The organism is Wenxinia marina DSM 24838, from assembly GCF_000379485.1.
GTDB lineage: Bacteria > Pseudomonadota > Alphaproteobacteria > Rhodobacterales > Rhodobacteraceae > Wenxinia > Wenxinia marina.
The window spans coordinates 1-56,333 of the sequence record NZ_KB902315.1 but is presented as its reverse complement, the minus strand read 5'-3'; the positions used below and the strand labels follow the sequence as shown (position 1 = coordinate 56,333).

The 56,333-nt window shown below is 71.7% G+C and carries 51 protein-coding genes and 2 tRNA genes (1 of these 53 running past the window's edge); 27 read left to right on the top strand and 26 right to left on the bottom strand.

The window, feature by feature from the left end; translation table 11 throughout:
* From A37W_RS0119390 to A37W_RS23945, 5 genes are all read right to left on the bottom strand, one after another.
* A protein-coding gene (locus tag A37W_RS0119390) for a sensor histidine kinase (RefSeq protein WP_018304713.1) crosses the window boundary here: on the bottom strand, positions 1-464 show its beginning. Its footprint begins 1,309 nt before the window's first position; 464 of the gene's 1,773 nt are visible here — the first part of the coding sequence; it begins with the start codon at positions 462-464; its stop codon lies beyond the left edge, outside the window.
* Between the two features lie 44 nt (positions 465-508).
* Positions 509-868 carry a DUF1850 domain-containing protein gene (locus tag A37W_RS0119385; RefSeq protein WP_018304712.1) on the bottom strand — a complete coding sequence of 120 codons (360 nt, stop codon included), beginning with the start codon at positions 866-868 and terminating at the stop codon, positions 509-511.
* Complete coding sequence (locus A37W_RS0119380) at positions 865-2,937, bottom strand: TRAP transporter permease (RefSeq protein WP_018304711.1); 2,073 nt, start codon at positions 2,935-2,937, stop codon at positions 865-867. Before A37W_RS0119380 ends, A37W_RS0119385 begins: the two co-directional genes overlap by 4 nt.
* 55 nt (positions 2,938-2,992) lie before the next feature.
* Entirely contained in the window at positions 2,993-3,946 is a 954-nt protein-coding gene (locus A37W_RS0119375; protein WP_018304710.1) for a TAXI family TRAP transporter solute-binding subunit, read from the bottom strand.
* 73 nt (positions 3,947-4,019) lie between these two features.
* Positions 4,020-4,223, bottom strand: a complete 204-nt coding sequence (locus A37W_RS23945; RefSeq protein WP_156169334.1) for a hypothetical protein — start codon at positions 4,221-4,223, stop codon at positions 4,020-4,022.
* Positions 4,224-4,379: 156 nt separating this feature from the next.
* Between A37W_RS23945 and A37W_RS0119370 the strand changes: the two genes are divergently transcribed.
* The 14 genes from A37W_RS0119370 to A37W_RS23480 all read left to right on the top strand — a co-directional run bounded on the left by A37W_RS0119370 (position 4,380) and on the right by A37W_RS23480 (position 22,606).
* Positions 4,380-5,420, top strand: a complete 1,041-nt coding sequence (locus tag A37W_RS0119370; protein WP_018304709.1) for a LacI family DNA-binding transcriptional regulator — start codon at positions 4,380-4,382, stop codon at positions 5,418-5,420.
* Between the two features lie 104 nt (positions 5,421-5,524).
* Positions 5,525-6,781 carry an ABC transporter substrate-binding protein gene (locus A37W_RS0119365; protein WP_018304708.1) on the top strand — a complete coding sequence of 419 codons (1,257 nt, stop codon included), beginning with the start codon at positions 5,525-5,527 and terminating at the stop codon, positions 6,779-6,781.
* A gap of 61 nt (positions 6,782-6,842) precedes the next feature.
* On the top strand, positions 6,843-7,718 hold the full coding sequence (locus A37W_RS0119360; protein WP_018304707.1) for a carbohydrate ABC transporter permease: 876 nt from the start codon (positions 6,843-6,845) through the stop codon (positions 7,716-7,718).
* Positions 7,715-8,608, top strand: coding sequence for a carbohydrate ABC transporter permease (locus tag A37W_RS0119355; protein ID WP_018304706.1), 894 nt, complete (start codon positions 7,715-7,717; stop codon positions 8,606-8,608). The genes A37W_RS0119360 and A37W_RS0119355 overlap by 4 nt, the downstream gene beginning before the upstream one ends.
* Before the next feature lie 10 nt (positions 8,609-8,618).
* On the top strand, positions 8,619-10,829 hold the full coding sequence (locus A37W_RS0119350; protein ID WP_018304705.1) for a glycoside hydrolase family 2 protein: 2,211 nt from the start codon (positions 8,619-8,621) through the stop codon (positions 10,827-10,829).
* Positions 10,826-11,896 carry an ABC transporter ATP-binding protein gene (locus tag A37W_RS0119345; protein WP_018304704.1) on the top strand — a complete coding sequence of 357 codons (1,071 nt, stop codon included), beginning with the start codon at positions 10,826-10,828 and terminating at the stop codon, positions 11,894-11,896. Before A37W_RS0119350 ends, A37W_RS0119345 begins: the two co-directional genes overlap by 4 nt.
* A gap of 142 nt (positions 11,897-12,038) precedes the next feature.
* On the top strand, positions 12,039-14,078 hold the full coding sequence (locus A37W_RS0119340; RefSeq protein ID WP_018304703.1) for an NADH:flavin oxidoreductase: 2,040 nt from the start codon (positions 12,039-12,041) through the stop codon (positions 14,076-14,078).
* A 263-nt stretch (positions 14,079-14,341) separates the two neighbouring features.
* Positions 14,342-14,992: a TetR/AcrR family transcriptional regulator gene (locus tag A37W_RS0119335; RefSeq protein ID WP_026198617.1), complete on the top strand. Its 651-nt coding sequence runs from the start codon at positions 14,342-14,344 to the stop codon at positions 14,990-14,992.
* Positions 14,989-16,185, top strand: coding sequence for an efflux RND transporter periplasmic adaptor subunit (locus tag A37W_RS0119330; protein WP_018304701.1), 1,197 nt, complete (start codon positions 14,989-14,991; stop codon positions 16,183-16,185). Before A37W_RS0119335 ends, A37W_RS0119330 begins: the two co-directional genes overlap by 4 nt.
* 10 nt (positions 16,186-16,195) lie before the next feature.
* Complete coding sequence (locus tag A37W_RS0119325) at positions 16,196-19,465, top strand: efflux RND transporter permease subunit (RefSeq protein WP_018304700.1); 3,270 nt, start codon at positions 16,196-16,198, stop codon at positions 19,463-19,465.
* A 232-nt stretch (positions 19,466-19,697) separates the two neighbouring features.
* Entirely contained in the window at positions 19,698-20,696 is a 999-nt protein-coding gene (locus A37W_RS0119320; protein ID WP_018304699.1) for an ABC transporter substrate-binding protein, read from the top strand.
* Complete coding sequence (locus A37W_RS0119315; RefSeq protein ID WP_018304698.1) at positions 20,697-21,476, top strand: ABC transporter permease; 780 nt, start codon at positions 20,697-20,699, stop codon at positions 21,474-21,476.
* The gene (locus A37W_RS0119310) at positions 21,449-22,180 is read left to right on the top strand and encodes an ABC transporter ATP-binding protein (protein WP_018304697.1); all 732 of its coding nucleotides are present in this window, start codon (positions 21,449-21,451) and stop codon (positions 22,178-22,180) included. Before A37W_RS0119315 ends, A37W_RS0119310 begins: the two co-directional genes overlap by 28 nt.
* Positions 22,181-22,246: 66 nt before the next feature.
* Entirely contained in the window at positions 22,247-22,606 is a 360-nt protein-coding gene (locus A37W_RS23480) for an ATP-binding cassette domain-containing protein (protein ID WP_157236508.1), read from the top strand.
* Positions 22,607-22,660: 54 nt separating this feature from the next.
* Here the strand turns inward: A37W_RS23480 and A37W_RS0119305 are convergent, their stop codons facing one another.
* Positions 22,661-23,551: a cation diffusion facilitator family transporter gene (locus tag A37W_RS0119305; RefSeq protein ID WP_018304696.1), complete on the bottom strand. Its 891-nt coding sequence runs from the start codon at positions 23,549-23,551 to the stop codon at positions 22,661-22,663.
* 172 nt (positions 23,552-23,723) lie between these two features.
* Positions 23,724-24,281, bottom strand: coding sequence for a peptidoglycan-binding domain-containing protein (locus A37W_RS0119300; protein ID WP_018304695.1), 558 nt, complete (start codon positions 24,279-24,281; stop codon positions 23,724-23,726).
* Between the two features lie 207 nt (positions 24,282-24,488).
* On the opposite strand from A37W_RS0119300, the gene A37W_RS0119295 reads away from it, so the two are divergent.
* On the top strand, positions 24,489-24,812 hold the full coding sequence (locus tag A37W_RS0119295; protein WP_018304694.1) for a 2Fe-2S iron-sulfur cluster-binding protein: 324 nt from the start codon (positions 24,489-24,491) through the stop codon (positions 24,810-24,812).
* Complete coding sequence (locus A37W_RS0119290; protein WP_018304693.1) at positions 24,812-25,582, top strand: FG-GAP repeat domain-containing protein; 771 nt, start codon at positions 24,812-24,814, stop codon at positions 25,580-25,582. Before A37W_RS0119295 ends, A37W_RS0119290 begins: the two co-directional genes overlap by 1 nt.
* Position 25,583: 1 nt before the next feature.
* Here the strand turns inward: A37W_RS0119290 and A37W_RS0119285 are convergent, their stop codons facing one another.
* Positions 25,584-26,348, bottom strand: a complete 765-nt coding sequence (locus tag A37W_RS0119285; RefSeq protein ID WP_018304692.1) for an adenosylcobinamide-GDP ribazoletransferase — start codon at positions 26,346-26,348, stop codon at positions 25,584-25,586.
* A 70-nt stretch (positions 26,349-26,418) separates the two neighbouring features.
* On the opposite strand from A37W_RS0119285, the gene cobT reads away from it, so the two are divergent.
* Positions 26,419-27,435, top strand: coding sequence for a nicotinate-nucleotide--dimethylbenzimidazole phosphoribosyltransferase (gene cobT / locus A37W_RS0119280; RefSeq protein ID WP_018304691.1), 1,017 nt, complete (start codon positions 26,419-26,421; stop codon positions 27,433-27,435).
* A gap of 128 nt (positions 27,436-27,563) precedes the next feature.
* Here cobT and A37W_RS0119275 read toward each other — a convergent pair whose 3' ends face one another.
* A complete protein-coding gene (locus A37W_RS0119275) occupies positions 27,564-28,022 on the bottom strand; it encodes an Lrp/AsnC family transcriptional regulator (RefSeq protein ID WP_018304690.1) in 459 nt (152 codons plus the stop codon).
* 137 nt (positions 28,023-28,159) lie between these two features.
* Between A37W_RS0119275 and hppD the strand changes: the two genes are divergently transcribed.
* A complete protein-coding gene (hppD, locus tag A37W_RS0119270) occupies positions 28,160-29,263 on the top strand; it encodes a 4-hydroxyphenylpyruvate dioxygenase (RefSeq protein WP_018304689.1) in 1,104 nt (367 codons plus the stop codon).
* A 70-nt stretch (positions 29,264-29,333) separates the two neighbouring features.
* On the opposite strand, the gene A37W_RS24615 is transcribed toward hppD, so the two are convergent.
* Positions 29,334-33,446 (bottom strand): hypothetical protein, encoded by a 4,113-nt coding sequence (locus tag A37W_RS24615; RefSeq protein ID WP_026198615.1) that lies wholly within the window; start codon positions 33,444-33,446, stop codon positions 29,334-29,336.
* 157 nt (positions 33,447-33,603) lie between these two features.
* On the opposite strand from A37W_RS24615, the gene A37W_RS0119260 reads away from it, so the two are divergent.
* On the top strand, positions 33,604-34,356 hold the full coding sequence (locus A37W_RS0119260) for an SIMPL domain-containing protein (protein ID WP_018304688.1): 753 nt from the start codon (positions 33,604-33,606) through the stop codon (positions 34,354-34,356).
* Positions 34,357-34,476: 120 nt separating this feature from the next.
* Here A37W_RS0119260 and A37W_RS0119255 read toward each other — a convergent pair whose 3' ends face one another.
* The 5 genes from A37W_RS0119255 to A37W_RS23940 all read right to left on the bottom strand — a co-directional run bounded on the left by A37W_RS0119255 (position 34,477) and on the right by A37W_RS23940 (position 38,730).
* Positions 34,477-35,757, bottom strand: a complete 1,281-nt coding sequence (locus A37W_RS0119255) for an O-acetylhomoserine aminocarboxypropyltransferase/cysteine synthase family protein (protein WP_018304687.1) — start codon at positions 35,755-35,757, stop codon at positions 34,477-34,479.
* Positions 35,758-35,789: 32 nt separating this feature from the next.
* Complete coding sequence (locus tag A37W_RS0119250; protein ID WP_018304686.1) at positions 35,790-36,332, bottom strand: DUF421 domain-containing protein; 543 nt, start codon at positions 36,330-36,332, stop codon at positions 35,790-35,792.
* Between the two features lie 38 nt (positions 36,333-36,370).
* Positions 36,371-37,162, bottom strand: coding sequence for a DUF72 domain-containing protein (locus A37W_RS0119245; protein ID WP_018304685.1), 792 nt, complete (start codon positions 37,160-37,162; stop codon positions 36,371-36,373).
* Between the two features lie 391 nt (positions 37,163-37,553).
* A complete protein-coding gene (locus A37W_RS0119240; protein ID WP_018304684.1) occupies positions 37,554-38,555 on the bottom strand; it encodes a GT-B fold glycosyltransferase domain-containing protein in 1,002 nt (333 codons plus the stop codon).
* Positions 38,556-38,646: 91 nt separating this feature from the next.
* Positions 38,647-38,730 (bottom strand) — tRNA-Tyr (locus A37W_RS23940).
* A gap of 160 nt (positions 38,731-38,890) precedes the next feature.
* Here A37W_RS23940 and A37W_RS0119235 point away from each other — a divergent pair.
* The 4 genes from A37W_RS0119235 (at position 38,891) to A37W_RS0119220 (ending at position 41,138) form a co-directional block, all read left to right on the top strand.
* Positions 38,891-39,673: a TrmH family RNA methyltransferase gene (locus tag A37W_RS0119235; RefSeq protein WP_018304683.1), complete on the top strand. Its 783-nt coding sequence runs from the start codon at positions 38,891-38,893 to the stop codon at positions 39,671-39,673.
* Complete coding sequence (locus A37W_RS0119230) at positions 39,670-39,966, top strand: hypothetical protein (protein WP_018304682.1); 297 nt, start codon at positions 39,670-39,672, stop codon at positions 39,964-39,966. Before A37W_RS0119235 ends, A37W_RS0119230 begins: the two co-directional genes overlap by 4 nt.
* An 84-nt stretch (positions 39,967-40,050) precedes the next feature.
* A complete protein-coding gene (locus tag A37W_RS0119225) occupies positions 40,051-40,503 on the top strand; it encodes a YHS domain-containing (seleno)protein (RefSeq protein ID WP_018304681.1) in 453 nt (150 codons plus the stop codon).
* Between the two features lie 164 nt (positions 40,504-40,667).
* Complete coding sequence (locus A37W_RS0119220; RefSeq protein WP_018304680.1) at positions 40,668-41,138, top strand: CoA-binding protein; 471 nt, start codon at positions 40,668-40,670, stop codon at positions 41,136-41,138.
* A gap of 438 nt (positions 41,139-41,576) precedes the next feature.
* Here the strand turns inward: A37W_RS0119220 and A37W_RS0119215 are convergent, their stop codons facing one another.
* From A37W_RS0119215 to hisA, 3 genes are all read right to left on the bottom strand, one after another.
* Positions 41,577-41,888 (bottom strand): phosphoribosyl-ATP diphosphatase, encoded by a 312-nt coding sequence (locus A37W_RS0119215; protein WP_018304679.1) that lies wholly within the window; start codon positions 41,886-41,888, stop codon positions 41,577-41,579.
* A complete protein-coding gene (gene hisF, locus A37W_RS0119210; protein ID WP_018304678.1) occupies positions 41,885-42,643 on the bottom strand; it encodes an imidazole glycerol phosphate synthase subunit HisF in 759 nt (252 codons plus the stop codon). The genes A37W_RS0119215 and hisF overlap by 4 nt, the downstream gene beginning before the upstream one ends.
* 332 nt (positions 42,644-42,975) lie before the next feature.
* Entirely contained in the window at positions 42,976-43,698 is a 723-nt protein-coding gene (gene hisA, locus A37W_RS0119205) for a 1-(5-phosphoribosyl)-5-[(5-phosphoribosylamino)methylideneamino]imidazole-4-carboxamide isomerase (protein WP_018304677.1), read from the bottom strand.
* A gap of 157 nt (positions 43,699-43,855) precedes the next feature.
* On the opposite strand from hisA, the gene A37W_RS0119200 reads away from it, so the two are divergent.
* A complete protein-coding gene (locus A37W_RS0119200) occupies positions 43,856-44,248 on the top strand; it encodes a DUF2147 domain-containing protein (RefSeq protein WP_026198614.1) in 393 nt (130 codons plus the stop codon).
* A 22-nt stretch (positions 44,249-44,270) separates the two neighbouring features.
* On the opposite strand, the gene A37W_RS23030 is transcribed toward A37W_RS0119200, so the two are convergent.
* The 3 genes from A37W_RS23030 to hisB form a co-directional block, all read right to left on the bottom strand.
* Complete coding sequence (locus A37W_RS23030; RefSeq protein WP_018304675.1) at positions 44,271-45,257, bottom strand: acyltransferase family protein; 987 nt, start codon at positions 45,255-45,257, stop codon at positions 44,271-44,273.
* The gene (gene hisH / locus A37W_RS0119185; protein ID WP_018304674.1) at positions 45,254-45,892 is read right to left on the bottom strand and encodes an imidazole glycerol phosphate synthase subunit HisH; all 639 of its coding nucleotides are present in this window, start codon (positions 45,890-45,892) and stop codon (positions 45,254-45,256) included. The genes A37W_RS23030 and hisH overlap by 4 nt, the downstream gene beginning before the upstream one ends.
* A 304-nt stretch (positions 45,893-46,196) precedes the next feature.
* Positions 46,197-46,784, bottom strand: coding sequence for an imidazoleglycerol-phosphate dehydratase HisB (hisB, locus tag A37W_RS0119180; RefSeq protein WP_018304673.1), 588 nt, complete (start codon positions 46,782-46,784; stop codon positions 46,197-46,199).
* Positions 46,785-46,955: 171 nt separating this feature from the next.
* Here hisB and A37W_RS23025 point away from each other — a divergent pair, with 171 nt between their 5' ends.
* Entirely contained in the window at positions 46,956-48,104 is a 1,149-nt protein-coding gene (locus A37W_RS23025) for a GYF domain-containing protein (RefSeq protein WP_018304672.1), read from the top strand.
* Positions 48,105-48,127: 23 nt separating this feature from the next.
* Positions 48,128-49,078: a DUF4339 domain-containing protein gene (locus tag A37W_RS24610; protein WP_026198612.1), complete on the top strand. Its 951-nt coding sequence runs from the start codon at positions 48,128-48,130 to the stop codon at positions 49,076-49,078.
* Positions 49,079-49,169: 91 nt separating this feature from the next.
* Here A37W_RS24610 and A37W_RS0119165 read toward each other — a convergent pair.
* The 3 genes from A37W_RS0119165 to A37W_RS0119155 form a co-directional block, all read right to left on the bottom strand.
* Positions 49,170-49,244, bottom strand: a tRNA-Gly gene (locus A37W_RS0119165).
* Between the two features lie 291 nt (positions 49,245-49,535).
* Positions 49,536-52,976 carry a pyruvate carboxylase gene (locus A37W_RS0119160; protein WP_018304671.1) on the bottom strand — a complete coding sequence of 1,147 codons (3,441 nt, stop codon included), beginning with the start codon at positions 52,974-52,976 and terminating at the stop codon, positions 49,536-49,538.
* 108 nt (positions 52,977-53,084) lie between these two features.
* Positions 53,085-54,641, bottom strand: coding sequence for an MDR family MFS transporter (locus A37W_RS0119155; RefSeq protein WP_018304670.1), 1,557 nt, complete (start codon positions 54,639-54,641; stop codon positions 53,085-53,087).
* Between the two features lie 123 nt (positions 54,642-54,764).
* Between A37W_RS0119155 and A37W_RS0119150 the strand changes: the two genes are divergently transcribed.
* Positions 54,765-55,346 carry a MarR family winged helix-turn-helix transcriptional regulator gene (locus A37W_RS0119150; protein WP_156169330.1) on the top strand — a complete coding sequence of 194 codons (582 nt, stop codon included), beginning with the start codon at positions 54,765-54,767 and terminating at the stop codon, positions 55,344-55,346.
* Between the two features lie 133 nt (positions 55,347-55,479).
* Here A37W_RS0119150 and A37W_RS0119145 read toward each other — a convergent pair whose 3' ends face one another.
* Positions 55,480-55,887 (bottom strand): hypothetical protein, encoded by a 408-nt coding sequence (locus A37W_RS0119145; RefSeq protein WP_018304668.1) that lies wholly within the window; start codon positions 55,885-55,887, stop codon positions 55,480-55,482.
* Positions 55,888-56,064: 177 nt separating this feature from the next.
* On the bottom strand, positions 56,065-56,333 hold a 269-nt coding region (locus A37W_RS22485; protein WP_018304667.1), incomplete at its 5' end, for a transposase.

The window sequence follows — 56,333 nt, the reverse complement described above, 5'->3', positions numbered from 1 at the left end:
GGCTCTCCGGTGGTGACGCCGACCGCGTAGAACCGGCCGACGCCGGTCTCCAGCGCCTCGGTGAAGTAGGGGCGGAAGGCGTAGTTCTGGCCGAGGAAGGTGTTCTCCTCCGCCCAGTTGCTGGCCGCGATGGTCGTGCCGCCCGCGTCCATCAGGTACAGCTGGTCGGCCCCGGCCCGGCGCGCCGCCACCTCCAGCGCGCCGTTGGCCGCCGCGATGCGGGCGGGATCGTCCGGCCCGGCGATGGCGGCGCGGATGCGCGGATCCTCCAGCATGACCGAGGGCAGCGGGCGGAACCGCTCCACCCCGGCCTCGACGCCGCGGCCGGCGAGGAGGAGCGAGCGCTCCAGCCGCTCCGCCGCGGTGCCGGTCGCGATCTCCCAAGTGGCCAGCCCGGCGAGGGTCCCGAGCGCGGCGCAGAGGAGCGCGGGCAGGACGAAGGGCAGGGCGAGGAGGCGCGACATGCCGTCATCAGTGGCACGGCGGCGGCGTCTTGTCGAAAGGGCTTTCACCGCTCCGGGCAGGGGGCGAGCGTCACCGGCGCCCCCGGATCGGCCCCCAGCGCGCGGCAGGCGCCGTCGGCGCACAGCCTCCAGGGCGAGACCGTTTTGCCAGAGGCGGCGAGGACGATCTGCGGCACGGTCAGCCCGCCGGGCGAGACCCACCAGCCGTCCACCAGCCGCGCCTCCGGCCCCGGCTCCATCCCCGCACCGGACCCCTTCAGCGCCGACGAGAGGAGCGTCAGGCCGCCGTCGCCGACCTCCCACGTCTCGACCCACCCGGTGCGCTCGACCGAGTGCGTCCAGCCCAGCGTCACGACCGGGTCCGTCAGCGCCAGCAGCGCCGTGCCGACGGCGAGGCAGGTCACGCGACGACCCTGCGGTTGACCCACCAGATCGTCCCGGCCGCCAGCGCCGCGAGGGCGAAGCCGATCTCGTCGGTCATCGGGACCGAGGCGATCAGCGTGAACGCCGCCACCATCGCCACCCCGCGGATGCCCCAGTTCAGCGGCCGGCCCATCCAGCCGATCACCGCGATCCCCCAGAGCGCGATGGAGACCACGGTCTTGAGGATCACGTAGACGACCGCCGGCCAGAACCCGATGGCCTCCGCCAGCGGCCCGCCGGGCTGCAGCATCAGGACCGGCGTGTAGACCGCCATGAACGGGATGACGAAGCCCGCCGCCGCGACCTTGATCGCCTCCATCGAGATCCGCAGGCCCCCCGCCTTGGCGATCGGCGCCGCGGCGAAGCAGGCCAGAGCGACGGGCGGCGTGAGATCCGCGAGGATGCCGAAGTAGAAGACGAACATGTGGGACACGATCAGCGGCACGCCGAGGTCGAGGAGGGCGGGGCCGGCGATGGAGGAGGTGATGATGTAGTTGGGGATCGTCGGGATCCCCATGCCGAGGAAGATGCAGGTGATCATCGTCAGCACCAGCGACAGGAACAGGCTGTCCTGCCCGATGGAGACGATGAACTGCCCGAACGTGTTCGCCGCCCCGGTCAGCGTCATCGTTCCGATGATGACGCCCACCAGCGCGCAGGCGACGCCCACGGGCAGCGCCGTCCGCGCCCCGTCGGCGAGGCTGTCGCGGATGTCGCCCAGCGTCCGCCTCCCGCCCCGCGTGACGGCGCACCACAGCACCAGCGCCGCGATGGCCGCCAGCAGCACGTCGATGCCGAACTGCAGGAACGCCGCCGCGACGAGGCCGAGGCCGATCCAGAAGACGATGCGCAGCACCCCCTCCGGCAGACCCAGCACCGCCGTCCCGCCGAGGATCAGCAGCACGGTGAGGCCGAGGCCCACGGTGCCGGCGAAGAGCGGCGTATAGCCGCCGAACAGCAGCACGACGAGGATGATGAGCGGCACCAGCAGCATCCACCCCGCCTTCACCGCCGCCAGCGGCGACGGCAGCTCGGCCTTCGGCAGGCCCTTCAGCGCGAACTTTCCGGCCTCGAGGTGCACGATCCAGAAGGCGGACGCGAAGTAGAGGAGGGCCGGGACGATGGCGGCCTTCACCACTTCGACGTACGGCACGTCGATGGTCTCTGCCATGATGAACGCGACCGCGCCCATGACCGGCGGCATAATCTGCCCGCCCATGGACGCGGTGGATTCCACGCCCCCCGCGAACTCCGCCCGGTAGCCGAAGCGCTTCATCAGCGGGATGGTGAACTGGCCCGTGGTCACGACGTTGGCGACGCCCGAGCCCGAGATCGTGCCCATCAGCCCCGAGGAGACGACCGACACCTTGGCCGCGCCGCCCTGCCGGTGGCCGAACAGGCCCATCGAGACGTCGGTGAAGAGGCGGATCATCCCGGCGCGTTCCAGGAACGAGCCGAACAGGATGAACAGGAAGATGTAGGTCGACGAGACGTAGACCGGGATCCCGTAGATGCCCTCGGTCCCGAAGCCCATGTGGTCGATCACCTGCTCGAAGTCGTAGCCGCGGTGGTTCAGCGGAAACGGCAGGTGCTGGCCGAACAGGCAATAGGCGAGGAAGGCGCCCGAGATGATCGGCAGCGCGATCCCCATCATCGCGTAGCCGGCGGCGAAGACGGTGACGAGCAGCGTGACGCCGATGGCGATGTCCAGCGAGGTCGGCCGCCCGGCGCGCATGATGAGGTCGCGGTATTCCCACCACTGGTAGGCCGCGACCGCGACCGACGCGGCCGCCAGTGCCCAGGCCAGCGCCTTCAGGGCCGGGCCCGCCTCCTTCGCGTAGGCAATCAAGGGGAAGGTGAGCGCGCAGAGGAAGCCGACATGGACCGCCCGGACGACCTGGCTCGGCATCGAAATCAGGTGCGCGGCGGTGACGATCTGGAAGATAGAGAAGGCGACGGCGACCCAGAACAGGACGCGGCCCACCGCGCCCGCGGGAAAGCGCACGCCGTGGGACTCCGCCGGGACGGGCGGGGTGGCGGTGTCGGACATGGAAGTCTCCCGGAGGGAAGAGGGGCGCCGCGACAGGCAGCGCCCCGAAGGCCGATCAGTCGATCATGCCCTGCTCGCGGTAGAACCGCTCGGCGCCGGGATGCAGCGGGATCGGCATCCCGTCGAGCGCGCTCTCCAGCACGATGTCCGCCGCCGCCTGGTGCGAGGCAGTCAGCGTCTCGATGTTCTCGAACAGCAGACGCGTCATCTCGTAGGCGACGTCGTCCGACACACCCGCATGGGTGACGAGGTAGTTCGAGATGGCGATGGTCGGGACGTCCTCGTCCTGGCCGTCGTAGGTGCCGGCGGGAATGGTCGCGGCCTGGTACGGCGCGCCCAGCGTCTCGGCGATCTCGGCCGGGATCGAGACGACCTGGATGTCGACCGAGGTCGACAGGTCGCGGATCGAGGCCACGCCGAGGCCCGCCGATTGCAGCGTCGCGTCGATCTGCCGGTTCTTCATCAGCTCGACGGACTCAGCGAAGGGCAGGTACTCGGTCATGCCGAGATCGTCGTAGGACATGCCCGCCGCGCCGAGGATGGCGCGGGCGTTCAGCTCGGTCCCCGAGGCCGGGGCGCCGACCGACACGGCCATGCCGGCGAGGTCCGCCAGCGTCGTCGCTCCGCTTTCGGCCGAGGCGACGATCTGGATGTAGTTCGGGTAGATGCCCGCGATCCCGCGGAGCTGGTCGAGCGGCGCCTCGAAGCCGGCCTCGGCGTCGCCGGCCCACGCGGCCGCGACGCTGTCGCCCAGCGCGAAGGCGAGCTCGCCCCGGCCGTCCTGCAGCAGGTTCAGGTTCTCGACCGAGGCCTTGGTCGACTGCACCTGCGTGCGAACGCCGTCGATGTTCTCGGCGTAGATGTTGGAAAGCCCGACGCCGAGCGGGTAGTAGACGCCGGACGTCCCCCCGGTCAGCACGTTGATGAAGTCCTGCGCATGGCCGGCGGCCGGCACGGCCAGGACACATGCGACGGCAGAGCCGCGCAGAGCGGTGGCGAGATACGACATTGGTTTCCTCCCTCGTCGTTCGCGTCTTGCGAATGGCCGCACCAAAGCCCGGCGCGCGCCATGACCGTAAGGACTACCTGCCATTCGGGGCGAACCGCCGGGCGACGATCTGCCACGGACGGGGCGGGAAACCGCCAGAGGCCTGTCTGGCAGGAGGATGACGATGCCGGCGCTCCGGCATCAGGTCGAGCGGCGTGGACGGCATGATCGGCAGCCCTGTGGTGCGGAGGCGTTCGCTCAGCGGCGTGAAGCGGGCGTGACCGGTCGTCAAGGTCATCGACGATATCCCCGCAGATCGGCGCGTACACGTGAACTATACCGGGGGGCCGTCGGCCGCGGCCGGCGCAACCGGCCATGTTGCCGTGCCCTAGGCGCATGTGCGACACCGGCAGGCATGCCTCGGGATGACGACAGGTCGGAGCGGCGGGGGGCGGTGACCCTTCGGCACATCGCGGAGCGCGTGGGCGTCTCCGTCGCGACCGTGTCGCGCGTGCTGAATTACGATCCCACCTTGTCGGTCGGGGACGCCACGCGCCAGTCGGTGATCGAGACGGCCGAGGCGATGAACTACGAGCCCCGCCGCCGGAAGCCGCGCCTGGTCGCCGCGGGGAGCGTGAAGCGCATCGCGCTGCTGCACTTCCGCACGCCCGACAGCGAGTTCCGCGACCCCTACTTCGTCGCCATGCGCCTCGGGATCGAGAGCCGATGCGCCGCCCTGCAGGTCGAGGTGACCAAGATCTACCGCAGCCACGACGGCGCGGTGCCCCAGATCCCGCGCGAGGTGCGCGGAATCATCGTCATCGGCTGGCACGCCGAGACCGAGATGGCGGCGCTCCGGGCGCGCAACGTCCCCATCGTCTGCGTCGACTGGCACCCGCCGGGCGACGGCATCGACATGGTCGGCAGCGACCTGCGGCTCGCCACGGAAAAGCTGCTGACCGCGCTAGACGAGCTCGGTTACCGGCGGATCGCCATGGCCGGCTGGGCCGAGGATCACGCGCCGACCAAGCGAGAGCCGAGGGCGCGCGCCTACGCCGCCTGGATGAACGAGCGGGGCAGGTTCGACGAGAGGCTGCTGGTCCTCGGCGAGAACAGCGAGGAGAGCGGGCACTCCGTCGCCGGACTGCTGCTGGACCGCAATCCGCGGCCCGACGCGCTGATCGTGACGAACGACACGATGGCGATGGGCGCCTACCGCGCGATCCACGAGCGGGGGCTGAAGATCCCGCAGGACATCGCCGTGGCGAGCTTCAACGACATCTCGGCCGCGCGCTTCCTGTCGCCGCCGCTCACCACCGTGCGCCTGCCGGCGGAGACGATCGGGCGGCAGGCGGTGGACCTGCTGGCCGAGCGGTTCGCCGGCCGCGACCTTGCCCGGCAGGTCAACATCGAGACCAAGATCGTCTGGCGCGGCAGCACCCGCGCACCGGCGGCACCGGGCGCCGACGCGGGACGTTTGCCGGCCTCGGGGTAAACTTTAGTAAACTCTTGATCGACTCATCGGCCGGTGTCTAACCTCTGCCTCGGAGGGGGCCACCACCGAACGAGCGGCCTCCGCCCATTGGGAGGAGACACCACATGACGACCGTATTCCGGCGCAGCCTTTTCGCGTCCACCGCCGTCGGCCTGCTGGCCGGTCCGGCGCTGGCGCAGGAACTGACCGTCTGGGCCTGGGACCCGAACTTCAACGGCGCCGCGATGGAGGCCGCCGCCGCCGCCTATCAGGAGGCCGGGCATCCCGACTTCGTCCTCGACTACCAGGAATTCGCCCGCGAGGAGATCGAGCAGAAGCTGCAGACGCAGCTCGCCGCCGGCACGATGGACGGCCTGCCCGACATCGTGCTGATCGAGGACTACTCGGCGCAGAAGTTCCTGCTGTCGTTCCCCGGCGCGTTCCAGCCGCTGACCGACGTGATCGACTACAGCGGCTTCGCCGACTACAAGGTCGCGCTCGCCACCGTGGACGGCGAGACCTACTCCATGCCGTTCGATTCCGGCGTCACCGGCCTGTTCTACCGCTCGGACCTGATCGAGCAGGCGGGCTTCACCGCCGAGGACATGCAGGACCTCACCTGGGACCGCTTCATCGAGATCGGCGAGGCGGTGACCGAGGCGACGGGCACGCCGATGATCTCTCTCGACATCGACGATCCGGGCCTGTTCGTCGTGATGCTGCAATCCACCGGCTCGTGGTTCTTCAACGAGGACGGCAGCCTGAACATCGAGGGCAACGAGGACTTCCGCGCCGCGCTCGCCGACTACCAGCAGATCCTGCAGTCCGACATGTGGAAGCCGGTCAACAGCTGGGCCGAGTACCAGGCGTCGCTGGCCGGCGACGTCGCCTCGACCGTCACGGGCGTCTGGATCACCGGCACGATCAAGGCCGCCGAGATGCCCGGCCAGTGGGCCGTCGCGCCGATCCCGCGGGTCGAGGAGGCGGCGAACGGGACCAACTACTCCAACCTCGGCGGGTCGAGCTGGTACGTCCTGAACTCCTCCGACGACAAGGAACTGGTTTACGACTTCCTCAACACCGTGTGGGGCAGCGACGTCGACTTCTACCAGGACATCCTGGTCGGGCAGGGCGCCGTCGGCTCTCTCCTCGCCGCGCGCGAGGGTGACGCCTACCAGACCTCCGACGACTACTTCGGCGGCCAGCCGGTGTGGCAGGACTTCTCGTCCTGGCTCGGCCAGGTCCCGGCGGTGGACTACGGCATCTTCACCTACGAGGTGCGCTCGGCCATCGCGTCGAACCTGCCGGCGCTCGCCGACGGCGGCGATCTCGACGAGGCGATCGGCAACATTGCGGCCGAGGCCGCGGTCCTGACCCAGTAAGACGCTTCGGCCCCGCCCTCGGGCGGGGCCGTTCCACGCGGCGCACTTGGGGAGGAGAGCCGTGGCGCAGACCCGTCTGGGGCGCAACGAGAATGCGGCGGGCTGGGCGTTCGTCATGCCCGCGCTCGCGCTGATCGGCCTGTTCATGATCTACCCGATCCTCTGGTCGCTCTGGATGAGCTTCCAGACCGGGCGGGGCATGAACACGACGTTCGGTGGCTTCGGCAACATCCAGCGCCTCTTCGCCGACCCGATCTTCCTCACCGCGCTCGGCAACACGCTGATCTTCCTGGCGATCCAGGTGCCGATCATGATCATGCTGGCGCTGGTCTTCGCGGTGATGCTGAACAATCCGCGGCTGAAGGGCCGGGGCCTGTTCCGCACCGCGATCTTCCTGCCCGCCGTCACCTCGCTCGTCGCCTACTCGATCCTGTTCAAGTCGATCTTCTCGAACGAGGGCCTCGCCACGCAGGTCGTCGCCTTCTTCGGCGGGCCTCAGATCGCGTGGCTGGCCGAGCCGTTCTGGGCCAAGGTCGTCATCATCCTCGCCATCACCTGGCGCTGGACCGGCTACAACATGATCTTCTACCTCGCCGCCCTGCAGAACATCGACCGCTCGATCTACGAGGCGGCGCGGATCGACGGCGTGCCGGCGCGGGCGCAGTTCTTCCGCATCACCATCCCGATGCTGAAGCCGGTGATCCTGTTCACCACGATCATCTCGACCATCGGCACGCTGCAGCTGTTCGACGAGGTGCAGAACATCACGCAAGGCGGGCCGTCGAACGCGACGCTGACCCTGTCGCAGTACATCTACAACCTGACGTTCCGATTCATGCCGTCCTTCGGCTACGCCGCGACGGTCAGCTACGTGATCGTGGTGCTGGTCGCGGTCCTGTCCACCGTGCAGTTCTGGGTCGCGAGGGACCGCCGATGACCGACGTCGCCGCGACCGAGATCGACCGCGAGGCCGCCCGGCCCACGTCCCGCGCCGCCGTCCGCCCGCCGCGCGGTCCGGACCGGGACCGGATCGGGCCGGTCGTGACCTATGTCGTCCTGTCGCTGGCGGCGTTCCTGTCGGTGTTCCCGTTTTTCTGGATGGTGGTCGGGACGACCAACACCTCGTTCGACATCGTCCGCGGCAAGTCGTGGTTCGGCGACCAGCTGCTGGTCAACATCCGCAACCTGGCCGAGCAGGTTGACCTGCCGCGCGTCCTGTTCAACTCGTTCTACATCGCGATCATCTCGACCGTGGCGACGCTGCTGGTCTCGTCGCTCGCCGGCTACGCGTTCGAGATCTTCCGCCACAAGTGGCGCGAGCGCATCTTCGCGGCGCTGCTGCTGATGCTATCGATCCCGTTCGCGGCGCTGATGGTGCCGCTGTTCGTGATGATGGCCGGCGCCGGCCTCATCAACACCTACGCCGCGATCATCCTGCCGACGGTCGCGAACATCTTCGTCATCTTCTATTTCCGCCAGGCGACGAAGGCCTTCCCGCACGAGCTGCGGGACGCGGCCAAGATCGACGGCCTGAAGGAATGGCAAATCTTCCTGCGCGTCTACATGCCGGTGATGCGGTCCACCTACGCCGCGGCCACGATCATCGTCTTCACGCTGACCTGGAACAACTACCTCTGGCCGCTGATCGTCCTGCAGACCAACGACATGAAGACGATGGTCCTGACGATCTCGTCGCTGAACTCGGCCTACACGCCGGACTTCGGCGTCATCATGGTGGCGACGGTCATCACGACGCTGCCCACGCTCGTCATCTTCTTCCTGCTCCAGCGCCTGTTCGTTCAGGGGATGCTGGGCTCCGTCAAATAGGACTTTTCCGATGCGGGACGCTCCCGAGACCTCCGGCCGGCGCGTGCTGGACTTCAACGACGACTGGGCCTTCGAGGGACAGGCGGTGCGCCTGCCGCATACGGCCGTCGAGCTGCCCTTTAACTATTTCGACGAGACCGCCTATCAGCGCGCCTTCACCTACGAGAAGCGGTTCGAAGCCGATCCCGCCTGGGCGGGCCGCGAGGTGACGCTGCGCCTGGGGGCCGCGATGGCGGACGCGCGGGTGTCGCTGAACGGGGCGGAGATCGCCCGCCACCGCGACGGCTACACGCCGATCCTCGCCCGGCTGACGGAGCACCTGAAGGACGGCGGGAACGTCCTGACGGTGCAGATCAACGGCAGCGAGAACCCGGAGATCCCGCCCTTCGGCGGACAGATCGACTACCTCACCTATGCCGGCCTCTACCGCGAGGCGGAGCTGATCGTGACCGCCCCGGTCCACATTGCGAACGCCAAGGTCGAGACGCACGACGTCATGTCCGATGCCAAGCGGGTGACGGTGCGGGCAGAGATCGCGGACCCGTCAGGCCACGGCATCGGCGGCACGCTGACGGCGATCCTGCTGGACACGAACGGGGCGGAGATCGCCCGCGCCGAAGCGCCGGCCGCCGCCACGGCCGAGCTGTCGCTGGAGGACCTGCACGGCATCGCCCTGTGGGAGCTGGACGCGCCCGTCCTCTACACCCTCCGCCTGACCCTCGGCGACGACGTGTGGGAGACGCGCATCGGCTTCCGCACCGCCCGCTTCACGCCCGACGGCTTCCGCCTGAACGGCCGGCTGACCAAGATCCGCGGTCTCAACCGCCACCAGTCCTGGCCCCACGCGGGCTACGCGATGGGCGCAGCCCAGCAGCGCCGCGACGCCGACATCCTGAAGAACGACCTCCGCCTCAACCTCGTGCGCACCTCGCACTACCCCCAGCACCCCGCCTTCCTGGGTCGCTGCGACGAGATCGGCCTGATGGTGTTCGAGGAGATTCCGGGCTGGCAGCATATCGGCGGCGACGGCTGGAAGGCCGAGAGCGCCGAGAACGTGCGCCGGATGATCCGCCGCGACTGGAACCACCCCTCCATCGTGATCTGGGGCGTCCGCATCAACGAGAGCCGGGACGACCACGACTTCTACGCCGAGACGAACCGCGTTGCGCGCGAGCTGGACCCGACCCGCCAGACCGGCGGCGTCCGCTACATCACCGAGAGCGAGATGCTCGAGGACGTCTACACGATGAACGACTTCGTCCTCGGCGAGTTCGAGAACCCCGGCTCCAACCGCCCCCGCATGGGCCTGCGCGACCAGCAGGAGGTGACGGGACTCGACCGCAAGGTCCCGTACCTCGTGACCGAGTACAACGGCCACATGTATCCGACGAAGTCGTGGGACCAGGAGCAGCGCCAGACCGAGCACGTGCTGCGCCATCTGGAGGTGATGAATGCCGCCTACGGTAACGACGGCATCTCGGGCTGCATCGGCTGGTGCGCCTTCGACTACAACACCCACAAGGATTTCGGCTCGGGCGACCGCATCTGCCACCATGGCGTGATGGACATGTTCCGCGAGCCGAAGTTCGCGGCCTACGCCTACGCCTCCCAAGGCGACATCGACGGCGGCGCGGTGCTGGAGCCGGTGACCTTCTGGGCCCGAGGCGAGCGCAACATCGGCGGCGTGCTGCCGCTGGTGATCCTGACCAACTGCGACGAGGTGGAGCTGCGCTACGGCGACAACCCGCCCAAGCGCGTCGGCCCCGACACGTCCCGCTTCCCCCATCTGCCGCACCCGCCGGTCATCGTGGACCACCGCCACTTCTCGGCGGAAGAGCTGGGACTCTGGGGCATGACCTGGGAGGACGCCGAGGTGATCGGCCTGAAGGACGGCAAGGAGGTCGCGCGCCGCCGGTTTGTCGCCGACCCGGTGCCGACGACGTTGGAGGTGATCGCGGATACGGACAGCGTGGGCGTCCATGACGAGGTGCGCGTCATGGTCCGCGCCCTCGACCAGGCGGGCAACAAGCTGCGGTTCCTGTTCGATCCGGTGACGCTGTCGGTCGAGGGGCCGGCCCGCCTGATCGGGCCGTCGACCACGCCGCTGCGCGGCGGCGTCGCGGGCGTCTGGCTGCGGGCGACGGGCGCGGGCGAGATCGCGGTGACGGCCGCGTGCGACCGCTTCGCCCCGGTCCGGATCACGCTGAGGGCCGCGGCATGAGCGCGGGCGTCCGTCTCGAAGGGCTGCGCAAGTCTTACGGCGCGGTCGAAGTGATCCGTGGCGTCGACCTCGACATCCAGCCCGAGGAGTTCGTCGTCTTCGTCGGCCCTTCGGGTTGCGGCAAGTCCACCCTGCTGCGGATGATCGCGGGGCTGGAGGAGATCACGGGCGGCGACCTCTTCATCGGCGATCGCCGCATGAACGACGTCGACGCCTCGCGCCGGGGCATCGCGATGGTGTTCCAGACCTACGCGCTCTATCCGCACATGAACGTGCGCGACAACATGGGCTTCTCGCTCAAGTACGCCGGGATGAAGAGGGACGAGATCCGGCGCCAGGTGGACGAGGCCGCCCGCATCCTCGGCCTCGAGAAGCTGATGGACCGCCGGCCGAAGGACCTGTCCGGCGGCCAGCGCCAGCGCGTCGCCATCGGCCGCGCCATCGTGCGCCATCCGGAGGTCTTCCTCTTCGACGAGCCGCTGTCCAACCTCGACGCCGAGCTGCGGGTGCAGATGCGGATCGAGATCGCGCGCCTGCATTCCGAGCTGAGATCGACCATCGTCTACGTCACCCACGACCAGGTCGAGGCGATGACGCTGGCCGACAAGATCGTGGTCCTGCGGGACGGCCGGATCGAGCAGACGGGCACGCCTCTCGACCTGTACGACGATCCCGACAACATCTTCGTCGCCGGCTTCATCGGCTCGCCCAAGATGAACTTCCTGCCCGTCGAGGCTCAGGGCGGCGCGCTCACCCTGACCGAGCATGGCGGCCAGACGGTGCCGATGCCCCCCGTGGGGCGGCGGCTCGAGGACGGCGAGACGGCCACGCTGGGGATCCGCCCGGAGCATTTCCGCAAGGAGGGCGAGGCAAACCTCGAGGTGACCGTCGAGATCGTCGAGAACCTCGGCGGCGAGACCTACGTCTACGCCCGCCAGGGCGCCTCGGACATCCTGACCATTGCCACCGGCGGTGTGCGCGGCGTCCGGCAGGGCGACCGCATGACCGCCCGCTTCTCGCCGTCCGACGCGCTGCTGTTCACCCCCGACGGGATGCGGATCAGGTAGAACGCATCGGCCGGACGGAGGGTGGCCGGCGCCGCCGCGCCCGTCCGGCCGGCGCAACGAACTCCGGATCCCGATCATGGGACGAAGGAGATGACACGGGCAGGCAGACCTGCCATCGGGGATCCATCAACGGAGCCCGCCGATGTCCGCCGATCCCCTCCTGCAGCCCTACCGGCTCAAGCACCTCACCCTGAAGAACCGGCTGATGATCACCAGCCACGAGCCAGCCTATCCCGAGGACGGCATGCCGAAGGACCGCTACCGCGCCTACCACGTGGAGCGGGCGAGGGCAGGGGTCGCGCTGACCATGACCGCCGGCTCGGCCATCGTCTCGCGCGACAGTCCGCCCGCGTTCAACAACGTCCTCGCCTGGAAGGACGAGGTCGTGGGCTGGATGAAGGCCCTGACCGACGAATGCCACGACCACGGCGCGGCGGTGATGATCCAGCTCACCCACCTCGGCCGGCGCTCGCGCTGGGACACTGGCGACTGGCTGCCCACCGTCTCGCCCGGCCACGCGCGCGAGCCGGCGCACCGGGCGTTCCCGAAGCTGATCGAGGACTGGGACATCGCGCGGATCGTCCGCGACTACGCCGACGCGGCGGAACGGATGCAGGCCGCCGGCCTCGACGGGATCGAGCTGGAATCCTACGGCCACCTGATGGACGCCTTCTGGTCGCCCCGCCTGAACGAACTGGACGGCCCCTACGGCGCCGGCAGCCTGGACGACCGCCTGCGCTTCACCTTCGACGTGCTGCGCGCGATCCGCGACCGGGTCGGCGCGGACTTCATCGTCGGCCTGCGCTACGTCGCGGACGAGGTGGTGGCGGGCGGCCTGACCCGCGAGGACGGGCTGGAGATCACGCGCCGGCTGAAGGCGAGCGGGATGGTCGACTTCTTCAACGTCACCCGCGGCCACATCGACACCGACGCCGCGCTGACCGACGTGATCCCGGTGCAGGGCATGCGCTCGGCCCCGCACCTCGACTTCGCGGGAGAGGTGCGGGCGGCGGCAGGGGTGCCGACCTTCCACGCGGCCAAGATCCAGGACGTCGCCACGGCCCGGCACGCGGTGGCCTCGGGCAAGCTCGACATGGTCGGCATGACCCGCGCGCACATGGCCGATCCGCACATCGTGGCCAAGATCCTGCGGGGCGAGGAGGACCGCATCCGCCCCTGCGTCGGCGCGAACTACTGCCTCGACCGCATCTACCAGGGCGGCATGGCGCTGTGCCTGCACAACCCCGCGACGGGCCGCGAGCTGGAGCAGCCGCACGAGGTGCCGCCCGCCGGGGTGCGCCGCCGCGTCGTCATCGTCGGCGCCGGTCCCGCGGGGGTGGAGGCGGCCCGCGTCTGCGCCGCCCGCGGCCACGAGGTGATCGTCCACGAGGCGGCGGACCGGGCGGGCGGGCAGATAAGGCTGACCGCGCTGACGCCCCGGCGGGGCGAGATGATGCAGATCGTCCAGTGGCGCGTGGCCGAGTGCGAGCGGCTGGGAGTGACCTTCCGCTACAACAGCGTCGCCGATGCGGGCGACGTCCTGGCGGAGGCGCCCGACGTGGTGATCGTCGCGACCGGGGGCCTGCCGCAGGTCGAGGGGCTGGAGACGGGGGACGACCTCGTCGTGTCGGCGTGGGACATCCTGTCCGGCGACGCCCGGCCGGGAACGAACGTCCTGATCTACGACGACGCGGGCGACTATGCCGCCCTCCAGGCGGCCGAGGCAATCGCCGCGACCGGGGCCGCGGTCGAGATCGTCACCCGCGACCGCACCTTCGCGGCCGAGGTGATGGGAATGTCCCTGACGCCCGCGATGCGCGAGCTGCAGGTCCGGGACGCCACCTTCACCGTGACCTGGAAGCTGGTCGCCGTCCGGCGAGAGGGCAACGGTCTCGTCGCCGTTCTGGGCAGCGACTATGGCGCCGGCCGGCGGGAGCGGAACGTCGATCAGGTCGTGGTGAACCGCGGCACCCTGCCGATGGACGAGATCTATCTCGAGCTGCGGCCCGGCTCCGCGAATCTCGGAGAGGTAGACCACGACGCGCTGATCGCCGGCCGGCCGCAGGACGTCGTCCGGAATGCGGAGGGCACGTACCGGCTGTACCGCATCGGCGACGCGGTGGCCGCACGGAACACCCATGCGGCCATCTACGACGCCCTGCGTCTGTGCAAGGCGGTCTGAAGTTCCGGCGCGAGTGACGCGTCGAGGACGGGCGCGACGGGCGCCACGGCCGCGGCGTCGGGTCGCCGGACCCGCTGTCGCATGCGCTTTCCGCCCCGGCACTGAGCCATGTGCCGAAAAGATCGGCTGTTGACGCGGTTCGGCCGACAAACGGTCCGCCCTCTGACGCATTGCACCGGGAGTGAGACTTTCCGGACTTGAACCGTTCGGTTCAGATCGCTAGGTGAATGAACGTTCATTCTCACCGCCGGAAAGCCGCCTTCGTGAACTCTGCCTCTCCCAGGCTCGCCGAAACCGCCGATCCCGCCGCGTCCCCGCGTGCGCGAGAGATCCTCGATCGCTGCCGCGACGTGTTCGTCGCGAAGGGGTTCGAGGGGGCGTCGATGAAGGATCTCGCCGGGGCGGCCGGGATGAGCGCGGGGAACTTCTATCGCTACTTCTCGTCCAAGGACGCGATCATCGAGGCGATGGTCGCGCACGACCTGACCGAGGTCGACGGGGCGATGCGCGTCGTCCTCGGCGCCGGCGATCCGCGCGAGACCCTGCTCGCGGCCCTCGCCGAGCGCATCGACGATGCGGCCTGCCGCTCGGACGGCGCGATCTGGGCCGAGATCGAGGCCGCCGCGATCCGCCGTCCCGCCGTGCGCCAGAGCCTCGAGCGGCTCGAGGCGACCATCGCCCGCAGCATCACCCGCGTCTTCGCCCGCATGTCCGGCCTGCCCGAGGCCGAGGCGCACTCGCGCTTCCAGGCGCACGCGCAGCTTCTGATCGTCATCGTCAAGGGCGCCACCGTCCAGCTTGGCCGCGGGCACGAGGATGCCGCCGACCACGCCGAGCTCCGCCGCCTCGTCCTTCGCACCGTCGGGCAGCTGCTCGACGATGTCGCCACCACTGCCAGGAAGACCACGGAATGACCCGCCTGCCGATCCTTCTCGCCGCCCTCGCCGTCTTCGCCGCGCCGTCCCTGGCGCAGGAGCATGGCGCAGAGGCGCCCGCCGCCGCCACCGAGACGGCGCCCGCGATCACCGTGGCCGAGGCGACGTCCGGCACCGTGCGCGACACCATCTTCGCCTCCGGCCTGTTCGAACCGGTCGAGAGCATCGCCGTCGCGCCGCTGATCGAGGGCCAGCCCATCGAGGAACTGCTGGTGGACGTGGGCGACAGCGTGGAGCCGGGGCAGGTTCTCGCCCGCCTGTCGGACGCCGCGCTGCGGCTGCAGGAAAGCCAGCTCGACGCCGGCCGCGCGTCGGCCGAGGCCGCCGTGGCGCAGGCCCGCGCCAGCCTCGCCGAGGCCCGGGCCGCCGCCGACGAGGCGGTGCGCGTGCGCGACCGGACCAGCCAGCTCGCCACCGACGGGACCACGTCGCGGGCCTCCGCCGACCAGGCGGAGTCGAGCGCCGCGACGGCGCTCGCCCGCGTGGACGCGGCGCAACAGGGCCTCGTCGCCGCCGAGGCGCAGGTCCGCGTGGCCGAGGCGCAGATCGCCGACGTGCAGCTGAACCTGCGCCGGACCGAGGTTGTGAGCCCCGTCGCCGGCATCGTCAGCCAGCGCAACGCCCAGATCGGCGCCATCGCGTCCGCTGCCGGACAGCCGATGTTCGTCATCATCCGCGACGGCCTCGTCGAGCTGCAGGCCGACGTGTCCGAGAGCGACCTGCTGAAGCTGGAGCTCGGCCAGACGGTCGCGCTGCGCCCGGTCGGCCTCAGTGACACCCTGCGGGGGACGGTCCGCCTCATCGAGCCGACCGTCGACGCGCAGACCCGCCTCGGCCGCGTCCGCATCTCGCTGGAAGAGCCGGGCCGCGTGCGCGCGGGCCTCTTCGCCGAGGCCGAGATCCTGGTGGAGGAGCGCGAGGGCCTGACATTGCCCGTCAGCGCCGTCGCCGCGCCCGCCGAGGGGCGGGGCGAGACGGTGCTGCGCGTGACCGGCGACGGCGTCGTCGAGCGCGTCGCCGTGACCACCGGCATCCGCGACGGCGGCACGGTGGAGATCCTGGACGGCCTCGGCGCGGGCGACCGCGTCGTCGCCCGCGCCGGCGCCTTCGTGCGGCCGGGCGACCGGATCAATCCCATTCCGGCCGAGACGGCCGACCTCGCCTCGAACTGAGGGAACGGACATGAACTTCTCCGCCTGGTCGATCCGGAACCCGATCGCCCCCATCCTGCTGTTCTTCATGCTGATGGTGCTGGGCTACCAGTCCTTCCGCGAGCTGCCGGTCACCCGCTTTCCGAACATCGACGTGCCCCTCGTCGCGATCACCACGACCCAGGCCGGCGCCGCCCCGGCCGAGCTGGAAGCGCAGGTCACCAAGGAGATCGAGGACGCCGTGGCCGGCATCACCGGGGTCAAGAACGTCAGCTCGTCCGTCTCGGACGGCGTCTCGACCACCATCGTCGAGTTCCGGATGGACGTGCCGACCGATCAGGCGGTGCAGGACACCAAGGACGCCGTCGATCAGATCACCGGCGACCTGCCGGCCAACGCCGAGACGCCCGTCGTGACGCGGGTCGACGTCGAGGGGCAGGCGATCATGACCTTCGCCGTCTCGGCCCCCGGCATGACCATCGAGGAGCTGTCCTGGTTCGTCGACGACGTCATCACCCGCGCCCTGCAGGGCCAGGCCGGCGTCGGCCGGATCGACCGCTACGGCGGCGCCGACCGCGAGATAAGGGTGGAGCTGGAGCCGGCACGGCTCGACAGCTTCGGCATCACCGCCTCGTCCGTCAGCCAGCAGCTGCGCGCGACCAACGCCGACATCGGCGCCGGCCGCAGCGAGATCGGCGGCGCCGAGCAGGCGATCCGCACCCTCGGCGACGCGTCGACGGCCGCGAACCTGCGCGAGACGACCATCGCCCTGCCGTCCGGCCGCTACGTCAAGCTGGGCGAACTCGGCGAGGTGGTCGACACCTACGAGGAGCTGCGCTCCTTCTCGCGCTTCAACGGCGAGCAGGTGGTGACCTTCGGCGTGTTCCGGGCCAAGGGCGCGTCCGAGGTGTCGGTCGCCGAGGTGGTGAACGAACAGCTCGCCACGATCCGGGCCGAGAACCCGGACGTCACGATCACCCTCGTCGACGACACCGTCTACTACACGGTCGGCAACTACGAGGCGGCGATGAACACGCTGCTGGAGGGCGCGATCCTCGCCATCCTCGTCGTGTTCCTGTTCCTGCGGAACTGGCGCGCCACGCTGATCGCGGCGGTCGCCCTGCCGCTGTCGGCGGTCCCGACCTTCTACGTCATGGACCTGCTCGGCTTTTCGCTGAACCTCGTGTCGCTCCTCGCCATCACGCTGGCCACGGGCATCCTCGTCGACGACGCCATCGTCGAGATCGAGAACATCTCGCGGCACATGAAGATGGGCAAGTCGCCCTATCGGGCGGCCATCGACGCGGCGGACGAGATCGGCCTGGCGGTCATCGCGACGACGGCGACCATCGTCGCCGTGTTCGTGCCGGTGTCCTTCATGCCCGGCATCCCGGGCCAGTACTTCAGCCAGTTCGGCCTGACGGTGGGCATCTCGGTCGTCTTCTCGCTGATGGTCGCGCGCCTCATCACGCCGCTGATGGCGGCCTACCTGATGCGCGACAAGGACGCCCACCACGAAGAGCCGAAGGACGGGTTCGTCATGCGGGGCTACGCTTGGCTCGTCCGGATCACGATGCGCGTGCGCTACCTGACGCTGGTGTTCGCCATCGGCGCCCTCGGCGTGTCGCTCTACTTCCTGGCGCAGGTGCCCGGCAGCTTCATCCCGCCCGAGGACGTCAGCCGCATCCCGATCTCGGTCGAGCTGCCGCCCGGCTCCACCCTCGAGGAGACCGACCGCACGACGGAAGCGATCCGCCAGGCGATCCTCGGCGTCGAGGGCGTGGACAGCGTGTTCGTCCTCGGCGGGTCGTCCCCGACCGGCGACATGGACGTGCGCCGCGCCTCGGTGACCGTCCTGCTGGAGAAGCTGCACCATTCGCTGGAGCACCGGCTGCTGGAGGTCGGGCACGAGCTGCCCGTCGTCGGCGCCCTGGTGCCGCAGCCTGCGGAACTCGGCCGGCAGATCCCGCAGGCCGAGGTCGAGGTCGAGATCTTCGCGCGCCTCGCCGACATTCCCGACGTCCGCGCCTACAAGCTGAACGACCGCGGGGCGCGGGATATCTCGTTCTCGATCCTGTCGCAGGACGAGGCGGCGCTGAACGAGGGCGTGGCCCGGCTCGAGGCCGCGCTGCGGGGCGATCCACTCCTCGCCAACGTCGCGGCCGAGGGCGCTCTGCCGCGGCCCGAGGTGCAGGTGACGCCGCGCCTGGAAGAGGCCGCGCGCCTCGGCGTGACGACCGCCTCCATCGCCGAGACGCTGCGTGTGGCGACCATCGGCGACTTCGACGCCAATCTTGCCCGGGTCTCCATCGACAACCGGCTGATCCCGGTCCGGGTGGAGCTGGACGAGGACGTGGCGACGAACCTGTCGCGCCTGGGCGCCCTGCGCGTGCCGACGGCGACGGGCGCCTCGGTCCCGCTGAACGCGGTCGCCGACATCGAGATCGCGGAGGGGCCGGCCACCGTCGACCGCCTGAACCGCGAGCGGCTCGCCACCATCGGGGCGAACCTGCCGCCGGGCGTCGCCCTCGGCACCGCGACGGCGCGCTTCAACGAGATCGTGGCCGGCGTCGAGCTGCCGGAGGGGGTCCGGGTCGCGGAATCGGGCGACGCGGAAATCCAGGCCGAGCTGACGCAGAGCTTCGCCAACGCGATGATCTTCGGCCTGATGCTGGTGCTGACGGTGCTGATCCTGCTGTTCAAGAGCGTGATCCAGCCGTTCACGATCCTGCTGTCCCTGCCGCTCGCCATCGGCGGCGTCGCCGCGGGCCTGATCCTGACGGACAACGCCATTTCGATGCCCGTGCTCATCGGCATCCTGATGCTGATGGGGATCGTGACCAAGAACGCGATCCTGCTGGTGGACTTCGCCATCGAGCAGCGGGCCAAGGGCTTCGATCGCCTGACCGCGATGGTGGAGGCGGGGCGCAAGCGGGCGAGGCCGATCGTGATGACCTCAATCGCGATGTCGGCGGGCATGCTGCCCTCGGCGCTGGGCGTGGGCGAGGGCGGGTCGTTCCGGGCGCCGATGGCGATCGCGGTGATCGGCGGGATCATCGTCTCGACCGTGCTGTCGCTGATCGTGGTGCCGTCGTTCTTCCTCATCATGGACGACCTGCAGAAGGGTCTGACCTGGGCGTTCGGGCGCTTCGTCGGCAAGCGCGACGAGGAGCCGCCGCTGCCGGACACCGAGCAGCTGGTGCACCGGCTGGAGGCGCAGGACTCCGAGCTTGCCGCCCTGCGCCGCCGGATCGGCATGTTGGAAGGGGTGGCGCCTGCCACCCGCCACGCGGCGGAATGATGCGTGCGGCCGGGTGCGCAGGCGCCCGGCCGATCGCGTGGCGAGGCGAGGAAAAGGCGGGCCGGCCCCCACCGCTGGCTGCGACCGACGGACGGAGCGGGCCGCTGTCGGAACAAACTCCCCAGGATCAGCGGGACGGCGCAGGCGATGTCGCGATAATTGGCATCTCCCCGCCGGCGCGGATACTAAAGGACGCAGAACGCCGCGCCACGCGCAGCCTCCAGGAGATCACATGAAACGCCGCGAGTTCCATCGCCTCATCGCCCTCGGCGCCGCCGCCGCTCTAGCGCCGCGGGCCGCGCTGGCGGAGTCGTCGCAGGCGCGGACGCTGATCGTCGGCGTCCAGCTCTCCGGCACGGCCCGCTGGGAGATGGAGACGATCACGTCCCGCCTCCTCGACCGCGCCGAGGGGATCGAGATCGAGCTGATGGACGTGGCCAACAAGCAGGCGGGCCACGTCGCGCTGCTGTCGGGCGCCGCCGACCTGATCCTGTCGGACTACATCTGGGTCGCCTCTCTCCGCGCACAGGGCGAGCCGGTCGTGACCGTGCCCCACTCCCTCGCCGTGGGCGGGCTGATGGTGCCCGTGGGCAGCGACATCGAGACCGTGGCCGATCTGCCGGGCAGGACCATCGCCATCGCCGGCGGCCCCGAGGACAAGAGCTGGATCGCGCTGCAGGCCTTCTATGCCAGGGAGACGGGCGAGGCACTCGCCGACCGGGTCGAGGCCCGCTTCGGCGCGCCGCCGCTGGTGAACGAGCTGATGCTGGCCGGACGCGTCGACGCCTCGCTGAACTTCTGGCACTTCAACTCCCGCGCCAAGGCGGCCGGCGCCCGCGAGGTGATCTCGGTCGCCGAGATGATGACCGGCCTCGGGATCGAGACCCAGCCGCCGCTCCTGTCCTGGGTCTTCACCGAGGAGACGGCCGAGGAGAAGGCGGACGAGCTGGCCTCGTTCTTCCACGCCAGCTTCGCCGCCAAGGAGCTGCTCGCCACCGACGACGCGGCCTGGGAGGACCTGCGCGAGACGATGGAAGCGGAAGGCGACGATGCGCTCTTCACCGCGCTGCGCGACGATTACCGCCGCGGGATCATCACAACCTACGACGAATCCACCATCGAGGCCGCCGCGGCCGCCTTCGCGCTGATGGCGGAGTATGGCGGCGCCGAGCTGACGGGCGACTCGACCGAGATGGACCCCGGCACCTTCTGGGACGGCTACAGACGCTGAATGGCGGAGCGTGGGCGCAACGCGGGCGGCGGGCGGTGGCTCGAGTGGCTGTCGCTGCCGCTGCTTCTCGTCCTGTGGCATCTGCTGTCGCTGCTGGTGGATCACCGGCTGTTTCCGACGCCCATCGCGGTCTTCGCCGAGATGTGGGACCTTCTCGTCAACCGTCGCCTGGCCGAGGACGTGGGCAAGACGCTGACCCGCGCCGCCATCGCGTTCGTGCTGTCGATGATCGTCGGCATCGCCGTCGGCGCTGCGATCGGCCGGTTCCGCGCCGCCGACCGGCTGTTCGGCAGCTGGGTCCTGATCGGCCTCAACATCCCCGCCATCGTCGTCGCCATCGCCTGCTATATCTGGATGGGCCTGACCGAGGCGGCCCTGATCCTCGCCGTCTGCATCAACAAGACGCCGCTGGTCGCCGTGACCGTGCGCGAGGGGGTGCGGGCGCTGGACGCGGGCTACGCCGAACTCGGCCGCGTCTACCGGGTGCCGTTCCTGCGCCGGATCCGGCGGATCGTCGTGCCGCAGCTGATGCCCTACGTGCTGGCCGCGGCGCGGACCGGCCTGTCGCTGATCTGGAAGATCGTCCTGGTGTTCGAGGTGCTGGGCTCGGACGGCGGCGTCGGTTTCCGCATCGGCATCTTCTTCCAGAACTTCGACATGAAAGGCATCCTGGCCTATACGCTCGCCTTCATGTCGATCGTGATCGCCCTCGAATACCTCGTGATGCGGCGGCTGGATCAAAGGGTTCTGGGATGGCGGCCGGTCCAGCGGACGCCGTAGGCGTCGAGGTCCGCGCCCTGCGGAAGAGTTTCGGCGACGGACCGCCCCTGTTCGACGGGCTCGACCTCGTGGTGGAGCCGGGAGAGTCGGTCGCGCTCCTCGGGTCGTCGGGCGTCGGCAAGTCGACCCTCATCCGCATCGTCGCCGGCCTCGACCGCGACGTGGGCGGGACCGTCCGGATCGGCGGCATTCCTCCGGCCGAGGCGGCGATGCCAGGCTTCGTCTTCCAGGATCCGCGCCTGCTGCCCTGGCTGACGGCGGCCGAGAACATCCGGCTCGCCGCGCCCGCGATCACCGACGGGGGGATCGCCGCGCTGCTGGCGCGCATGGGTCTGGACGGGCAGGGGGGCCTCCTGCCCGGCGAGCTGTCGGGGGGAATGCAGCGGCGCGTCGCCCTCGCCCGGGCGCTGGCGGTGGAGCCGCGGCTGCTCCTCCTCGACGAGCCGTTCGTCTCGCTCGACCGGCGGCTGGTGCGCGAGCTGCATGCGCTCGTCGCCGGCATCGTCGCCGAGCGGCGCCTCACCTCGATCCTCGTCAGCCACGAGCCCGAGGACGCCGCCCGCCTCGCCACCCGTGCGATCCGTCTGGAGGGGCGGCCGGCACGTATCGTGATGGACCGCCGCATCGACCTGGCCCCGGGCGCCCGCGACCCGGTGGAAGTCCGCCGGCTCGCCGACGAGCTGGACCGGGAGGCCGGCGGATGACCGCGCCGGTGCTGGAGCCGACGGAGGTGGTGAAAGCGCCATGGCCCGACGACCGCGCTGGACGGCGTGTCGTTGACGCTGCCGGGCGGCACCTTCACCGGGCTCCTCGGCCCCAACGGCGCGGGCAATTCGACGCTGTTCCGGGTCGTCTCGGGCCGCTTCGCGCCGGACGCGGGCGAGGTGCGCCTGTTCGGGCAGGACCACCGCGCTGCCGGCCCCGCGATCCGCGCCCGCCTCGGCGTGGTGTTCCAGAGCCGGTCCGTCGACCCCGACAGGTCGGTCCGCGCCAATCTGCGCCGGCTGCACGGCCCCGGGGGCTGGAGTGGGGGCCGACCGGCGCGGGGGCCGCGGGCCGGTCGCGGGCGTCGCACCGAAGCTTGCCGGGACCGTCGGCGACTGCCTGGTCGCGGTCCGCCAATGACCTGAATTGCCAGGCCGGGCCGTCTTGCCGTGAACCCCCCGCCGCCGCTCGCGGCCGCGTCAGTCCAGGACGACGATGCCGGAATGCTTCTGCTTGTGCTCGGGTTCGACGTGGATCGTGATCATCGCGCCCGGCACCGCCTCTCGCAGCGCCGCCTCGATCCGGTCGCAGATCTCGTGCGCGTCGAAGACGGTCGTCTCGCCCGGCACGACGAGGTGGAAGTCGATGAAGGTGGAACTGCCGGCGTGGCGGGTGCGCAGGTCGTGCGCCTCCATCGCGCCTCCGGCCTCGGTCGCGATGACGCTGCGCACGGTCTCGAGCGTCGCCTGCGGCACCGCCTCGTCCATCAGCCCGCTGAGCGACTCCTTCACCACGCGCGAGCCGGACCACAGGATGTTGACGGCGACCGCGGCGGCCATCAGGGAGTCGAGGATCCACCAGCCCGTGACCGTCGCCAGCAGCAGACCGACGATCACGCCGGCGGAGGTGACGACGTCGGTGAACAGATGCCTGCCGTCGGCGACGAGGGCGGGCGACTGGCGGGCCCGGCCGCGTGTGACGAGGATCCACGCCCAGACCGCGTTGATGACGGTCGCGAGGCCGTTCACGAGCAGGCCCTCCACCGGGAGGTCGAGCGCGACCGGGTTCAGGACGCCGTGGACCGCCTCGCGCAGGATCAGCAGGGCGGCGATGATGATCATCACGCCCTCCAGCACCGCGCTGAAGAACTCCGCCTTGTCGTGGCCGTAGGGATGCGAGGCGTCGGCGGGCCGCGCCGCGATGCGGATCGCGATGAGGGCGGCGACAGCGGTGGCGACGTTGACGATGCTCTCCAGCGCGTCGGAGAACATCGCGACGGAGCCGGTCAGCCACCAGGCAAGCAGCTTGATCCCGAGGACGACGACGCCCACGACAATGCTGCCGACGGCGAGCCTGAAGGTCGAAGACACGTGAGTCCTCCTTGGTCGGGCAGCGCGGGTCGGCCTTTGACTACGGACCATGCCCTCGCGCAAGGCCCGGTGCCCGTCAACGGGCGCGACCGCGCCGGTCAGCGGTTGTCGTCTCGCCCCCAGGGAGATTGGAGCGAGCCGATGCAAGGAGTTGCACGGTGCAAACCCCTGTTCAGGGCCGCTGACCGTCCTCCGACGCAAGACCGAGTTGCTCGGCCGACAGCGCCACCAGTCCCAGCGCCCGCGCGGCAGCCAGCGACAGAAGCGGGCTGTCCGGTCCGCCCTCCCGCTGGAAGTCCTGCACCGCCCGTCCGGTCTGCGCGTCCATGTGGCCGGTGACCGCCCCGCGGTAGAACCCGCGCGCGAAGAGCGCGCGCTGCAGGCTCTCGACGAACTGCGCCGTATAGGCGGGCGGGCAGAGGGTCTCGAACGCCACCTCCTCCCGCTCGCGCACGATTTCCTGCCGGATCACGCTCGCATAGACCGCCGGTTGCACCACCTCGCCCGCGGGGCCGAGGACCGCCGGCGTCTCGAGCGCCTGCGCCGTCACCGTCTGGATCACCGCCGGCGTGATGTCGCGGCCGTAGCAGCGCCCATCGGGCCCGCTCTCGATCTGCGCCGACAGGAAGGCGGGTCCGACCAGCGCCTCGTCCTCCGCCGGCTCCGGCGCGGGGGTCGCGCAGGCGGCGAGAACGGCGAGGCCCGCGGCGGAAAGGGGGAGACTGCGCAACGGATCGCCTTCGGACTGCTCGGCCGGACCTGTCCGGTCCTGTTGGCCCGGCACTCTAGCGGCGTCGGCCGACGCGTCCACGGGCGCGCGCACGTTTGCTGCCCGGGGTGTCGCCCGCGCTCCACAGGCGCGTGCGCCTTTCGGCGCTGGATTGGCGCCGGCCGCTCCCCTAAGTAGGGCGGGCGAAACGAAGCACGGGACGGCGACATGGCGCGGATCACCTACATCGAGCACAACGGCACCGAGCACACGGTCGACGTGCGCAACGGACTGACGGTGATGGAGGGCGCGCGCGACAACGGCATCCCCGGGATCGAGGCCGATTGCGGCGGCGCCTGCGCCTGCTCCACCTGCCACGTCTACGTCATGCCCGACTGGGTCGAGAAGCTGCCGCCGCGCGACCCGATGGAAGAGGACATGCTCGACTTCGCGTTCGAGCCCGACCCCGCGCGCAGCCGTCTGACCTGCCAGCTGAAGGTGACGGACGCGCTGGACGGGCTCGTGGTTCAGATGCCCGAGAAGCAGATCTGATGCGGCTGTCGCTTGCCGCCGCGCTGGCCGTGTGGTCCGCGCCGGCGGCGGCGTGCATCGTCGATCAGGCCACGCTGACGGCCCACCCCGAAAGCGTGACCGTCGCGGAGGCCGGCGCCCCGGCGCGGGCGTGGTTCGACGATCCGGTCACGCGCTACGACCACTTCGTCCTCGGCCGGCAGACCGAGCCCTCCTCGCTGTGGGTGGACCTTCCCGGCAACCACGGCCTGTGCGGCACGCAGGCGGCGCTGGACGAGTCCCACGTGTTCGAGGACGTCGCGCCCCGCCTCGGCGATCTCGACGGTGATGGGACGAACGAGGTCATCGTGGTCCGCAGCCACGTCGACCGCGGGGCGCAGATCGCAGTCTATGGCCACGACGGCACCGACCTGCGGCTGCTCGCCACGACGCCCTACATCGGCCAGGCGCACCGCTGGCTGGCGCCGGTGGGCGCGACCGACCTGGACGGTGACGGCGCGGTCGAGATCGCCTACGTGGACCGGCCGCACCTCGCGCGGGTGCTGCGCGTCTGGCGCTGGACGGACGGCGCGCTGACCGAGGTCGCGGCGGTCTCGGGCGTGACCAACCACCGCATCGGCGAGCCGGCGATCACCGGCGGCGTGCGCGACTGCGGCGCGGGGCCGGAGATGATCGTGGCGAGCGCGGACTGGAGCCGCCTCCTCGCCCTGACCTTCGATGGGGCGGCCGTCGCGGCCCGCGACCTCGGACCTTTCTCCGCCGCGGCGGTCACGACGGCAATGACGTGCTAGCCTAGAGCGCCGCGACCGCCACCAGCAGCGCCGCGATCTCCACCAGCTGGCCTCCGGCGCCGAGGATGTCGCCGGTCTGCCCGCCGATCTTCGACCGCGCGACCGCCGCCCAGCCGGACGCCACGGCGAGCGCCACCAATGTCGCCACCACCCCCGCGCCCCCCAGCGCCAGCAGCGCGGCCAGCGCCGCGAGACCCGAGGCAAGGACGGCCGCGGCTCGCGGCGGGCGGCCGACCAGCCGCGACAGCCCGCTCTCCCGCGCCGCCGGCAGCGCGGCCATCGTCTCCGCCATCGCCGCCCGCGACAGCATCAGCGCCGCGACCAGCGCCGGCCCTGCCGCCCCGGCGGCGACCAGCAGCGCCAGCGCCTGCCACCGCAGCCCCAGCGACAGGACCAGCGCGATCACGCCGTAGCTGCCGATCCGGCTGTCCTTCATGATCTCCAGCCGCCGCGCCGTGTCCGCGCCGCCCCACAGCCCGTCCGCGCTGTCGGCCAGACCGTCCTCGTGCAGCGCCCCGGTCACCATCACCAGCGCCGCAAGCCCCAGCCCGGCGGCCAGCGGCGGAGGCAGGCCCACCGCCGTCGCCGCGCCGATCACCGCCCAGCCGATCACCGCCACTACCAGCCCCGCCAGCGGCCAGGCCCAGGCGGCTCGCCCCATCCGGCCGCCCGCGCCGTCCGGCAACCGCACCGGCAGCCGCGTCAGCAGCGCCAGCGCCGCCAGCGGGTCGCCCGCCGCGACAAGGTCGCCTTTCGCCCCCGACATGCCCGTTCCCGCCTTTCCCCTGACGGCCCGAGCGTTAGACAGGCCCGGCGACCGATGCAACGAGGCCGACATGACCGCTCCCTTCGCCACCCTCGCCGAGTTCCGCCAGCGCCTCGCGGACGCGCCGCCGCCCGACATGCGCGCGGCCGAGGACGCCGGCGCCCGCAACGCGCAGCTGACCAAGCCGCCGGGCGCGCTCGGCCGGCTGGAGGAGGTCGCGATCTGGTATGCCAGCTGGCGGGGCGATCCCCGGCCCCGGATCGAGCGGCCGCAGGTCGTGGTCTTCGCCGGCAACCACGGCGTCACCGCCCGCGGCGTCTCGGCCTTCCCCGCCGAGGTGACCGCCCAGATGGTCGGGAACTTCCGCGCCGGCGGCGCCGCGATCAATCAGCTGGCACAGGCGGCGGGCGCGCGCATGGACGTCGTCGCCCTCGACCTCGATCGCCCGACCGCGGACTTCACCGAAGAGCCGGCGATGTCCGAGGACGAGGTCGTCGCCGCCCTCGCCGCCGGCTGGCAGGCGGTGGACCCGGAGGCCGACCTCCTCGTCGCGGGCGAGATGGGCATCGGCAACACCACCTCGGCCGCCGCGCTCGCCGCCGCCCTCTTCGGCGGCGCGGGCGGCGACTGGGTCGGCCGGGGCACCGGCGTCGACGATGCCGGCCTCGCCCGCAAGGCCGCGGTGGTGGACGAAGGCCTCGCCCTCCACCCGCAGGCCAAGGACGACCCGCTGGAGGCGCTCCGCCGACTCGGCGGCCGCGAGCTCGCCGCGATGGCCGGCGCCCTCGCCGCCGCCCGCGCCCACCGCATCCCCGCGCTCCTCGACGGCTTCATCTGCACCGCCGCCGCCGCGGTGCTGGAGAAGGCCTCCCCCGGCGCGCTCGACCATTGCCTCGCCGGCCACCTCTCCGCCGAAGGCGCCCACGGCCGCCTGCTGCAGGCGCTGGGGAAAGCGCCCCTCCTCGACCTCGGCCTCCGCCTCGGCGAAGGATCGGGCGCGGCGCTGGCGATGCAGGTGCTGAAGGGCGCGCTCGCCTGCCATTCCGGCATGTCGACCTTCGCGGAGGCGGGCGTCTCGGGCGGCTAGGCGCGCCCCTCCCTCCCTCTCATCGAGCCACAAATATCCTCAGGGGGAGTCCGGCGCCAGCCGGACGGGGGCGGAACGCCCCCCTAAACGCAAGGAGAATGCGCCGCAAGGCGCTCCGCCGGATCACCCTACAGCGGCAGCGGCGCGTCCGACTTCACCCGCTCCATCACGATCTGGCTGTGCACGCGGCTGACCGCGGGGTGCGGCAGCAGCGTCTGCTGCACCAGCCGGTTCAGGTCGCCGAGGTCGCCGCAGAAGACGCGAAGCAGGTAGTCCGCCTCGCCGGTCAGCGTCCAGGCGCCGACGATCTCGGCCCTCGTGCGGCACAGGCGCAGGAAATCGCGGGCGTTCTCCTCGGTGTGGGTCGCCATCGCGATCTGCACGAACGCCTCGACGCCGAGCCCCGCCGCCACCGGATCGAGGACGGCGCGGTAGCCGCGGATCACGCCCCGCTCCTCCAGACGCTGCCGCCGCCGCCCCGCCTGGCTGGGCGAGAGGTTCAGATCGCGGCCGAGGGCGTCGGCCGTCATCTGGCCGTCGCGTTGCAGCGCAGCCAGGAGGCGCTTGTCGGTGGGGTCGAGGTCCATGCGGCGCTCCTGCGCGGATTTTTCCAATCGTGCGGCAATCCCGCACCGGCCGCAACAGACAGGCCGCGGATTGCGCGGACATCGCGCCGACCCTGCGCCATCTTCACAGGCAACCGGACAGCGAGAGGAGACACGCCATGGGTCCGTTCCCGCACGACGCCCCGAAATCGACCATCACCCCCGAGAACCCCGCCGGCACCGACGGCTTCGAGTTCGTCGAATTCGCCCACCCCGAGCCCGAGAAGCTGCGCGAGCTGTTCGCCCGGATGGGCTATGCCCACGTCGCGAACCACAAGACCAAGGCGATCGAGCTCTGGCAGCAGGGCGACATCACCTACGTCCTCAACGACGAGCCGGGCAGCCACGCCCGCACCTTCGTCGAGGAGCACGGCCCCTGCGCACCGTCGATGGCCTGGCGCGTGGTGGACGCGGAGCACGCGCTGAAGCACGCGGTCGAGAAGGGCGCCGAGGAATATACCGGCCCCGGCAAGACGATGGACGTCCCCGCCATCGTCGGCATCGGCGGCAGCCTCATCTACTTCATCGAGGACTACTACGAGACCTCGCCCTACAACGGCGAGTTCGACTGGATCGCGCAATCCAAGCCCGAGGGCGTCGGTTTCTGGTACCTCGACCACCTCACCCACAACGTCCACAAGGGCAACATGGACACGTGGTTCCGGTTCTACGGCGACATCTTCAACTTCCGCGAGATCCGCTTCTTCGACATCGAGGGCAAGTTCACCGGCCTGTTCTCCCGCGCCCTGACCAGCCCCTGCGGCCGCATCCGCATCCCGATCAACGAGGACCGGGGCGAGACCGGGCAGATCGTGGAATACCTCAAGCGCTACAACGGCGAGGGCATCCAGCACATCGCCGTCGGCGCACGGAACATCTACGAGAGCGTCGACGCGATCGCCGACAGGGGGCTGAAGTTCATGCCGCCGCCTCCGGCGACCTACTACGATCTCAGCCACGACCGGGTGACCGGCCACGAGGAGCCGATCGACGCGCTGAAGAAGCACGGCATCCTGATCGACGGCGAGGGCGTGGTCGACGGCGGCGAGACCCGCATCCTGCTGCAGATCTTCAGCAAGACGGTGATCGGGCCGATCTTCTTCGAGTTCATCGAGCGCAAGGGCGACGACGGCTTCGGCGAGGGCAACTTCAAGGCGCTGTTCGAGTCGATCGAGGCCGACCAGATCGAACGCGGCGTCCTCAAAGCCGACGACGCGGCCTGACGGACCAGAAGCGGGAGGGCGGACTTCGGTCCGCAATGGGGGGCGGGCCGGTCGGCCCGCCCTTCGCGTGTCAGCTGTCGGGGATCTGCAGGTAGTAGGTCTGCCCGCGCACCACGTAGTTCAGCGCATCGTCCCCGATCGCCGTGACCTGCCCGCCCTCCAGCCGGTCGCCCACCGAGACCCGGACATAGCGCCCGTTTGCGAGGCGGATCAGGGCGCGGCGGTCGCTGGGGCGGCCGTAGACGCCGATGAGATTCACGTCGCGCAGGTTGATCGCGTCCTGCGCCGTCGCGGCGCCGGCGACGCCGCCGGGGGTCGGGCCGGAGGGCGGGGCGGGGGCGGCGGCGACCTGCTCGGGCTCGTCGTCGGCCTCTTCGCTCCGGGCGGTCGGCGCCTGGGTGGAGGCGGCCTGCGCGGGCGGGGCGCTGCGGGCGTTCGCCTCCGCGGCGCGGGCGACGACGCGGTCGAAGTTGGCCGGCCGGGTGTCGGGGCGGCGCGCGCGGGGGACCGCCTGCGGCGTGGCCCCGGCCAGCGGATCGGGCGCGCCGGCGACGATCGCGGCGAGGGTGGAGGAGACGTCGGGCACCGCCTCTTCCGGCGGAAGGTCCTCCGCCGCCTCCGCGACGGCCTCCGCCACCGCGTCGGCATCCGTCTCTCCGGCGCCCTCGGGGGCAAGGCCCTCGGGCCGCAGGCCCGGCCGCGGGCCGTCGAAGGCAGGCAATGCTGCGAGCGTCTCGGGCGCGGCCGCCGCGTCGCGCGGCTCCGGTCGCGGGCCGTCGAAGGGCGTCAGCGCCTCCAGAGTGACCGCGCCGGGAGTGGCCGCGGCCTCGTCGAGCGTCAATCCCGGGCGCGCGGGCGGGACCACCTCGGGCGTTCCGGCGACGGCATCCGGCCCCGTGACCTGTGGAACGGCGGCCTCGGGAGCGGCGACCTCGGACGAGGCCGACGCGGTGCCGGGCCGGGTCGGCGGCACGGCGGGCGGCGCGTTCTCCTCGACGCGGATCGCGGCCGGGGCGGCGGGGGCGTCTCCGGTGCGCTCGGGCGGGACGGCAGCGGGGGTGCCGTCGAGCACCGCCAGGTCCACGCCGCCGGGCGGAGTCGCCGCGCCGTCGGTCGCCGGCGACTGTGCATCGGCCACGACGGCTTCGGCCGCTTCCTCGGCGACCGGCGCCTCGGTGCCGGGCCGAACGGGCGGGACGGCCGCGGGAGCGCCGGTCCGCGTCGCCACGTCTACCGGGCCATCGGGAAGGCTCGTTGTCTCGGCCTCCGCCACGGCTGCCGGAGACTCTTCCTCGACCGTCGGCGCCTCGGTGCCGGGCCGGACGGGCGGGACGGCGGCGGGGGAGCCTGACAGCGTCGCCACGTCGACCGGGCCATCGGGAAGGCTCGCCGTCTCGGCCTCCGCCACGGCTTCCGGGGCCTCTTCCTCGACCGTCGGGGCCTCGGTGCCGGGCCGGACGGGCGGGACGGCGGCGGGGGAGCCTGACAGCGTCGCCACGTCGACCGGGCCATCGGCGAGGGCCGGAGCGGCGTCGGCGACCTCCGGCTCGGCGGGGGCGGGGGGCGTTCCGGGGCGCGTCGGCGGCGTGACCGGCGGCAGGGCCGCGACCACGTCGACGGGCAGGGTCTCGGCCGGAGCGGCGTCGGTCGCGTCGGCCGGTACCGGTTCGTCCTCCGGCGCCTCGGCCGGCGCCTCCGGGGTCGTGTCCGCGAGGGCGAGAGCGTCGGCCGGGAGATCGGCCCGTGCGTCGGCGACGAGCGCCGGGGGCTCGGTCCCGGGCCGGGTCGGCGGGACGGTCTGCGGCGCGCCGGCGAAGATCGCGACGTCGCCGGTCTCGCCGGCATCGGCGACGAGGCGGGCGGCGCCCGGCTCCGTCGCCTCGGTCACGATGCCGGGCATCGCGTCGGGCGCGGCGGCGCCGGCCAGCGTCGGCGCGGCGCCGAGGTCGGTGGCGGCGGCGTCCGCCCCGCCCACCTGCGGCGCCTCGCCGGCGTCGGGGGCGGCCTCGAGCGCCGCGACCTCGACCTCGGCGGTCGGCGGGATCGGCGGCGGCTCGGTCCCCGGGCGGGTCGGCGGCACGAGGTCCGGTTCGCCGGCGTAGATCAGCATGCCGTAGGGCGTCTCGGTCCCTTCGGGCGTGGCGAGGAAGAAGCCCCGCTCATCGCGGGCGAAGACCGTGCCGGCGGGCGGCGGGACCGGCTGCCGCCCGAGGCCGGGGTCCGGGGCGAGGGCGGCCAGGCGGTCGGTGACCGGAGCCTCGGGCAGGTCGGGCTCCGACGGTTCCACCGCCGACGGGTTCGTCATCGTCTCGGAGCGCGGCAGCAGCGGCAGGCGCGGCCCCCGGATCCAGACGCCGGTCGCGGCGTAGAAGCGCTCGGCTTCCGCGGGCGAGGGGACTGTGCCGGTCGGGCGGCCACCGGGGACGACCTCGACCTCGTCCGTCTCGGGCGGCAGCAGCTCGTCCTCGGGCGGGGCGAGCGCGAGGTCGGCCTCGGCCTCGGGATCGGCGGCCGGGGCGTCCTCCATCGCGTCGGGCGATGGCAGGAGGGCGGTCACGTCGCGGGGCGGCTCGGCGTCCGCCGCCTCGTCGAGGTCGGCGTCGGCGGACGCGACGGCGGGGCTGACTGCGTCGTCGCCGAAGAGCCAGGCCGAGATGCGCTCGCTGCCGATGGCGGCCCAGGCCGCGGCGGCGGCCATCAGCAGCAGCAGGACCAGCGTGAGGATCAGGCCGAGATACCGCGGCTTGCCGCCGATGCGGGAGGCGCTGTCGGACCCGCGGGCGCCGAAGACGGTCAGACGGTCGCGCTCGGCGGCCTCGGCCGCCTCGGCGGCGGCGTCGGTCCGGCGGCGGGCGGGGGGCGGCGCGGGCTCGGCCGACGCGTCGGCCATGCGCTCGGCCAGACGATCCCGCAGGCTGGCGGGGAGGCGGCTGGAGGCGGGGGCGATCGGCGCCGTCACCGGGATCTCGCGGCCGCGATCGGTGCGGGGCGACAGGGACGGCGCCGCCTCGGCCGCCTCGCCGGTGATGGCGGGCGCGGACCGCGAGGGCGGCGGCGGGGCGGCGGCCGGGCGCAGGACCGGCGGCTCGTCGCGGCGGCGGACGAAGGCGGCGGACGCGCCCTCGACCGCGGCGGCGGCGGGCCGGACGAGCGGCGGCGGGGCCGCGCGGTCCGGCGCGCGGGCGACGCGCGAGCGGGAGGCGAAGGCGGGCTCCGGCTCGGCCGCCCGCGGCTCGGCCGCCAGCGGCGGGCGGGGAGCGGGCGGTTCGCCGGAGGACGGCTCGTCCGGAGGGGACTCCTGCGGCTCGGGCAGGATCGCCTCTTCCTCCTCCGGCGCCGTCTCCGGAACCTCGGCGAGGTCGGGCCCGGAGTCGGCGGCGTCGACATCGTCCGGAGAGGGACCGCGGGACAGCTCTTCCGGCGTCAGGGACGGCGGCTCGGGATCGGATGGCGGAGAGGTCGGCGCGGGGGCGGACGCTTCGGGAGGGGGCGTCCGGGTCGGTGCAGGTCCGCCCTCGGCGGCGGCCGGCGGAGCGTCGGCGACGGCCGGCGGCGAATCCTCTGCCGCCGTGTCCAGGTCCACGCTGCCGGGCGCACCCGCGGTCCAGGGCGGCGGCGCCGAGACGGCGGGCGCCGCGCTCTCGATCCCGGCCTCGGGCGGCACCTCGCCGATGATCGTCACCGGCTGCGCGTCGCGCTGGTCGGCATCGGCGCCGGCCCGGCTGGTCGGGCCGAAATAGGCCTCGCCCCGGAAGGTGAAGGGCGCGGGCACGGCGGCGAACGAGACAGGGTGGAACCGGTGCGCGGCGGCGAACGCCTCGGCCTCGGCCAGCGTGTCCTGCGGCACGGCCGCCACGTAGGTCCGGCCGCCGCCGCGGGCGTGGTCCCAGACGTAGCCGTCCAGCGGCTCCGGGAGGGCCTCTTGCAGCGCCTCGCGGATGTCGCCCTCGCTGGCGCGGGGCGTGTCGAGCGACAGGTAGCGGACCTGGTCGTTCGGGATCAGCAGCTTGGTCCGCAGGCCCTCGGGCGCGAGCGTCTCGGCCCGGCGGCGCAGCCGGGCGAGCGCGGCGGACAGGTCCGGCGCGGTCGCCGGCACCTCGCCGACGAGCAGCCAGCCGCCCTCGACCCGGTGCAGGAGCCGCAGGCCGTCGGAGGCGAGCGAGAGGGCAAAATTCGACGTCATTTTTCGGATTTAACAGCTATCGGGGGCCAGCAAAACGGCCTGCCGGAACCCGGGCGAGACTACAGCAGTTTCCCGCCGTGTCCAAGCGCGCCAAGGAATTGCGAGCGACACGCGTCTGTGAGGGCAGGACCCTTCAGCGCTCAGGAAAGGAACATCCATGCGCCCCGTTCTTCGTCTTCTCGGCGTCACCGCCCTCGGCCTGGTCCCGCTTCCCCTTGCCGCGCAGGACGCGCCGCCGCCGCGGGTGATCGAGGTCGCGCCCGATCAGTCGATCCCGGCGCCCGGCGCCCGCCTCCTCACCGTCACCGGCGAGGGCACGTCGAGCGTCGCGCCCGACATCGCGCGGGTGCAGATCGGCGTGGTGGAGGAGTCGGACAGCGCCGCCACCGCGCTCGACGCCGCCTCGGCCCGTCTGTCGGCCGCGGTAGAGGTGCTGACGGCCGCCGGCATTGCGTCCGAGGATTTGCAGACGACGGCGATCAACGTCTCGCCCCTCTACGAGTACGACGAGTCGGGGCGCCGGCGGGAGCCGGTCCGGTTCTCGGCCAGCTCCTCGCTCACCCTGACGGTGCGGGAGCTCGACAACCTCGGCACGATCCTCGACGCGGTGACCGAGGCGGGGCTGAACTCGATCGACAGCTTCGCGTTCGACCTGTCCGACCGGGCCGCCGCGCTGGACGCCGCGCGCACCGACGCGATCGCCGACGCCCGCACGCGGGCAGAGACCTACGCCGCGGCGGCGGGCGTCAGCCTCGGCCCGCTGGTCACGCTGACGGAAGGCGGCAGTGAGCCGCCGCCGATGCCGATGATGGAGGCGCGGATGATGGATTCCGGGGCCTCGATGCCGGTCCTGCCGGGCGAGATGGAGATCACGGCCACGGTGACGGCGGTCTGGGCGTTCGGGGACTGACGGAAGGGCGCGAAGGAAGTTCGCGGATTTCCGTCTGCCGCGGAGGGAATTTCGTCGATATTCCTTCGCGCTCCGGGGGGACGAGGGCGGCCCGGCGACGCGCGCCGGGCCGCTCGATATTCAGCCCGCCTTGTCCAGCGCCTGCGACAGGTCGGCGATCAGGTCGTCCGCGTCCTCGATCCCGATCGACAGCCGCACCACGTCCGGCGCCGCGCCGGCCTTCACCTGCTGCTCCTCCGTCAGCTGCCGGTGCGTGGTGGAGGCGGAGTGGATGACGAGGCTGCGGGTGTCGCCGAGGTTGGCGACGTGGCTGAACAGCTCCAGCGAATCCACGAGGCGGACGCAGGCGTCGTAGCCGCCCTTGAGCGCGACGGTGAACAGCGCCCCCGCGCCCTTCGGACAGATGGTGCCCATCCGCGACTTGTAGGGAGAGCTGTCGAGCCCGGCGTAGGTCACTGCCTCCACCGCGTCGTGCCCCTCGAGCCACTGCGCGACCTTCACCGCGTTCGCCACGTGCCGCTCCATCCGCAGGGACAGCGTCTCGATCCCCATCAGCGTGTAGTGCGCCGCCTGCGGGTTCATGGTCATGCCGAGGTCGCGCAGGCCGATGGCGATGCCGTGGAAGGTGTAGGCGAGCGGGCCGAACGTCTCGTGGAACTTCAGGCCGTGGTAGGCGGACTCGGGTTCGGACAGGGACGGGAACTTGCCGGAGGCGGACCAGTCGAACTTGCCGGAATCCACGATGCAGCCGCCGGTGACGGTGCCGTTGCCGGTCAGGTACTTGGTGGTCGAGTGCACGACGAGGGTCGCCCCGTGCTCGATCGGGCGGCAGAGGTAGGGGGTGGCCGAGGTGTTGTCGACGATGAGGGGGATGCCGGCCTCGTCCGCGATCTTCGCCAGCGCGGGCAGGTCCGAGATGTAACCGCCCGGGTTGGCGATGGATTCGCAGAAGATCGCGCGGGTGTCGTCGTCGATCGCCGCCTTCACCGCGTCGAGGTCGTCGGTGTCGACGAAGGTCGCGGACCAGCCGAAGCGCTTGATGGTGTTGGAGAACTGCGTGACCGTACCGCCATAGAGGCGCGTCGAGGCGACGATGTTCCGCCCCGGCGCCATCAGCGGGAACAGCGCCATGATCTGCGCCGCGTGCCCGGACGAGCAGCAGACCGCACCCTGGCCGCCCTCCAGTGTCGCGATCCGCTCCTGCAGCACCGCGACCGTGGGGTTGGTCAGGCGGGAATAGATGAAGCCGACCTCCTGCAGGTTGAACAGGGCGGCGGCGTGGTCGGCGTCGCGGAAGACGTAGGCCGTGGTCTGGTAGATCGGCGTCTGGCGGGCGCCGGTCGCGGGGTCGGGCCGGGCTCCGGCGTGGATCTGCAGCGTGTCGAAGCCGTACTGGGTCATCTTGTCCTCCCGGGTGTCTGTCCGGGCGGACCCTACGCTTCGGACCCGCGACCCTGCAATGGCGCGTCGTTCAGGCCGGCGGTGGCGAAGCCGTCGCCGGGCTTCATCACGCTGAACGAGCCGTCGCTCTCGAGGACGACGGCGGCGACGTCCTCTATCTCGGCCCCGGCCTGGGCGCGGACAACGGTCTCCAGCTCCTCCCGCGTGACGCGCTCGCGGCGCATCGCCTCGGGCAGCGGCTCGCCGTCGCGCAGCAGCAGCGCCGGCTCGGACCGGACCGCGCGGGCGACGCGGCGCGAGCGGACCGAGGCGAAGGCGACGGCGTACTGGCACGCGACGAGCGTCAGGATCGCGGCCCAGCCCTCGGCCAGGGCCACGTCCTTGCTGAGCAGGATCGTCGCGAGGGTGGAGCCGAGGGCCACCGTCACGACGAGGTCGAAGGCGTTGAGTTTGGCCAGCGTCCGTTTGCCCGACGCGCGCAGCGTCAGGATCATCAGGCCGTAGCCGCCGACGCCCATGACGACGGTGCGCAGCACGTCCGCCCAGCCGCTGAAGAGGATCTGGTCGAGGTCCATGCCCCGCCAACGGGCGGCGGCGGGGCTTGTTCCGGCGATCAGGAGATGCGGGCGATCAGCGCCTTCGCCGCGGCCGGGTTCGCCGCCTTGTGGCCTGAGATGACGTAGGCGAAGACGTCGCGCGGGGTCACGTCCGGCCGGCCGGCCAGCAGCGGTGCGCCGTCAGGCATCCCGCCGGCGGCGATGGTCTTCAGGTCCATGGCGCGCCGGTCGAGGGCGGCGGCGGCGTAGCCGTCCGCCTCGCCCTCCTCGGTGCCCATCATGCGGATGTAGACGAAGTCGGCCGTGGGGTCGGCGATCTCGGGGAACGTGCTGTCCATCGCCCAGACGATGGCGACGTTCCGGGCGCGGCAGATCTCCACCGCCTCGGGGGTGAGGAACGTCTCGTGCCGCAGCTCGACCGCGTGGCGCAGACGGTGGCCGCGGGTCTCGGGCGGAAGCAGGTCGAGGAACGCGGACAGGTCCTCGGGGTCGAACTTGTGGTGATCCGGCAGCTGCCAGACGATGGGGCCGAGCGCGGAGCCGAGCTCGATCAGTCCGCCTTCGGTGAAGCGGCTGACGCTCTCGGCGCCCTCGGCCAGCACCTTCTTGGCGGTGGCGTAGCGCGGCGCCTTCATCGAATAGACGAACCCGTCCGGCACGTCGGCGCGCCACTTGGCGAAGGTCTCGGCCTTCTGGCCGCGATAGAAGGTGCCGTTGATCTCGATCGTCGGGAGCTGCCGGGCGGCGTAGCTCAGCTCGTCCTTCACCTTCACCTCGGGCGGATAGAACGTCTCGCGCCAGGGCGCGTAGGTCCAGCCGCCGATGCCGATCCGGATGGTGCCGCTCATGGCGGCATGGTTGGCGCGGGAGAGGCGATCAGGCAAGGGGGATGTGGGTGGCCGGACCAGGCAAAGTGACGGTCCGGGCGGCGCCTGGGCCGGGTCTGCAGTTGGCGTGTGCCGCGCCGGGTGAGGCTGGTTGCCGACGGAGGGCAGCGGCTGGCCGCGGGCAGACGCTCCGACCGTGATGGTCAGTGCTTTATGGCGCGGCTCCGAACGACCTGTTTCGTCGCGCTTGCGGCGAGGAAGCGTCTGGCCGGGGGGCGGCCAGACGCTGCCCGGGCCGCTTGCGCGGCTGATTCCGGGCGGAGGAGTTTCGGCCGGTCTCGGACACGATATCACGTTGAAGCGTAAGCGCCCCGGTCGTGCCGGCGCCCTCAGTTCCAACGCGAACCAGGCCTCACCGCATCCACAGCCCCGCGGCGCGGATCGTCTTGCGGATGTCCTGCTCGCGGCGGGGCAGGGCGGCGCGGTCGAAGAGGGCGCGGACCTCGGCGCCCTTTCCCTGGTAGACCATCTTCTGCAGCGGGCGGTGAGCCTTCAGGACCTTCTTCACGGGGTTTGGCGCCGCGACCGCCTCCAGCATCGCCACCGCCGCGTCGCTCTCGCGGGCGTAGAGCAGGGGGAAGGTCCGGTAGTGACAGGTGACGTCGCCGTCGAGGCCGGCCAGCTCCGCCCCCGGGCGGCCGCCGCCGAGGGAATGGATCACCAGCGGCAGTGCGACCTGGTCGAGCCACGGGTCGAGCGGCTGCAGCGCCAGCTCGGGCGGCGGGTCGTCGCGGATGGACAGGGCCATCTCGGTGAAGCGGCGCCCGAACTCCGCCGGATCGGCGCCGAAGAACCAGCCGGCGTTGAAGTAGAGGTAGCGCCGCCAGAACTCGTCCGGCTCGGACAGGTCGAGCGAGGTCTCGAAGTCGAGGCCGAAGCGGTCGTACAGGCTGCGCCAGACGCCGGTGTAGCCCGGCCAGTAGACGTCCTCCACCGGCCAGGTCCCCTCGCGCCGCATCGACGCGGCGGGGCGGACGAAGTCGAACGGCACCGCGGCGAGATCGCCGAGGACCAGCGTGTCGGTGTCGAGGAACAGGAACGGCTCGTCCGCTGGCAGCGCGGCGAGACCCTCGATCTTGTTGCCGTAAGGATAGGCCGCGCCGAAGTGCCGGCTCTCGAACGGCACGATCTCGGCGCCCATCTCCTCCAGCAGGTTCCGCGGCCCCGGCGTCAGCCGCGGATCGTCCGGCCAGAGCGGGCCGGGCTGCGGCTCGGCAATGATCAGGCGGCCGGCAAAGTCGGGGCAGGCGCGCCGCAGCGACGCCGCCAGCAACACCGCTTCGTGCTCCAGCCGGCCGCCCTGGCCCACGGCCATGACGTTGAAAGGCTGGCGGTCGGAAGGGGGAGAGGCCATGCGCCGGGTGCCTGCGTATACTGTCCGCGCGGGACTATACCGGCAGCGTGCCCTGACAAAAGGGCAGGGCAATGGTGGGATGAGGGGGAAATGGTGGGCGACCCTGGAATCGAACCAGGCGTGGGTCTCCCCGGCGGAGTTACAGTCCGCTGCCGCACCTTGCAGCTCGTCGCCCGCGGCCGGACCCTCGGGCCCGGCGCGAGGGGCGGGATAGCGGCGGTGTCCGGAGGCGTCAAGCCATATCGCGGCGGCCCGATCGCGGCGGCCCGCCGCATGCCCTTGTGCCGCCGGGCGGGGCGACGCACATGGGGACCGGTAACGGGAGCCGTCGAGACATGAAGAAGCCCGCCTGGGTGATCGAGAAGGAGAAGGCCAAGCGCGCCGCCGCGGCCGAGACGGTGTGGCTGTTCGGCCTGCACGCGGTGTCGGACGCGCTGATGAATCCGCGGCGGCAGCGGCTGCGCCTGATCCTGACGCGCAACGCGGCGGACCGGATCGCCGACGCGGTGGCGGCGTCGGGGATGGAGCCGGAGATCGCCGATCCGCGGCGGTTCCCCGCGCCGCTGGACCCCGGGTCGGTCCACCAGGGCGCGGCGCTGGAGGCGAAGCCGCTGGACTGGGGCCGGCTCGAGGACGTGGCGATGGCCGAGGGGCCGGGCGCGCCGCGGCTGGTGCTGCTCGACAGGGTGACTGATCCGCACAACGTCGGCGCCATCCTGCGCTCGGCCGAGGTGTTCGGCGCGCGGGCGGTCGTGGGCGTGCAGCGGCACTCGGCGCCGGAAACGGGCGCGCTGGCCAAGGCGGCCTCGGGTGCGCTGGAGCGGCAGCCGTACCTGCGCGTCGGCAACCTCGGCCAGGCGATCGAGACGCTGCAGGCGTCGGGCTGGCTGGTGCTCGGCCTCGCCGGCGAGGCGGAGGACGAGATCGGCGCCGCGCTGGACGGGCGGCGGGACCGGGCGGTGGCGATCGTCCTCGGCGCCGAGGGGCCGGGCCTGCGCGAGAAGACGCGGGGGCTGTGCGACCGGCTGGTGCGGATCCCGGCGGCGGGGGCGTTCGGCTCGATGAACGTCTCCAACGCGGCGGCGGTCGCGCTCTACGCGTCGAGGCATGGAGCATGAGCCAGGCGAAGATCGCGACCTGCTGCTATTGCGGCACCCGGGCGACGCTCGTCCTCGCCGGGCGGACGCGGCACGAGCTGGCGTGTCGCAGCTGCGGCGCGCCGCTGACCAAGCTGAAGATGCTGCCGGTGCGGGACGACGCGGCCCCGGTGCGGCGCTCCGTCTCCTCCCCGCAGGTGGCGCGACCGGTGCAGCCGGCCCACCCGGTCCGGCCGAAGAAGCGCAAGGCTCCGAAGCGCGCGAAGAAGCTGTTCGGCGAGGTCTGGGACCTGATCGAGGACATCTTCGACTGACATCTTCCGTCACCTTGCCGCGAGGGGGCTAGGCGGACCGCGCCCGCGCGCCCATTCTGGGGGCCTGATCCGCCGGGAGGTCCCATGTCCAGCCGCCGCGCCGTCCTCGCCCTTCTCGCCGCCGTCCCGCTGCTCCCGCTCGCCCGGCCCGCCCGCGCCGCCTCCGAGGAGGTGTTCGCCGAGGGCGGGATCGCCATCCGCGGCGCCGATCCGGTCGGCTATTTCCGCGAGGGCGGGCCCGTTGCGGGATCGGCCGCGCACCGGCTGATGTGGCGCGGCGCGGTCTGGCACTTCGCCTCCGCCGCCAACCTCGCCGCCTTCGAGGGCGATCCCGTGCGGTTCGCCCCGCGCTACGGCGGCTACTGCGCCTTTGCGCTGGCGCGGGGCGCGCTGGCGCCGACGGTCCCGGACGCGTTCACGATCCACGAGGGGCGGCTCTACCTCAACTATTCGCTGGGGATCAGGTCGCTCTGGCAGGCGGACCTGCAGGGTCACATCCGGGCGGCGGACGGACATTGGCCGCAGATCCTCGGTTGACACGCCGTTCACGTTGTCGGGACCGGTGGTTCCCCGAGGCCCGATTCGTGCCAATATCGATCTGGAGACGCGCGAAGAATGGAACCTGCCGTCTCACACTGTCCCTCGTTCCACACCTTGCGCCCGGATCCCACCGGGCGCATTTTTCTTTGGGGAGGTGAGACGTGGACTATTCCGACGATCTGCTGCGCGACACGCTGAGGCGTGCCCGGATCATCGCCGTCGTCGGCGTGTCCGCCAACCCGGTGCGCCCCTCCTACTTCGTCGCTCGCTACCTGGGGCTGAAGGGCTACCGCGTGATTCCGGTCAACCCGGGCCTGGCGGGGCAGGTTCTGCTGGGCGAGCGGGTGTACGGCACGCTCGCCGAGGTGCCGGACGCGGTGGACATGGTGGACGTGTTCCGCCGCTCGGACGCGGTGCCCGGGCTCGTGGACGAGGCGCTGGAGCGCTGGCCGGAGCTGCAGACGATCTGGCTGCAGATCGGCGTGCGCCACGACGAGGCCGCGGCGAAGGCCGAGGCGCGGGGGGTGCGGGTCATCCAGGACCGCTGCCCCAAGATCGAGTACCAGCGCCTGATGGGCGAGTTGCGCATGGGCGGCTTCGCGACCGGCGTGATCTCGTCGCGGCTGGGGTGAGGCGCAAGAAAAGCCTTCCCCCTCCCGGGCTTGCCCCGGGACCTCGCGCAATTCCGCGACGGGTCGCCGGGTCCGCCGGTCAACCGGCCGAGCGATCCGAAGTCCCTTGGCCCGTGTGATCCACCCCGGACCCCGTGAGCGCTAAAAGTGGCGAGGCCCCGGCTCAGGGCCGGGGCGGGTTGCAGGGAGGATGCGTCCATCCTTCCCCGTCCCGGGCTTGCCCCGGGACCTCGCGCAATTCCGCAACGGGGCGCCGGCTCCGCCGGTCCACCGGCCGGGCGATCCGAACTCCCTTGGCCCGTGAGAACCACCCCGGACCCCGTGAGCGCCAAAGCGGCAGGCCCCGGCTCAGGGCCGGGGCGGGTTGCAGGGAGGGGGCGTCCATCCTTCCCCGTCCCGGGCTTGACCCGGGACCTCGCGCAGTCCGGAACCACCGGCTCAACCCGTCCGGCCCGCCTTCTCCGCAATCCCGGACGTCCCCTCGCGCCGCGCCAGCTCCGCCTCGATGTCCTCCAGGGTCACCCCGCGGGCGGCGCACATGACGAGGAGGTGGTACAGCGCGTCGGCGGCCTCCGCCGTCAGGCGGGCGGGGTCGTCGCGGACGGCCTCGATCACGGCCTCCACCGCCTCCTCGCCGAACTTCTCGGCCGCCTTCACCGGGTCGGCGAGGAGCTTGGCCGTCCAGCTTTCCGACGGATCCGCGCCGCGGCGGGCGGCGATGGTGGCGGCGAGGCGGGCGAGCGCGCTCATGGCCGGACCGGGATGCCGGCGGCGGCCATCGCGGCCTTGGCCTCGGCGATGGTGTAGGTGCCGAAGTGGAAGATCGACGCGGCGAGGACGGCCGAGGCGCCGCCCTCGGTGACCCCCGCGACGAGGTGGTCCAGCGAGCCGACGCCGCCCGAGGCGATCACCGGCACGTCAACGGCGTCGGCGACGGTGCGGGTGAGGGCGAGGTCGAAGCCGGACTTGGTGCCGTCGCGGTCCATGGAGGTGAGGAGGATCTCGCCGGCGCCCTTGCGTGCGGCGGTCACGGCGAACTCCACCGCGTCGATCCCGGTGGGGCGGCGGCCGCCGTGGGTGAAGATTTCCCACCGGCCGGGTCCGACGGCCTTGGCGTCGATGGCGCAGACGATGCACTGGCTGCCGAAGCGCAGCGCGGCCTCGGTCAGCACGTCGGGATTGGCGACCGCGGCGGAGTTGAAGCTCACCTTGTCGGCGCCCGCCAGCAGGAGCGCCCGGACATCCGCGACCGTCCGCACCCCGCCGCCGATGGTCAGCGGCATGAAGCACTGCTCGGCCGTGCGGGTGGCGAGGTCGTACATCGTGCCGCGGTTCTCGTGCGTGGCGTGGATGTCGAGGAAGCACAGCTCGTCCGCGCCGGCGGCATCGTAGGCGCGGGCGGATTCGACCGGGTCGCCGGCGTCGATCAGGTCCACGAAGTTGACGCCCTTGACGACGCGTCCGTCGGCGACGTCGAGGCAGGGGATGATGCGGGTCTTGAGCATGGGGCGGTCATAGGCGGGGCGGCAGGGCTTGGGAAGGGGGCGGGCGGGGGCGAAGCCTTGGACATGCCCAGCGCTCTTCGCGCCCCGGCCCTGAGCCGGGGCCTCTCGCGGTCCGGGTGCCCGGTTCGTTGGCGATCCTCCGGGACGCGTCCTCCCCCCGGAACCGGTGCCAATGCGCGGCCCGGGCAGCGCACGGGGCCAGACACCCCGGAGTCGCCGGCGCAACTGTAGTCGCCCCCGCCCCGAGCCAGGGCCGCGCTGTCCTGGTCCGCCCGGTGGCGCGGGGTCCCGGCTCGGGGCCGGGACGGGTTGGCCAAGGGCGACGGCGCCCTCTACTCCGACAGAGCTGCCAGGGCGACGCCGAGACTCAGCGAGCCGTCGTAGAGGGCGCGGCCGACGATTGCGCCGGCGATGGAGCCGGTGGCGCGGAGCGCCTGGAGGTCCTGAACGGACGACACGCCGCCCGAGGCGATGACCGGGATCGTGACCTGCCGCGCCAGCGCGTCGGTGGCGGCGACGTTCGGCCCCTGCATCGCGCCGTCGCGCAGGATGTCGGTGTAGATGATCGCGGCCAGCCCCTGGTCCTCGAAGTGCTTGGCCAGATCCTCGGCCATCATGTCGCTGTCCTCGGCCCAGCCGCGGGTCGCGACGCGGCCGTGGCGGGCGTCGAGACCGATGGCGACCTGTCCGGGGAAGGCCCGCGCCGCCTCGCGCACGAAGGCCGGGTCCTCCACCGCCGCGGTGCCGAGGATCACCCGCGAGACGCCGCGGCCGAGCCAGTCCTCGACCGTGGCCATGTCGCGGATGCCGCCGCCCAGCTGTGCCGGAGTGCCCTTCGTCGCGGCCAGGATCGCCTCGACCGCGGCGCCGTTCACCGGCCGCCCCTCGAACGCGCCGTCGAGGTCGACGAGGTGCAGCCAGCGACAGCCGTGGGCGACGAACTCCGCCGCCTGCGCGGCGGGATCGGAGTTGAAGACGGTCGCGCTGTCCATCTCGCCCCGGACGAGGCGCACGGCCTGGCCGCCCTTGAGGTCGATCGCGGGGTAGAGGTCCATCTCGCCAGTCTCCGTCTCGCGGCTGCTCTCGGCTCCCTCTGGCACGGGGGCCGCGTGCGTGCAACGCGCGGCGGCGGCGGGCGCTCCGCAACGTCACGCTTGATCGGCGGGCGGGGCGCGGGGCCTGATCCGGCCATCATCCCGGGAGGAGACCATGATGATCCGCACTTTCGCCGCCGCGCTGACGGTGGCCGTCCTCGCCCTGCCCGCGCTCGCCCAGAACGAAGAGGTGATCGGCGACTGGCGCACGCAGCCCGACGACAACGGCAACTACGGCATCGTCCGCATCGCGCCCTGCGGTCAGGCCTATTGCGGCGTCCTCGTCGCCAGCTACGACAGCGCCGGCAACGCGATCGACAGCCCCAACACCGGGCGCAACATCGTCTGGGACATGCGGCCCTACGGCGACGGCCATTACGACGATGGCCAGATCTACGCCCCCGATCGGGACGCAACCTACAACTCCGAGATGGACCTCGCGGGCGACCAGCTGACGGTGAAGGGCTGCTTCCTCGGCATCTGCCGCGGCCAGACCTGGACCCGGAACTGAGGCGTTCGCCCGGCGCGGCGCCTCAGGACGCGGCGCCGGCCTGCGCCATCCGCGCCCGGCCCGCGCCGCCGAGGCCGAGCGCGGCGGCCAGGCCGAGACGGTGGGCGACGGACCACAGCAGGAGAGGCCCCGCGATCCCGGCGGCGACCCCGGCGACGAGGTGGACCGGCACGGACGTCACGCCCGCGATCTGCAGCGCGACGCGGACCGCGGCGGCGAAGATCACGTGCGAGACGTAGATCGGCATGGTCAGCGGACCGAGCCGCTCCAGCGCGGGCAGGCGGGCGGGCAGGTTGGCCACCGCGAGGACGAAGCCCGCAGTCGCGAGGCCGGTGGCGAGGTAGAAGAGCGGCGCGGCGGCCAGCCCCGCCGTGAAGGCCAGCGCCTGGCCGGCGGCGAACAGCACCGCGCCCGGCAGCGCCAGCGCCGGCCGCCCGGTCAGGCGGGGCACGCGCTCCGCGCCGATCAGGTAGCCGGCGGCGAACCACGGCAGATGGACGAGGCCGAGCCACAGCATCCCCAGACCGGGGTCGGGGACGATGCCGGCGACCATCGCCGCCGAGAGGCCGACCAGCAGCGCGGCCGCGGCCTGCGGCGGAAGCCGGCGGGCGGCCCAGACCAGCACCTGGATGAAGGCCAGCGCGGCGAGGAACCAGAACACGGATTTCGGCGGCCAGGGATAGCCGAGGATGCCCCAGGCTCCCATCGGCGCGCCCCAGGCGGCGTGGGCCGCCCCCTCGATCCACGACCACAGCAGGAACGGCCAGACCAGCCGCGCCGCCCAGCGGGCGAGGAACGGCCGCGGCGCCCGCGGCGGGGCGAAGAACAGCCCTGCCAGCAGGAAGAAGACCGGCATGTGGAACAGGTAGACCGCCGCGTCGATGGCGCGGAAGGCGGGGGTGTTCGCGAGCAGGCCGTCGCCGGCGAGGCCGCGCCAGACGTGACCGGCGACCACGAGGACGATGGCCGCCCCGCGCACCCGGTCGAGCCCCGCGTCGCGCGCGCTCATGGCGCCCAGGTCAGGAAGTTGGCAATCAGGCGCAGTCCCGCGGCCTGGCTCTTCTCGGGGTGGAACTGGGCGCCGATCACGGTGTCCCGGCCGACGATCGCGGTGACCGGGCCGCCGTAGTCGGCATGGGCCAGCAGGCACGTCGGGTCGGTCACCGCCATGTGCCAGGAATGGACGAAATAGGCGTGGTCGCCGGTCGCGATCCCCTCGAGGACCGGGTGGCCGCCGGAGACGACGAGATCGTTCCAGCCCATGTGCGGGACCTTCAGCGACGACTCGGTCGGGGCGATGCGCACCACCTCGCCCGGGATCCAGCCGAGGCCGGGGGTCGGTTCGTATTCGTGCCCGCGCTGCGCCAGCATCTGCATGCCGACGCAGATGCCGAGGAACGGGCGGCCCCTGACCTCCACCGCCTCGCGGATCGCCTCGGTCATGCCGTCCACGGCGTCCAGCGCGCGCCGGCAGGCGGGAAAGGCGCCGTCTCCGGGAAGGACGATGCGGTCGGCGCGGGCCACCACGTCGGCCTCGGACGTGACGACGACGGTGCCGCCGCCGGTCTCGGCCGCCATCCTCTCGAAGGCCTTCTGCGCCGAGTGCAGGTTGCCGCTGTCGTAGTCGATGAGGGCGGTGAGCATGGGGGCGGTCCGGATGGCGGGGGCAGGCCGGGATTAGGCGATGTGGGGGCGGCTCTCAAGGGCGGCGGCGCGGTCGGGACATCGGGGGGCGAACGGCAGGGCCACGTTCCCGTCTGCATGCCGCGCTCAGAGGGACGTCGGACGTCCCGTCCGCACCCCGCGATCACCCGGTGCCACTCTCGACCCCCGCCCCGGCCTTGAGCCGGGGCCCCGCCGGACCGGCGCGCGACGTCGATCGGGGCCCCGGCTCAGGGCCGGGGCGGGAGCATTGAGCCGATCGGTCTGAGTGCGGCCGCTCCGCCCCCTACAGCGTCCCCTTCGTCGAAGGGATCGCGTCCGCCTGCCGCGGGTCCGGCTCCACCGCCTCGCGCAGGGCGCGGGCGACGGCCTTGAACGCGGCCTCGGCGATGTGGTGGCTGTTCACCCCGTGCAGCCGGTCGACATGCAGGGTGATGCCGCCGTGGGTGGCGAGCGCCTGGAAGAACTCGCGCACCAGCTCGGTGTCGAAGGTGCCGATCTTCGCGGTGGGGAAGGGGACCGACCACACCAGGAACGGCCGCCCCGACAGGTCGAGCGCGGCGCGCACCAGCGCGTCGTCCATCGGCAGCAGGCACGACCCGTAGCGGCGGATGCCGCGCTTGTCCCCGATCGCGCGCGCGAGCGCCTGGCCGAGCGCGATGCCGGTATCCTCGACCGTGTGGTGGTCGTCGATGTGCAGGTCGCCCGTCGCGCGAACCTTGATGTCGATCAGCGAGTGCCGCGCCAGCTGGTCCAGCATGTGGTCGAAGAAACCGATCCCGGTGCGGCAGTCGCGCGCGCCGGTGCCGCCCAGCCGGACGCTGACCGAGATGTCGGTCTCGGCGGTGGTGCGGGTGATCGTCGCCTCGCGCATGGTCGCGGCCTCTCGATGGGTCGGGCGGCTTATAGGAGCGGTGCCGGCCCGCGCCAAGCCGCCGCGACGGCGTTTGGGCGGTCGGGAAAGCTGGCGTAGCATCGGCGCCATAAAGCGATTCGGGCGGCCGGGGGGCCGCTGCACCATTTCAGTTCGACGGGGGATTTCCCGATGACGTTCCTTCTGAACCGGGCGGCCCGTGCCGCCGTTCTCGCGCTCGCCCTGGGTCTCGCCGCTCCCGCCGTCCTCGCGCAGTCGACCATGTCGACGACCGTGAACGGCATCACCGTGACCGTCATCGGCAACGGCAACCAGATCATGGAGGATTCGCCCGACGGTGCGAAGGTGACGCTGAACGCCGATACGGTCGAGGCGAGCCCCGGCCTCGTCGTGGTGAACGGCGAGGAGTTCGAGGTCGAGGGGCCGTCGGCGGTCACGCTCGACGGCAGCGGCAACGTGGTGCGCGTGCTCGCCGATGGGGCGGAGATCTGGCAGCGCTCCAAGGTCGACGACCTCCGGACCCGCGCCGAGGGCGGCGAGGTGAACGCGATGGGCCTGCTGGCCATGGCCTACTTCAACGGCGACGGCGTGGACAGGGACGACGCCGAGGGCGCCGCGTGGCTGACCCGGGCGGCCGAGGCGGGCGGCGCCGAGGCACAGTCGGTGCTGGCCTTCCGCTACGCCGACGGGCTGGGCGTGCCCCAGGACTATGCCGAAGCGCGGCGCTGGGCCGAGGCCGCCGCGGCGCAGGGCTACTCGAACGTCTACGCCCTTCTCGGGCAGATGCTGATGAAGGGGATCGAGGGCCCGGCCGATCCGGCGCGCGGGATCGAGCTGCTGACCCTCGGCGCCGAGGACGGGGACGACCTCGCCCAGATGCTTCTCGGTGTGGCCTACGGGACCGGCGACGGTGTCGCGATGGACACCGCGCGGGCGGCGGACCTGTACCGCGCGGCGGCCGAGCAGGGGAACATGCAGGCGACGCGCAACCTCGCCGTCCTCGCGGCCGAGAGCGCGTTCGCCATCGTGCCGCGCGACGAGGCCGAGGCGCTGCTGGCGCGGCTGGAGGAGGCCGACCACCCCGACGCCGGGACGCTGCGCGGCATGTTCGAGCGCGCCGCCGCGCCGGCCGCCGCCGCGGAGGCCGCGCCGGAGACGCTCTACTATTACGCCGACGGGTCAGAGACGGTGGGGCCGATGACCCTGCCCGATCTGAGGGCCGCTCAGGCCGATGGGCGGGTCGGGCCGCAGACCTGGGTGATCGAGGCGGGACAGACGGAATGGGTCGCAGCGGGCGAGTTCGCGCCGCTGGCCGAGTGAGCTGACCAACAGGAGACGGTTTCATGAGCATCACCTTCACCAGGGGACTGCCGCCGCTGGCGCTGGCGCTCCTGCTGGCCAGCACCGCCCCGGCGGCGCTGGCGCAGGGCACGGACGCGCCCGACGCACCGCCGGCGGACACGGGAACGGATACCGGGACCGACACCGGCGCCGGCGACGAGTCCCCGACGCCGGATGCCGGCGTGCCGCCCGAAGGCAGCGACGCCACCGGCGACGCCGTCCTCGACGGGGCCGGTGGCGATCCAGAGGAGGAGGAGGCGGCACCGCCCCCGCCGCCACCTCCGCCGCCCCCTCCGCCTCCGCCGCCGCCCGAGGATGTCGCCGACGAGACGCCGCCGCCCCCGCCACCGCCCGAGGACGACGCCCCGCCGCCGCCGCCTCCTCCACCGCAGATCAGCTACTGGATCGTCGAGAACGGCGAGCAGGCCGGTCCCTTCGGCCGGGTCGAACTGGCGCAGCGGATCGCCGACGGCGCGCTCACCGGCCAGACTCTCGTCTGGACGGCCGGGATGGCCGAATGGACGGCCGCGTCCGAGGTCGAGGACGTCGCCGCCCTGCTGCCCGACGACGGCGCGGCGCCCGACACGGGCGCGCCGGACTTCAGGGCGATCCTGACGGGCACCTGGTACGACGAGGGAATGGTCCCGCTCGACGGCGGCGGCCAGGGCTTCGCGCGGGTCTGGACGACCTACAATGCGGACGGCAGCTACTGGAGCCAGGGCTCGCTCGACCTCGGCGGCGTGATCGCCCAGATCGAGAGCCAGGGCACCTGGAGCTGGGCGGCCGCGGGCGGCCAGCGCGTCACGGTCACCGTGAACGGAACGCTGATGGTCGCGGTGCCGGGGCAGGTGCCTGTCACCGACCGGCTGAACGAGACCACGACCTACGAGGTCGTCGACGGCAATTCGCTGCGCGACGTGTCGGCGGGGATGATCTCGCGCCGGGTGAACTGACTGGTCGGGGGCCGTGCCGTGCGGTGCGGCCCCTCTCGCATGCAGGGGCCCGGAACGACAAAGCCGCCCCGGAGGGCGGCTCGGTCGAAACTGGAGCGGGCGATGAGATTCGAACTCACGACCCTTACCTTGGCAAGGTAATGCTCTACCCCTGAGCTACGCCCGCCTCCGTTTCGGTGAGGGGGGAGATAACGTCGCCGGCGGGGGGCTGCAAGAGGATTTTTTCGGGCGGGAAGCAGGGGAAGGGGCCGTCGCATCGGGCCGTCCTGCCGCGGCCCTGATCGGCCGCTCGCGGTTCGCATCGCCCCGGTCCCATCGTCTGAAGACAGCCGCCCGGGGCCGTGCGCCGGCCCCGACCGAGGCAGGCGACCATCTCCTTGCGATCCCCGGCTCGCGGCTGGTGCGGGCCGGGTTCGGCGTGACCTGGAGAAAGGCCGGCCGGGGCGGGGCCTAGCCTCTACTCGAACTCCACCAGCAGGTCCTTGGCGTCGATCTGGGCGCCCGGGGTCACGTGGACCGCCTTCACCGTGCCGTCGCGGTCGGCGTGGATGCCGGTCTCCATCTTCATCGCCTCGATGGTGAGGAGCAGATCGCCCGCGTGGACGCTGGCGCCGGCCTGGGCGGCGATGGAGGAGACGACGCCGGGCATCGGCGCGCCGACATGGGCGGCATTGCCGAGTTCCGCCTTAGGACGCTTGGCGGAGGCGCCCTGCACGCGGCGGTTCGGCACGCGCACCGTGCGGGGCTGGCCGTTCAGCTCGAAGAAGACGCGGACCTCGCCGTCATCGCCGGTCTCGCTGACGGCCTGCAGGCGGATTTCCAGCGTCTTGCCGGGGTCGATCTCGGCGGCGATCTCCTCGCCCGGCTCCATGCCGTAGAAGAAGGTCCGCGTCGGCAGGGCCGAGACGGGTCCGTAGGTCTGGTGGCGCTCGGCATAGTCGGCGAAGACCTTGGGATACATGAGGTACCCGGCGACGTCCTCGTCGCTGGCGGCGTGCCCCAGCTTCTCGGCCAGATCGGCCCGCACCGCCTCGATGTCCACCGGTTTCAGATGCTTGCCGGGCCGGTCGGTGAGCGGCTTCTCGGTCTTCAGCACCTTCTTCTGGATGCCTTCCGGCCAGCCGCCCGGAGGCTGGCCGAGGTTGCCCTTCATCATGTCGACGACGCTGTCGGGGAAGGACACGTCCACCTTCGGATCCTCGACCTGGGCGCGGCTCAACCCCTGGGAGACCATCATCAGGGCCATGTCACCGACGACCTTGGACGACGGCGTCACCTTCACGATGTCGCCGAACATCATGTTCACGTCGGCGTAGGCCTGCGCCACCTCGTGCCAGCGCTCCTCCAGCCCCAGCGACCGCGCCTGCGCCTTCAGGTTGGTGAACTGCCCGCCGGGCATCTCGTGCAGGTAGACCTCGGACGCCGGCGCCTGCAGGCCGCTCTCGAACGCGGCGTAGTGGGCGCGCACCGACTCCCAGTAGTTCGAGATCTCGCGGATCGCGCCGATGTCGAGGCCGGTGGCGCGGTCGGTGTGTTTCAGCGCCTCGACCACCGAGCCGAGCGTCGGCTGCGAGGTGTTGCCCGACAGCGCGTCCATCGCCGCGTCGACGCAGTCCACGCCCGCCAGAGCGGCGGCCATGATGGTCGAGATCGCGGCGCCGGACGTGTCGTGGGTGTGGAAGTGGACGGGCAGGCCGACCTCGGACTTCAGCGTCCGGATCAGAACGTCGGCGGCGACGGGCTTCAGCAGCCCCGCCATGTCCTTGAGGCCGAGGACGTGGGCGCCGGCCGCCTCCAGCTCCCTGGCCATTTCGACGTAGTACTTGAGGTCGTACTTGGACCGCTCGGGGTCCAGCATGTCGCCGGTGTAGCAGATCGTGCCCTCGCAGACCTTGCCGCTCTCGATGACCGCATCCATCGCGACGCGCATGTTCTCGACCCAGTTCAGGCTGTCGAACACGCGGAACACGTCGACGCCGGCCTGCGCCGCGGTGGCGACGAAGAACTGCACGACGTTGTCGGGATAGTTGGTGTAGCCGACGCCGTTCGAGGCCCGCAGCAGCATCTGCGTCAGCACGTTCGGCATGGCGGACCGGATCGCCGCCAGCCGCTCCCACGGGTCCTCCTGCAGGAAGCGGTAGGCGACGTCGAAGGTCGCGCCGCCCCAGCACTCGACCGAGAACAGGTCGCCCATCTTCGCGGCATAGGTCGGCGCCACGCGGACCATGTCGATGGAGCGCATGCGCGTCGCCAGCAGCGACTGGTGCCCGTCGCGCATCGTGGTGTCGGTGACGAGCAGCCTGTCCTGCGCCAGCATCCAGTCGGCAACCGCCTTCGGTCCCTGCTCGTCCAAGAGCTGCCGGGTGCCGGCCCGCCAGTCCACCGGCGGGNGGAGCGGCGCCTTCGGCGGGCGGGAGTCGGTGGCGGGCAGGGGGCGCCCTTCCGTCTCGGGGTGGCCGTTCACCGTGATGTCGGCGACGTAGGTGAGCAGCTTCGTCGCGCGGTCCTTCCGCGCCTTGAAGTCGAACAGCTCGGGCGTCGTGTCGATGAACTTGGTCGAGTACTCGTTGTTCAGGAAGGTCGGGTGCTTCAGCAGGTTGATGACGAAGTCGATGTTGGTGCTGACGCCGCGGATGCGGAACTCGCGAAGCGCCCGGTCCATGCGGGCGATCGCCATCTCGGGCGTCGGCGCCCGCGCCGTCACCTTGGTCAAGAGCGAGTCGTAGTAGCGGGTGATGACTGCGCCCGAATAGGCGGTGCCGCCGTCGAGGCGGATGCCGGGGCCGGTCGCGCTGCGGTAGGTCTGGATGCGGCCGTAGTCGGGGATGAAGTTGTTGGTCGGATCCTCGGTCGTGACCCGGCACTGCAGGGCGTGGCCGTCCAGCGGCACGTCGTACTGCGACGCCTTGCCCGTCGCCTCGACGATGCTCTTGCCCTCGGCGATGAGGATCTGCGCGCGTACGATGTCGATGCCCGTGACCTCCTCGGTCACGGTATGCTCGACCTGCACGCGGGGGTTCACCTCGATGAAGTAGAACTCGCCAGAGTCCATATCCATCAGGAACTCGACCGTGCCGGCGCACTCGTAGCCGACATGCTCGCAGATCTTCTTGCCGAGGTTGCAGAGCCGCTCGCGCTGGGTCTCGGAAAGATACGGCGCCGGCGCCCGCTCCACCACCTTCTGGTTGCGGCGCTGGACGGAACAGTCGCGCTCCCACAGGTGATAGATATTGCCCTGCCTGTCGCCGAGGATCTGCACCTCGACGTGGCGGGCGCGGGTGATCATCTTCTCGAGGTACCCTTCGCCGTTGCCGAACGCCGCCTCGGCCTCGCGCCGGCCCTCGCGAACCTTCTCCTCCAGCTCCTTCTCGTTCTCGATCGGCCGCATGCCCCGGCCGCCGCCGCCCCAGGACGCCTTGAGCATCAGGGGATAGCCGATCTCGGCCGCCTCCTTGCGGATTGCCGTCATGTCGTCGCCGAGGACCTCGGTCGCGGGGATGACCGGCACGCCGGCCTCGATCGCGACGCGGCGGGCGGAGGCCTTGTCGCCCAGCTGGCGCATCGTCTTCGCCTTCGGGCCGATGAAGGTGATGCCGGCGGCGTCGCAGGCGTCCACGAGGTCGGGGTTCTCGGACAGCAGGCCATAGCCCGGATGGATCGCGTCCGCGCCCGACGCCTTGGCGATGCGGATGATCTCGGGGATCGACAGGTATGCCTGAACGGGGCCGAGGCCCTCGCCGATGCGGTAGGCCTCGTCCGCCTTGAAGCGGTGCAGGCCCAGCTTGTCCTCTTCGGCGAAGACGGCGACCGTGCGTTTGCCCATCTCGTTCGCGGCCCGCATGATGCGGATCGCGATCTCGCCCCGGTTCGCCACGAGGATCTTCGCGAAATCGGCCATGTGCAGCGCCCCCGGCTTGCGGTCGTGTGTCGGACCGATGCTGATGCTGCAGTGCGGAAAACGCAAGGGGCGGGCCGGAGCCCGCCCCTTGTGCCGTCGTCCAGACGGTCAGCCGCCCGTGCGCTGGGACGGTTGCGGCTGCGGTCCCCGGCCGCGCAGCGGGATCTCCTGCAGCCGCGTCGCGAGGAACAGTCCGGCCAGGGCGAGGCCGCAGGCGATATAGAAGACCGGGTGCACGGCGTTCGTCACCGCCTCGCCGATGAGCTCGCGCACCTGCTCCGGCAGTCCGTCGAGCGTCGCCGGCCCCAACTCGAACCCGCCGCCGACCTCGCCGGCGCCCGGGACTCCCGCCATGCTCGCCGCCATCCGCGATGCGAACAGCGCGCCGAAGGCGGCGACGCCGAGAGAGCCGCCGATCTGCCGGAACATGATGCCCGACGCGGTCGCGGTACCCACCTGCTCGGGCGGGGCCGCGCTCTGCACCGCGGTGGTCACGACGGGGAAGATGCAGCCCATGCCGATGCCGACGAAGACGAGGTAGATGCTGAAGGTCAGCGTCCCGGTGTCCGGCGTCAGACGGGTCAGGAGGAACATGCCGAAGGCGAGGCTGGTCAGACCGATCAGCGGCAGGCGGTAGTAGCGTCCCGTCCGCCCCATGTACCGGCCGCAGATGTTGGACGCCGTCAGGATGCCGGCGGTCAGCGGAATCAGCATCAGCCCCGATTCGGTGGGCGAGGCGCCGCGGGCGATCTGCAGGTAGACCGGCAGGAAGGTGATCGCGCCGAACATCGCCGCGCCCGAGATGAAGCCGATCGCGCTGGTCACGCGGAACACGTTCATCCCGAACAGCGACAGCGGGATGATCGGCTCGGCCGCGCGGGCTTCGATCCAGAAGAACAGCGCGCCGGCGACGAGGGCCAGCGCGGCGAGGCCGATCGAGGGGGCGGAGGTCCAGGGCAGGGTGTTGCCGCCCAGGGAGGTGAAGAGCGTCAGCGAGGCGAGCGAGACCGAGAGGGCGGCCGCACCGGCCCAGTCGATCCGGTGCTGTGTGCGCACGCCCGTCGGCTTGAACGAGGCTGCGAACATCGCGACGGCGAGGCCGCCGAGCGGAATGTTGAAGTAGAAGATCCAGTGCCAGCTGGCGATCTCGACGAACCAGCCGCCGACGAGGGGGCCGATCACCGACGACACCGCGAAGGCCGAGGCGAAGACGCCCTGCACCCGCCCGCGCTGGCGCGGCGGGATGACGTCGGCCACGACCGACAGGGCGAGGACGAACAGGCCGCCGCCGCCGAGGCCCTGGATCGCCCGGAACAGGATCAGCTGGGTCATCGTCTGCGACATGCCGCAGAGCGCGGAGCCCAGAAGGAACAGGCCGACCGAGAAGAAGATGATGTTCCGCCGCCCGTAGAGGTCGCCGAGCTTGCCGTAGAGCGGCGCCGCGACGGTGGAGGCGAGGATGTAGGCGGTGACGACCCAGCTCAGATGCTCCAGCCCGCCGAGGTCGGCGACGATGGTCGGCAGCGCGGTCGAGACGATGGTCTGGTCGAGCGAGGCGAGGAGGAGCAGCAGCCCGATCGAGACGACGACGAGCTTGACCCACCGGGGCAACGGCTCGATCGCCGTCGGCTCGGCGGCGGGGGCCGGGGCGGAGGCGGAGGACATGGGAGGATCGCTTTGTTGTGACACGGCTGGAAATAGGACGTGCCATAATACGTGTCAACAGCACATATTTGTTCGGAGCAACCTGTTGACCGGGCGCCGTCGGGTCCCCATAACCTGTCCATCATGCCAGCATTCGCCCGCACTGCCCCGCCCGACCCCGACACCCGCCCGTCGACCGCCGCCGATCCGATCCGGCGCATGATCGCCGAGGCGGGGCACGAGGGCGCGACCGCCGACGCGTTCGCCTCGTTCGACGCCGCCTTCTTCCAGTTCATACGGATGATCCGCATGGGCGAGGTGCCGCGGAAGATCATGGCGCGGCTCGGCCTCGACCTCGACATCGCGCAATTCCACATGCTGGTTGCGATCCACCGTATCGCCGGCGGCATCGGTCGCGAGCGGGCCGAGGCGGCGACCGTGGGTCTGGTGGCGGAGGAACTGGCGATCGACCCCAGCCGCGCCAGCCGGATCGCCAGCGACCTGATCCAGCGCGGCTACCTGCGGCGGGAGGCGGCGCAGGACGACGGCCGCAAGTCGGTGCTGGTGCTGACGCACAAGGCCGACGACGCGTTCGCCGAGTTTCGCGCGGCGCGCTGGGAACGGATGCTCGCCGCCTTCGACGGCTGGAGCGAGGAGGAGATCGCCACCTTCTCGCGCCTGTTCGCGCGATTCGTGGCGGCGCACCGGGACAGTTATTCGGACTGAGGGCCCTCCGCCTGCAGCCCACGCGCGAAGGAATTTCGACGAATTTCCTTCTGCCGCAGACGGAATTTCGTCGAAATTCCTTCGCGCGCCCGTCGGAAATCGGGAGGGGCGGACGACGGTCGGGGCGATGCCCCTACCACTCCATCTGCGGTGCACCGGCCCCGTCGTAGACCTGCACCAGCGCGCATTCGATCAGGCCCTCGCGCGTGCACATCAGCGTCTCCAGCCCTTCCGCCGCCGCCGCGTTCGGCAGGCCGCAGATGATCTCGTGCCAGTGCGGGCCCTGCTCGCTCTGCACGAAGAAGTCCGCCGTCCACCCGGCCGGCGAGCAGGCGGCGGTGATGAGGCAATCCTCCTCCAGCGCGCCGCCGGCGACGCACTCGGCCCGCGCCTCGGCGACCGCGGTGTCGAAATCCTCGGCGATGCCGATCCCGCTCGACTGTTCGGGCGCCTGCGCGAAGGCGATGGCGCCGGCCCAGGACTGGGCGACGGCGAGACCGGGTGCCAGCGCGAGGGCGGCAGGGAGGAGGAGACGGGTCACGGGCGATCCTTTTTCTGACGTGCGGGAAGCATAGGGGCGGGTGAGGCGGGTTGTCATCCGTCGAGCGGGACGCCTCGTTCCGGCCCCGGACCGATGACGCGGCTGTTGCGTGGGGCGAGAGAGTGACCCCTGCGATCAGGCGACACCCGTCCCGGGCCTGGCCCGGCAACTGTAACCTCAGGGGTTGGCTGTCGCGTAGTCCTTGGCGTCGCGGAGCATGGCGTTGAGGACGGTGAGGAGCTTGCGTGCGACGGCGATGATGGCCTGCTTGGGACGCTTTCCGGCGGCCTCGAGGCGGGCGCGGAAGGCGGCGAAGGCAGGGTCCCGGCGCGAGGCCTGCAGGCCGGCGAGGTAGAGCAGCGAGCGGATCACCGGTCGGCCGCCGGCGATCCTGCGGGGCGGGCTGCGCATCCCGGAGTCGCGCGCGACCGGCGCCAGTCCCGCCA

Excerpts from the sequence above, each read along its gene's own strand:
- A37W_RS0119380 (WP_018304711.1), bottom strand. The coding sequence starts at position 2,937 with ATGTCCGACACCGCCACCCCGCCCGTCCCGGCGGAGTCCCACGGCGTG.
- A37W_RS0119375 (WP_018304710.1), bottom strand. The coding sequence starts at position 3,946 with ATGTCGTATCTCGCCACCGCTCTGCGCGGCTCTGCCGTCGCATGTGTC.
- A37W_RS23945 (WP_156169334.1), bottom strand. The coding sequence starts at position 4,223 with ATGACCTTGACGACCGGTCACGCCCGCTTCACGCCGCTGAGCGAACGC.
- A37W_RS0119365 (WP_018304708.1), top strand. The coding sequence starts at position 5,525 with ATGACGACCGTATTCCGGCGCAGCCTTTTCGCGTCCACCGCCGTCGGC.
- A37W_RS0119355 (WP_018304706.1), top strand. The coding sequence starts at position 7,715 with ATGACCGACGTCGCCGCGACCGAGATCGACCGCGAGGCCGCCCGGCCC.
- A37W_RS0119350 (WP_018304705.1), top strand. The coding sequence starts at position 8,619 with ATGCGGGACGCTCCCGAGACCTCCGGCCGGCGCGTGCTGGACTTCAAC.
- A37W_RS0119345 (WP_018304704.1), top strand. The coding sequence starts at position 10,826 with ATGAGCGCGGGCGTCCGTCTCGAAGGGCTGCGCAAGTCTTACGGCGCG.
- A37W_RS0119340 (WP_018304703.1), top strand. The coding sequence starts at position 12,039 with ATGTCCGCCGATCCCCTCCTGCAGCCCTACCGGCTCAAGCACCTCACC.
- A37W_RS0119330 (WP_018304701.1), top strand. The coding sequence starts at position 14,989 with ATGACCCGCCTGCCGATCCTTCTCGCCGCCCTCGCCGTCTTCGCCGCG.
- A37W_RS0119325 (WP_018304700.1), top strand. The coding sequence starts at position 16,196 with ATGAACTTCTCCGCCTGGTCGATCCGGAACCCGATCGCCCCCATCCTG.
- A37W_RS0119320 (WP_018304699.1), top strand. The coding sequence starts at position 19,698 with ATGAAACGCCGCGAGTTCCATCGCCTCATCGCCCTCGGCGCCGCCGCC.
- A37W_RS0119315 (WP_018304698.1), top strand. The coding sequence starts at position 20,697 with ATGGCGGAGCGTGGGCGCAACGCGGGCGGCGGGCGGTGGCTCGAGTGG.
- A37W_RS0119310 (WP_018304697.1), top strand. The coding sequence starts at position 21,449 with ATGGCGGCCGGTCCAGCGGACGCCGTAGGCGTCGAGGTCCGCGCCCTG.
- A37W_RS0119295 (WP_018304694.1), top strand. The coding sequence starts at position 24,489 with ATGGCGCGGATCACCTACATCGAGCACAACGGCACCGAGCACACGGTC.
- A37W_RS0119290 (WP_018304693.1), top strand. The coding sequence starts at position 24,812 with ATGCGGCTGTCGCTTGCCGCCGCGCTGGCCGTGTGGTCCGCGCCGGCG.
- A37W_RS0119285 (WP_018304692.1), bottom strand. The coding sequence starts at position 26,348 with ATGTCGGGGGCGAAAGGCGACCTTGTCGCGGCGGGCGACCCGCTGGCG.
- cobT (WP_018304691.1), top strand. The coding sequence starts at position 26,419 with ATGACCGCTCCCTTCGCCACCCTCGCCGAGTTCCGCCAGCGCCTCGCG.
- A37W_RS0119275 (WP_018304690.1), bottom strand. The coding sequence starts at position 28,022 with ATGGACCTCGACCCCACCGACAAGCGCCTCCTGGCTGCGCTGCAACGC.
- hppD (WP_018304689.1), top strand. The coding sequence starts at position 28,160 with ATGGGTCCGTTCCCGCACGACGCCCCGAAATCGACCATCACCCCCGAG.
- A37W_RS24615 (WP_026198615.1), bottom strand. The coding sequence starts at position 33,446 with ATGACGTCGAATTTTGCCCTCTCGCTCGCCTCCGACGGCCTGCGGCTC.
- A37W_RS0119260 (WP_018304688.1), top strand. The coding sequence starts at position 33,604 with ATGCGCCCCGTTCTTCGTCTTCTCGGCGTCACCGCCCTCGGCCTGGTC.
- A37W_RS0119255 (WP_018304687.1), bottom strand. The coding sequence starts at position 35,757 with ATGACCCAGTACGGCTTCGACACGCTGCAGATCCACGCCGGAGCCCGG.
- A37W_RS0119250 (WP_018304686.1), bottom strand. The coding sequence starts at position 36,332 with ATGGACCTCGACCAGATCCTCTTCAGCGGCTGGGCGGACGTGCTGCGC.
- A37W_RS0119245 (WP_018304685.1), bottom strand. The coding sequence starts at position 37,162 with ATGAGCGGCACCATCCGGATCGGCATCGGCGGCTGGACCTACGCGCCC.
- A37W_RS0119240 (WP_018304684.1), bottom strand. The coding sequence starts at position 38,555 with ATGGCCTCTCCCCCTTCCGACCGCCAGCCTTTCAACGTCATGGCCGTG.
- A37W_RS0119235 (WP_018304683.1), top strand. The coding sequence starts at position 38,891 with ATGAAGAAGCCCGCCTGGGTGATCGAGAAGGAGAAGGCCAAGCGCGCC.
- A37W_RS0119230 (WP_018304682.1), top strand. The coding sequence starts at position 39,670 with ATGAGCCAGGCGAAGATCGCGACCTGCTGCTATTGCGGCACCCGGGCG.
- A37W_RS0119225 (WP_018304681.1), top strand. The coding sequence starts at position 40,051 with ATGTCCAGCCGCCGCGCCGTCCTCGCCCTTCTCGCCGCCGTCCCGCTG.
- A37W_RS0119215 (WP_018304679.1), bottom strand. The coding sequence starts at position 41,888 with ATGAGCGCGCTCGCCCGCCTCGCCGCCACCATCGCCGCCCGCCGCGGC.
- hisF (WP_018304678.1), bottom strand. The coding sequence starts at position 42,643 with ATGCTCAAGACCCGCATCATCCCCTGCCTCGACGTCGCCGACGGACGC.
- hisA (WP_018304677.1), bottom strand. The coding sequence starts at position 43,698 with ATGGACCTCTACCCCGCGATCGACCTCAAGGGCGGCCAGGCCGTGCGC.
- A37W_RS0119200 (WP_026198614.1), top strand. The coding sequence starts at position 43,856 with ATGATCCGCACTTTCGCCGCCGCGCTGACGGTGGCCGTCCTCGCCCTG.
- A37W_RS23030 (WP_018304675.1), bottom strand. The coding sequence starts at position 45,257 with ATGAGCGCGCGCGACGCGGGGCTCGACCGGGTGCGCGGGGCGGCCATC.
- hisH (WP_018304674.1), bottom strand. The coding sequence starts at position 45,892 with ATGCTCACCGCCCTCATCGACTACGACAGCGGCAACCTGCACTCGGCG.
- hisB (WP_018304673.1), bottom strand. The coding sequence starts at position 46,784 with ATGCGCGAGGCGACGATCACCCGCACCACCGCCGAGACCGACATCTCG.
- A37W_RS23025 (WP_018304672.1), top strand. The coding sequence starts at position 46,956 with ATGACGTTCCTTCTGAACCGGGCGGCCCGTGCCGCCGTTCTCGCGCTC.
- A37W_RS24610 (WP_026198612.1), top strand. The coding sequence starts at position 48,128 with ATGAGCATCACCTTCACCAGGGGACTGCCGCCGCTGGCGCTGGCGCTC.
- A37W_RS0119155 (WP_018304670.1), bottom strand. The coding sequence starts at position 54,641 with ATGTCCTCCGCCTCCGCCCCGGCCCCCGCCGCCGAGCCGACGGCGATC.
- A37W_RS0119150 (WP_156169330.1), top strand. The coding sequence starts at position 54,765 with ATGCCAGCATTCGCCCGCACTGCCCCGCCCGACCCCGACACCCGCCCG.